Source organism: Lactobacillus sp. B4005 (genome assembly GCF_026536045.1).
GTDB lineage: Bacteria > Bacillota > Bacilli > Lactobacillales > Lactobacillaceae > Lactobacillus > Lactobacillus panisapium.
On sequence record NZ_JAFNOZ010000001.1, the window covers coordinates 754,717 to 809,735 of the forward strand.

At 35.5% G+C, this 55,019-nt stretch carries 76 protein-coding genes and 1 tRNA gene (2 of these 77 only partly in view); 8 read left to right on the forward strand and 69 right to left on the reverse strand.

Annotated features, from left to right (window positions below; translation table 11 throughout):
* Positions 1 to 1,180, reverse strand: partial view of a DUF2207 domain-containing protein gene (locus tag J3U73_RS03575; protein WP_267409572.1) — the 5' portion only. 599 nt of this gene lie to the left of the window's left edge; 1,180 of the gene's 1,779 nt are visible here — the first part of the coding sequence; it begins with the start codon at positions 1,178 to 1,180; its stop codon lies off the left edge, out of view.
* 266 nt (positions 1,181 to 1,446) lie between these two features.
* Here J3U73_RS03575 and J3U73_RS03580 point away from each other — a divergent pair.
* Positions 1,447 to 1,520: transfer RNA gene (locus J3U73_RS03580), tRNA-Arg, on the forward strand.
* Positions 1,521 to 1,665: 145 nt separating this feature from the next.
* Here the strand turns inward: J3U73_RS03580 and J3U73_RS03585 are convergent.
* The 58 genes from J3U73_RS03585 to J3U73_RS03870 form a co-directional block, all read right to left on the reverse strand.
* Positions 1,666 to 1,953, reverse strand: coding sequence for a hypothetical protein (locus J3U73_RS03585; RefSeq protein WP_267409573.1), 288 nt, complete (start codon positions 1,951 to 1,953; stop codon positions 1,666 to 1,668).
* Positions 1,950 to 2,309, reverse strand: coding sequence for a hypothetical protein (locus tag J3U73_RS03590; RefSeq protein ID WP_267409574.1), 360 nt, complete (start codon positions 2,307 to 2,309; stop codon positions 1,950 to 1,952). The genes J3U73_RS03585 and J3U73_RS03590 overlap by 4 nt, the downstream gene beginning before the upstream one ends.
* Positions 2,310 to 2,376: 67 nt before the next feature.
* On the reverse strand, positions 2,377 to 2,559 hold the full coding sequence (locus J3U73_RS03595; RefSeq protein WP_267409575.1) for a hypothetical protein: 183 nt from the start codon (positions 2,557 to 2,559) through the stop codon (positions 2,377 to 2,379).
* Between the two features lie 149 nt (positions 2,560 to 2,708).
* Positions 2,709 to 2,834: a hypothetical protein gene (locus J3U73_RS03600; RefSeq protein ID WP_267409576.1), complete on the reverse strand. Its 126-nt coding sequence runs from the start codon at positions 2,832 to 2,834 to the stop codon at positions 2,709 to 2,711.
* A 235-nt stretch (positions 2,835 to 3,069) separates the two neighbouring features.
* Positions 3,070 to 3,447 (reverse strand): hypothetical protein, encoded by a 378-nt coding sequence (locus tag J3U73_RS03605; protein ID WP_267409577.1) that lies wholly within the window; start codon positions 3,445 to 3,447, stop codon positions 3,070 to 3,072.
* Between the two features lie 90 nt (positions 3,448 to 3,537).
* The gene (locus J3U73_RS03610) at positions 3,538 to 4,293 is read right to left on the reverse strand and encodes a hypothetical protein (protein ID WP_267409578.1); all 756 of its coding nucleotides are present in this window, start codon (positions 4,291 to 4,293) and stop codon (positions 3,538 to 3,540) included.
* A gap of 125 nt (positions 4,294 to 4,418) precedes the next feature.
* Positions 4,419 to 5,474: a GH25 family lysozyme gene (locus J3U73_RS03615; RefSeq protein ID WP_267409579.1), complete on the reverse strand. Its 1,056-nt coding sequence runs from the start codon at positions 5,472 to 5,474 to the stop codon at positions 4,419 to 4,421.
* Positions 5,467 to 5,877: a phage holin, LLH family gene (locus J3U73_RS03620; protein ID WP_267409580.1), complete on the reverse strand. Its 411-nt coding sequence runs from the start codon at positions 5,875 to 5,877 to the stop codon at positions 5,467 to 5,469. Before J3U73_RS03620 ends, J3U73_RS03615 begins: the two co-directional genes overlap by 8 nt.
* Positions 5,878 to 5,905: 28 nt before the next feature.
* Positions 5,906 to 6,115, reverse strand: coding sequence for a hypothetical protein (locus tag J3U73_RS03625; protein WP_267409581.1), 210 nt, complete (start codon positions 6,113 to 6,115; stop codon positions 5,906 to 5,908).
* 12 nt (positions 6,116 to 6,127) lie between these two features.
* Positions 6,128 to 6,511: a hypothetical protein gene (locus J3U73_RS03630; RefSeq protein WP_267409582.1), complete on the reverse strand. Its 384-nt coding sequence runs from the start codon at positions 6,509 to 6,511 to the stop codon at positions 6,128 to 6,130.
* Positions 6,492 to 6,644: an XkdX family protein gene (locus J3U73_RS03635; RefSeq protein WP_267409583.1), complete on the reverse strand. Its 153-nt coding sequence runs from the start codon at positions 6,642 to 6,644 to the stop codon at positions 6,492 to 6,494. Before J3U73_RS03635 ends, J3U73_RS03630 begins: the two co-directional genes overlap by 20 nt.
* Positions 6,637 to 7,071: a hypothetical protein gene (locus J3U73_RS03640; RefSeq protein WP_267409584.1), complete on the reverse strand. Its 435-nt coding sequence runs from the start codon at positions 7,069 to 7,071 to the stop codon at positions 6,637 to 6,639. The genes J3U73_RS03635 and J3U73_RS03640 overlap by 8 nt, the downstream gene beginning before the upstream one ends.
* 2 nt (positions 7,072 to 7,073) lie before the next feature.
* Positions 7,074 to 8,129, reverse strand: a complete 1,056-nt coding sequence (locus J3U73_RS03645; protein WP_267409585.1) for a hypothetical protein — start codon at positions 8,127 to 8,129, stop codon at positions 7,074 to 7,076.
* The gene (locus J3U73_RS03650) at positions 8,126 to 9,841 is read right to left on the reverse strand and encodes a hypothetical protein (protein ID WP_267409586.1); all 1,716 of its coding nucleotides are present in this window, start codon (positions 9,839 to 9,841) and stop codon (positions 8,126 to 8,128) included. The genes J3U73_RS03645 and J3U73_RS03650 overlap by 4 nt, the downstream gene beginning before the upstream one ends.
* Positions 9,789 to 9,998 carry a hypothetical protein gene (locus tag J3U73_RS03655; protein ID WP_267409587.1) on the reverse strand — a complete coding sequence of 70 codons (210 nt, stop codon included), beginning with the start codon at positions 9,996 to 9,998 and terminating at the stop codon, positions 9,789 to 9,791. Before J3U73_RS03655 ends, J3U73_RS03650 begins: the two co-directional genes overlap by 53 nt.
* Before the next feature lie 9 nt (positions 9,999 to 10,007).
* The gene (locus J3U73_RS03660; protein ID WP_267409588.1) at positions 10,008 to 13,286 is read right to left on the reverse strand and encodes a phage tail spike protein; all 3,279 of its coding nucleotides are present in this window, start codon (positions 13,284 to 13,286) and stop codon (positions 10,008 to 10,010) included.
* Positions 13,286 to 14,056, reverse strand: coding sequence for a phage tail protein (locus tag J3U73_RS03665; RefSeq protein ID WP_267409589.1), 771 nt, complete (start codon positions 14,054 to 14,056; stop codon positions 13,286 to 13,288). Before J3U73_RS03665 ends, J3U73_RS03660 begins: the two co-directional genes overlap by 1 nt.
* Complete coding sequence (locus J3U73_RS03670) at positions 14,046 to 20,417, reverse strand: phage tail tape measure protein (protein WP_267409590.1); 6,372 nt, start codon at positions 20,415 to 20,417, stop codon at positions 14,046 to 14,048. Before J3U73_RS03670 ends, J3U73_RS03665 begins: the two co-directional genes overlap by 11 nt.
* Positions 20,418 to 20,666, reverse strand: coding sequence for a hypothetical protein (locus tag J3U73_RS03675; RefSeq protein WP_267409591.1), 249 nt, complete (start codon positions 20,664 to 20,666; stop codon positions 20,418 to 20,420).
* Positions 20,629 to 20,982, reverse strand: a complete 354-nt coding sequence (locus J3U73_RS03680; RefSeq protein WP_267409592.1) for a phage tail tube assembly chaperone — start codon at positions 20,980 to 20,982, stop codon at positions 20,629 to 20,631. The genes J3U73_RS03675 and J3U73_RS03680 overlap by 38 nt, the downstream gene beginning before the upstream one ends.
* Positions 20,983 to 21,069: 87 nt before the next feature.
* Complete coding sequence (locus J3U73_RS03685) at positions 21,070 to 21,777, reverse strand: phage tail protein (RefSeq protein ID WP_267409593.1); 708 nt, start codon at positions 21,775 to 21,777, stop codon at positions 21,070 to 21,072.
* A complete protein-coding gene (locus J3U73_RS03690; protein WP_267409594.1) occupies positions 21,778 to 22,140 on the reverse strand; it encodes a DUF806 family protein in 363 nt (120 codons plus the stop codon).
* Positions 22,137 to 22,601, reverse strand: a complete 465-nt coding sequence (locus J3U73_RS03695) for an HK97-gp10 family putative phage morphogenesis protein (RefSeq protein ID WP_267409595.1) — start codon at positions 22,599 to 22,601, stop codon at positions 22,137 to 22,139. Before J3U73_RS03695 ends, J3U73_RS03690 begins: the two co-directional genes overlap by 4 nt.
* Complete coding sequence (locus tag J3U73_RS03700; RefSeq protein WP_267409596.1) at positions 22,594 to 22,944, reverse strand: head-tail adaptor protein; 351 nt, start codon at positions 22,942 to 22,944, stop codon at positions 22,594 to 22,596. The genes J3U73_RS03695 and J3U73_RS03700 overlap by 8 nt, the downstream gene beginning before the upstream one ends.
* Positions 22,901 to 23,260, reverse strand: a complete 360-nt coding sequence (locus J3U73_RS03705) for a head-tail connector protein (protein ID WP_267409597.1) — start codon at positions 23,258 to 23,260, stop codon at positions 22,901 to 22,903. Before J3U73_RS03705 ends, J3U73_RS03700 begins: the two co-directional genes overlap by 44 nt.
* The gene (locus J3U73_RS03710; RefSeq protein ID WP_267409598.1) at positions 23,260 to 24,516 is read right to left on the reverse strand and encodes a phage major capsid protein; all 1,257 of its coding nucleotides are present in this window, start codon (positions 24,514 to 24,516) and stop codon (positions 23,260 to 23,262) included. Before J3U73_RS03710 ends, J3U73_RS03705 begins: the two co-directional genes overlap by 1 nt.
* A 17-nt stretch (positions 24,517 to 24,533) precedes the next feature.
* Positions 24,534 to 25,217, reverse strand: coding sequence for a head maturation protease, ClpP-related (locus tag J3U73_RS03715; protein ID WP_267409600.1), 684 nt, complete (start codon positions 25,215 to 25,217; stop codon positions 24,534 to 24,536).
* The gene (locus tag J3U73_RS03720) at positions 25,180 to 26,337 is read right to left on the reverse strand and encodes a phage portal protein (RefSeq protein ID WP_267409601.1); all 1,158 of its coding nucleotides are present in this window, start codon (positions 26,335 to 26,337) and stop codon (positions 25,180 to 25,182) included. The genes J3U73_RS03715 and J3U73_RS03720 overlap by 38 nt, the downstream gene beginning before the upstream one ends.
* A gap of 2 nt (positions 26,338 to 26,339) precedes the next feature.
* Positions 26,340 to 26,540: a DUF1056 family protein gene (locus tag J3U73_RS03725; RefSeq protein WP_267409603.1), complete on the reverse strand. Its 201-nt coding sequence runs from the start codon at positions 26,538 to 26,540 to the stop codon at positions 26,340 to 26,342.
* The gene (locus J3U73_RS03730) at positions 26,524 to 28,410 is read right to left on the reverse strand and encodes a terminase large subunit (RefSeq protein WP_267409706.1); all 1,887 of its coding nucleotides are present in this window, start codon (positions 28,408 to 28,410) and stop codon (positions 26,524 to 26,526) included. Before J3U73_RS03730 ends, J3U73_RS03725 begins: the two co-directional genes overlap by 17 nt.
* Complete coding sequence (locus J3U73_RS03735) at positions 28,410 to 28,880, reverse strand: phage terminase small subunit P27 family (RefSeq protein ID WP_267409605.1); 471 nt, start codon at positions 28,878 to 28,880, stop codon at positions 28,410 to 28,412. Before J3U73_RS03735 ends, J3U73_RS03730 begins: the two co-directional genes overlap by 1 nt.
* Before the next feature lie 85 nt (positions 28,881 to 28,965).
* Positions 28,966 to 29,226 (reverse strand): HNH endonuclease, encoded by a 261-nt coding sequence (locus tag J3U73_RS10875; protein ID WP_323848364.1) that lies wholly within the window; start codon positions 29,224 to 29,226, stop codon positions 28,966 to 28,968.
* Positions 29,227 to 29,952: 726 nt separating this feature from the next.
* Entirely contained in the window at positions 29,953 to 30,387 is a 435-nt protein-coding gene (locus J3U73_RS03745) for a hypothetical protein (RefSeq protein WP_267409607.1), read from the reverse strand.
* A gap of 4 nt (positions 30,388 to 30,391) precedes the next feature.
* On the reverse strand, positions 30,392 to 30,886 hold the full coding sequence (locus J3U73_RS03750) for a type II toxin-antitoxin system HicB family antitoxin (RefSeq protein ID WP_267409608.1): 495 nt from the start codon (positions 30,884 to 30,886) through the stop codon (positions 30,392 to 30,394).
* Positions 30,883 to 31,131: a hypothetical protein gene (locus J3U73_RS03755; protein ID WP_267409609.1), complete on the reverse strand. Its 249-nt coding sequence runs from the start codon at positions 31,129 to 31,131 to the stop codon at positions 30,883 to 30,885. The genes J3U73_RS03750 and J3U73_RS03755 overlap by 4 nt, the downstream gene beginning before the upstream one ends.
* Positions 31,132 to 31,521: 390 nt before the next feature.
* Positions 31,522 to 32,016, reverse strand: a complete 495-nt coding sequence (locus tag J3U73_RS03760) for an ArpU family phage packaging/lysis transcriptional regulator (protein WP_267394638.1) — start codon at positions 32,014 to 32,016, stop codon at positions 31,522 to 31,524.
* 15 nt (positions 32,017 to 32,031) lie between these two features.
* A complete protein-coding gene (locus tag J3U73_RS03765) occupies positions 32,032 to 32,532 on the reverse strand; it encodes a hypothetical protein (RefSeq protein ID WP_267409610.1) in 501 nt (166 codons plus the stop codon).
* Positions 32,504 to 32,857, reverse strand: a complete 354-nt coding sequence (locus J3U73_RS03770; protein WP_267409611.1) for a VRR-NUC domain-containing protein — start codon at positions 32,855 to 32,857, stop codon at positions 32,504 to 32,506. Before J3U73_RS03770 ends, J3U73_RS03765 begins: the two co-directional genes overlap by 29 nt.
* Complete coding sequence (locus tag J3U73_RS03775) at positions 32,850 to 32,999, reverse strand: hypothetical protein (protein ID WP_267409612.1); 150 nt, start codon at positions 32,997 to 32,999, stop codon at positions 32,850 to 32,852. Before J3U73_RS03775 ends, J3U73_RS03770 begins: the two co-directional genes overlap by 8 nt.
* A gap of 143 nt (positions 33,000 to 33,142) precedes the next feature.
* Positions 33,143 to 33,475 (reverse strand): hypothetical protein, encoded by a 333-nt coding sequence (locus tag J3U73_RS03780; RefSeq protein ID WP_267409613.1) that lies wholly within the window; start codon positions 33,473 to 33,475, stop codon positions 33,143 to 33,145.
* 5 nt (positions 33,476 to 33,480) lie between these two features.
* Complete coding sequence (locus J3U73_RS03785) at positions 33,481 to 33,738, reverse strand: hypothetical protein (protein WP_267409615.1); 258 nt, start codon at positions 33,736 to 33,738, stop codon at positions 33,481 to 33,483.
* Positions 33,731 to 33,973, reverse strand: coding sequence for a hypothetical protein (locus J3U73_RS03790; protein ID WP_267409616.1), 243 nt, complete (start codon positions 33,971 to 33,973; stop codon positions 33,731 to 33,733). The genes J3U73_RS03785 and J3U73_RS03790 overlap by 8 nt, the downstream gene beginning before the upstream one ends.
* A complete protein-coding gene (locus J3U73_RS03795; RefSeq protein ID WP_267409617.1) occupies positions 33,963 to 34,217 on the reverse strand; it encodes a hypothetical protein in 255 nt (84 codons plus the stop codon). The genes J3U73_RS03790 and J3U73_RS03795 overlap by 11 nt, the downstream gene beginning before the upstream one ends.
* Positions 34,218 to 34,468: 251 nt before the next feature.
* The gene (locus tag J3U73_RS03800) at positions 34,469 to 35,761 is read right to left on the reverse strand and encodes a VapE domain-containing protein (RefSeq protein ID WP_267409618.1); all 1,293 of its coding nucleotides are present in this window, start codon (positions 35,759 to 35,761) and stop codon (positions 34,469 to 34,471) included.
* Positions 35,758 to 36,549, reverse strand: coding sequence for a bifunctional DNA primase/polymerase (locus J3U73_RS03805; protein WP_267409619.1), 792 nt, complete (start codon positions 36,547 to 36,549; stop codon positions 35,758 to 35,760). Before J3U73_RS03805 ends, J3U73_RS03800 begins: the two co-directional genes overlap by 4 nt.
* A gap of 2 nt (positions 36,550 to 36,551) precedes the next feature.
* Positions 36,552 to 36,929, reverse strand: a complete 378-nt coding sequence (locus J3U73_RS03810; protein ID WP_267409620.1) for a hypothetical protein — start codon at positions 36,927 to 36,929, stop codon at positions 36,552 to 36,554.
* A gap of 20 nt (positions 36,930 to 36,949) precedes the next feature.
* Positions 36,950 to 37,096, reverse strand: a complete 147-nt coding sequence (locus tag J3U73_RS03815) for a hypothetical protein (RefSeq protein ID WP_267409621.1) — start codon at positions 37,094 to 37,096, stop codon at positions 36,950 to 36,952.
* Between the two features lie 12 nt (positions 37,097 to 37,108).
* Positions 37,109 to 37,678, reverse strand: a complete 570-nt coding sequence (locus J3U73_RS03820) for a single-stranded DNA-binding protein (RefSeq protein ID WP_267409622.1) — start codon at positions 37,676 to 37,678, stop codon at positions 37,109 to 37,111.
* On the reverse strand, positions 37,678 to 37,896 hold the full coding sequence (locus tag J3U73_RS03825; protein WP_267409624.1) for a hypothetical protein: 219 nt from the start codon (positions 37,894 to 37,896) through the stop codon (positions 37,678 to 37,680). Before J3U73_RS03825 ends, J3U73_RS03820 begins: the two co-directional genes overlap by 1 nt.
* Positions 37,880 to 38,431, reverse strand: a complete 552-nt coding sequence (locus tag J3U73_RS03830; protein ID WP_267409626.1) for a hypothetical protein — start codon at positions 38,429 to 38,431, stop codon at positions 37,880 to 37,882. Before J3U73_RS03830 ends, J3U73_RS03825 begins: the two co-directional genes overlap by 17 nt.
* On the reverse strand, positions 38,428 to 39,162 hold the full coding sequence (locus J3U73_RS03835) for an AAA family ATPase (protein WP_267409627.1): 735 nt from the start codon (positions 39,160 to 39,162) through the stop codon (positions 38,428 to 38,430). Before J3U73_RS03835 ends, J3U73_RS03830 begins: the two co-directional genes overlap by 4 nt.
* Positions 39,159 to 40,544 (reverse strand): DEAD/DEAH box helicase, encoded by a 1,386-nt coding sequence (locus J3U73_RS03840; RefSeq protein WP_267409629.1) that lies wholly within the window; start codon positions 40,542 to 40,544, stop codon positions 39,159 to 39,161. The genes J3U73_RS03835 and J3U73_RS03840 overlap by 4 nt, the downstream gene beginning before the upstream one ends.
* The gene (locus J3U73_RS03845; RefSeq protein WP_267409630.1) at positions 40,544 to 41,284 is read right to left on the reverse strand and encodes a helix-turn-helix transcriptional regulator; all 741 of its coding nucleotides are present in this window, start codon (positions 41,282 to 41,284) and stop codon (positions 40,544 to 40,546) included. Before J3U73_RS03845 ends, J3U73_RS03840 begins: the two co-directional genes overlap by 1 nt.
* A complete protein-coding gene (locus J3U73_RS03850; protein WP_267409632.1) occupies positions 41,277 to 41,498 on the reverse strand; it encodes a helix-turn-helix domain-containing protein in 222 nt (73 codons plus the stop codon). Before J3U73_RS03850 ends, J3U73_RS03845 begins: the two co-directional genes overlap by 8 nt.
* A gap of 10 nt (positions 41,499 to 41,508) precedes the next feature.
* Positions 41,509 to 41,988 carry a siphovirus Gp157 family protein gene (locus J3U73_RS03855; RefSeq protein WP_267409633.1) on the reverse strand — a complete coding sequence of 160 codons (480 nt, stop codon included), beginning with the start codon at positions 41,986 to 41,988 and terminating at the stop codon, positions 41,509 to 41,511.
* 216 nt (positions 41,989 to 42,204) lie between these two features.
* Entirely contained in the window at positions 42,205 to 42,543 is a 339-nt protein-coding gene (locus J3U73_RS03860; RefSeq protein ID WP_267409635.1) for a DUF771 domain-containing protein, read from the reverse strand.
* Positions 42,536 to 42,724 carry a hypothetical protein gene (locus J3U73_RS03865; RefSeq protein WP_267409637.1) on the reverse strand — a complete coding sequence of 63 codons (189 nt, stop codon included), beginning with the start codon at positions 42,722 to 42,724 and terminating at the stop codon, positions 42,536 to 42,538. The genes J3U73_RS03860 and J3U73_RS03865 overlap by 8 nt, the downstream gene beginning before the upstream one ends.
* Positions 42,705 to 42,929: a helix-turn-helix domain-containing protein gene (locus J3U73_RS03870; protein ID WP_267409639.1), complete on the reverse strand. Its 225-nt coding sequence runs from the start codon at positions 42,927 to 42,929 to the stop codon at positions 42,705 to 42,707. The genes J3U73_RS03865 and J3U73_RS03870 overlap by 20 nt, the downstream gene beginning before the upstream one ends.
* On the opposite strand from J3U73_RS03870, the gene J3U73_RS03875 reads away from it, so the two are divergent.
* Positions 42,874 to 42,996 carry a hypothetical protein gene (locus J3U73_RS03875; protein ID WP_267409709.1) on the forward strand — a complete coding sequence of 41 codons (123 nt, stop codon included), beginning with the start codon at positions 42,874 to 42,876 and terminating at the stop codon, positions 42,994 to 42,996. The genes J3U73_RS03870 and J3U73_RS03875 overlap by 56 nt on opposite strands.
* On the opposite strand, the gene J3U73_RS03880 is transcribed toward J3U73_RS03875, so the two are convergent.
* Positions 42,993 to 43,238, reverse strand: coding sequence for a hypothetical protein (locus tag J3U73_RS03880; protein ID WP_267409640.1), 246 nt, complete (start codon positions 43,236 to 43,238; stop codon positions 42,993 to 42,995). The two genes, J3U73_RS03875 and J3U73_RS03880, sit on opposite strands and share 4 nt — an antisense overlap.
* Positions 43,239 to 43,299: 61 nt before the next feature.
* Here J3U73_RS03880 and J3U73_RS03885 point away from each other — a divergent pair, with 61 nt between their 5' ends.
* Positions 43,300 to 43,647, forward strand: coding sequence for a hypothetical protein (locus J3U73_RS03885; RefSeq protein ID WP_267409641.1), 348 nt, complete (start codon positions 43,300 to 43,302; stop codon positions 43,645 to 43,647).
* Here the strand turns inward: J3U73_RS03885 and J3U73_RS03890 are convergent.
* From J3U73_RS03890 to J3U73_RS03905, 4 genes are read right to left on the reverse strand one after another with little or no spacing between them, the layout of a single operon-like run.
* Positions 43,644 to 43,850 carry a Thoeris anti-defense Tad2 family protein gene (locus J3U73_RS03890; protein WP_267409642.1) on the reverse strand — a complete coding sequence of 69 codons (207 nt, stop codon included), beginning with the start codon at positions 43,848 to 43,850 and terminating at the stop codon, positions 43,644 to 43,646. The genes J3U73_RS03885 and J3U73_RS03890 overlap by 4 nt on opposite strands.
* A 5-nt stretch (positions 43,851 to 43,855) precedes the next feature.
* Complete coding sequence (locus J3U73_RS03895) at positions 43,856 to 44,080, reverse strand: hypothetical protein (RefSeq protein WP_267393056.1); 225 nt, start codon at positions 44,078 to 44,080, stop codon at positions 43,856 to 43,858.
* Between the two features lie 14 nt (positions 44,081 to 44,094).
* On the reverse strand, positions 44,095 to 44,937 hold the full coding sequence (locus J3U73_RS03900) for an ORF6N domain-containing protein (RefSeq protein WP_267393058.1): 843 nt from the start codon (positions 44,935 to 44,937) through the stop codon (positions 44,095 to 44,097).
* The gene (locus tag J3U73_RS03905) at positions 44,930 to 45,142 is read right to left on the reverse strand and encodes an XRE family transcriptional regulator (RefSeq protein WP_267393060.1); all 213 of its coding nucleotides are present in this window, start codon (positions 45,140 to 45,142) and stop codon (positions 44,930 to 44,932) included. Before J3U73_RS03905 ends, J3U73_RS03900 begins: the two co-directional genes overlap by 8 nt.
* Positions 45,143 to 45,369: 227 nt before the next feature.
* On the opposite strand from J3U73_RS03905, the gene J3U73_RS03910 reads away from it, so the two are divergent.
* The 4 genes from J3U73_RS03910 (at position 45,370) to J3U73_RS03925 (ending at position 48,083) form a co-directional block, all read left to right on the forward strand.
* Positions 45,370 to 45,753, forward strand: a complete 384-nt coding sequence (locus J3U73_RS03910) for a helix-turn-helix domain-containing protein (protein ID WP_267409644.1) — start codon at positions 45,370 to 45,372, stop codon at positions 45,751 to 45,753.
* A 7-nt stretch (positions 45,754 to 45,760) separates the two neighbouring features.
* Complete coding sequence (locus J3U73_RS03915; RefSeq protein ID WP_267409645.1) at positions 45,761 to 46,147, forward strand: ImmA/IrrE family metallo-endopeptidase; 387 nt, start codon at positions 45,761 to 45,763, stop codon at positions 46,145 to 46,147.
* A 72-nt stretch (positions 46,148 to 46,219) separates the two neighbouring features.
* Entirely contained in the window at positions 46,220 to 46,834 is a 615-nt protein-coding gene (locus J3U73_RS03920) for an SLAP domain-containing protein (protein ID WP_267409646.1), read from the forward strand.
* Between the two features lie 121 nt (positions 46,835 to 46,955).
* Complete coding sequence (locus J3U73_RS03925) at positions 46,956 to 48,083, forward strand: tyrosine-type recombinase/integrase (protein ID WP_267409647.1); 1,128 nt, start codon at positions 46,956 to 46,958, stop codon at positions 48,081 to 48,083.
* Between the two features lie 225 nt (positions 48,084 to 48,308).
* Here J3U73_RS03925 and J3U73_RS03930 read toward each other — a convergent pair whose 3' ends face one another.
* Together J3U73_RS03930 and J3U73_RS03935 are read right to left on the reverse strand one after the other, a co-directional pair.
* Positions 48,309 to 48,629, reverse strand: coding sequence for a hypothetical protein (locus J3U73_RS03930; RefSeq protein ID WP_267409648.1), 321 nt, complete (start codon positions 48,627 to 48,629; stop codon positions 48,309 to 48,311).
* Positions 48,630 to 49,063: 434 nt separating this feature from the next.
* Positions 49,064 to 49,645, reverse strand: coding sequence for a hypothetical protein (locus tag J3U73_RS03935; protein WP_267409649.1), 582 nt, complete (start codon positions 49,643 to 49,645; stop codon positions 49,064 to 49,066).
* 666 nt (positions 49,646 to 50,311) lie between these two features.
* Between J3U73_RS03935 and J3U73_RS03940 the strand changes: the two genes are divergently transcribed.
* On the forward strand, positions 50,312 to 51,349 hold the full coding sequence (locus J3U73_RS03940; RefSeq protein WP_220268151.1) for a PTS sugar transporter subunit IIC: 1,038 nt from the start codon (positions 50,312 to 50,314) through the stop codon (positions 51,347 to 51,349).
* 102 nt (positions 51,350 to 51,451) lie between these two features.
* Here J3U73_RS03940 and J3U73_RS03945 read toward each other — a convergent pair whose 3' ends face one another.
* The 3 genes from J3U73_RS03945 to J3U73_RS10880 form a co-directional block, all read right to left on the reverse strand.
* Positions 51,452 to 53,074 (reverse strand): amidohydrolase, encoded by a 1,623-nt coding sequence (locus J3U73_RS03945; protein WP_220268152.1) that lies wholly within the window; start codon positions 53,072 to 53,074, stop codon positions 51,452 to 51,454.
* A 16-nt stretch (positions 53,075 to 53,090) separates the two neighbouring features.
* Positions 53,091 to 54,278, reverse strand: a complete 1,188-nt coding sequence (locus J3U73_RS03950) for an MFS transporter (RefSeq protein ID WP_220268153.1) — start codon at positions 54,276 to 54,278, stop codon at positions 53,091 to 53,093.
* Positions 54,279 to 54,479: 201 nt separating this feature from the next.
* A protein-coding gene (locus tag J3U73_RS10880) for a helix-turn-helix transcriptional regulator (protein ID WP_323848366.1) crosses the window boundary here: on the reverse strand, positions 54,480 to 55,019 show its 3' portion. Its footprint extends 462 nt past the window's final position; 540 of the gene's 1,002 nt are visible here — the last part of the coding sequence; the start codon falls outside the window, past its right edge; the stop codon is at positions 54,480 to 54,482.

Genomic DNA, 55,019 nt, shown 5'->3' on the forward strand with positions numbered 1-55,019 from the left:
CCTTTGTCCATTTATAATAGCCCTTATCTAGTTCTTTCCCCTTATATTTTTCCAGTTGCTGCGTGGTTACTGCTTTACCATCGCCTACTATTGTAAAGAGCGTTGTCAAGACTTCATTTTCAGCCAAAACTGTGGGGTCAGTTGCAGTGATTCTATAATAAGTCTTGTTTTTTTCTTTATAGTCTTCAATCTTAAGTTTCTTTTTGACGACCTGAAACATGATGTAAGCCGTAAAAGCTTCTACATTGGGAACTTTACCGGTATCTAAAATTTGTGCCCTCACTGGATCAACGTCAGGTATGTCGTAATTATGCTCTAACTGACTTTCTGTTTTAGGACAGACACCATGCTTTTTGGCGGTGAATCCCCTTATAATTGCAATAATACCAAAAAGCAAGCCGATCACAACGAAAATTAAATCTAAGATATTTTGTTTATTCCGTTTTTCATTAGCCGCTTTTGCCAAACCCGCCTCTTGCTTTAAAACAGATTGGCGGTGATTTTTATTCACAATCTTTTTGTTTTTGGGAGTAACACTTAAAGGAAAAATTGTGTGAACTTCAACTCCGGTTTTTTTGCCAAGATTATCAACCCTCATGACAATTTTGCCTTTTTTGGGTTCTACCGCGATATGACCGTCAAGTGGTCCATGTGCCCATGCTTTCAAGTTTTTAACTGGTCCGGGAAATATGACGGTCGCCTTTACCTGATCAATACTTTTTTGCCAGTTATTACCAATAATCATGAAATTCAGTTCTGCAACGTCACGGTAATTGGTAATTGCATTGGTGATTTTATAATGGTATGTAACGAAAAAATGTTCACCCTTATGAATTTTTTTATAAACTTTAAAGCGGTAAACATCACCAAATTTGTAAAGATCATAAGTAGCACTTGAACTGATTTTGTCTCTATCCCCTCTATCAATGACACTGGGATTTTTAATTTTTTGATCACCTTCGAGAGTTTGAAGATAATAAACACCGTGGGCATTATCTTCAAATTTATACCGAATTTTCTGAGTCAAGCTTAAAGAACCATCCGCATTTACTTTAGCAGTTGTTTCATCGTTTTCGAGTTTATAGTCAATGTTGTCGTCAGCATTAACCTTTTTTGTAGAAATAAGACAAAAGAAAGCGACACTCATTAAGGATAAAATTTTTAACAGCTTTCTTTTCATAGCTACTCCCATAAAAACTGATATTTTATCCTAATTATACAAATTGTAAATAAAGATAGCTATCAAAATTGTACTTCTGAAGAAAAATATATCTTTATTTTTTTAATCCTGCTCATTTTGGTTTGCTAGCCTTTTTGTTACTTATAGTTAAGTAATTCGTTTTCTTACGAAATAGATGTTGCCGCGGAAAAAGCAGAAATTTCTTGTTGCAATTAGCAAAACTTTTCTCTATAATAATTTATGTTCTTTGTGAGAAACAAAGAAATGGTCTGGTAGCTCAGCTGGATAGAGCAACGGTCTTCTAAACCGTGGGTCGTGAGTTCGAATCTCACCCGGATCATTCTAAATGGTTTTTACCGATTTTTATTAATTGTAAACGCCGTTATATCAACAATTTAGTTTTTGTTGATATTTATCAGTTTTAAAGTTGGCTAACATTTTGGCTAACATAGAAATAGCCCTAGCAATTAAGCTAGAGCTATTTTTTATATTGTTTCATTTTCAGCCTTAAAGATTTCTAATAAATCCTTGGCTTTAATTTTCTTTCTTAAAAAGTTGGGATATGTTTTGAATACCTTTTTATCAAAATCAGAAACAGATTTATAATCTGGTTCATTTTCGAGTTCTGGATCATCGAGCGGATAATAATCGAAGTAAATCTCCTGGTTATTATCCATAACAATCCAGTAGCCCCAGACGTCAACATTGCCATCCTCGGTAATATCAGCAGATAGTTCATCAATTAGCTTACTTGCATCAAACGAATAGTTCATTTGCTTGCCACAATCTTTCTAGCAGCAGTAATTCCTGCTGAAGTTACTCCTACTTTGTTCTTAGCTAAACGGTAGGTCTTGCTGTGGCGATTACCAAACAGTAATTGACAAGCATCTAAAGCATCTGGTTTAGCACTTTCTTGCTTGATTGACTCATTTTTAGCTTCTGAGAAGGCATTGCCCTTAACACCTAGTAATTGACCTTTACGGTTGTATCTTACTTGAAAATCAGCGTAACCTTCCATATCCATGCCATAAGGTAAGATTAACATCTCACGTTCTTCATTGGTTAACTCATCGGCTGATTTGTAAATAATAGTAGCTTGTTCATTTTTTGCGATTTCTGTAATTCTCATTTTTAAAAAGTCCTTTCTTAACTCTTTTTACTTTATACTTATATAATACACGTACGTATGTGTATTGTCAACTATTTTTTAAATATTTTTTTCTCTGATTGACATATTCTAGGGTTTTTTCTAAATCTTCCTCAGTCGCAAACTTCAAAATAAAATTTTTAGAATCAGAGCGACGCCTTATATAGGTCATTCTTGCCCTGTTTTTGTCATTCCATTTTTTATTAGCTCTCTTTTTAGCTTCGCTAACCATTTTATTACCTACCTTGTTAAGAGTTTTAATATTATTATTATAATTGAACAAATAAAAATTATTGTCCATGCCATACGTTTACTCATTGATTTTTCCTCCATTTTAGTTTATTGTATGGCTAAAAGGAACCTTTCGGTTCCTCATAACCTTTAGGGCTTAATCCCTAGATATTCGAGCAATGTTATGATTGCGGCTATAATCGAAGCAATTGCTCCTGCTTGTTCTAAAGTTGATGCTTTAGAACTTTTTTTATGTTTTCGTTTTTTCTTCTTCATATCTCTCACCTCCTTACATATTATATAATACACCTACGTATGTGTATTATCAACTAAATTTGATAAAAAAGATTAAAAAAGTTATTATTACTTAGAGTTCTTTCGCAACTCTTTTACTTTATACGCTCCCAAGTTGGGGGCTTTTTTATTGCAAAAAATAAACCGCCTAGGATTTTCCAAAGGCGATTTTGTACCATATAAAAAAAGAAGTTCGGGAAGATTTTTCTTCCATTACCTATTTTATCATATTAACGTTATTTATATTGCTTAAATCTACCCATTCGCCAGATATCATGATCTCATCAATGTGATAACCTTCGATAAACCCAACTATATCAGGCTGAATATGGCCTTCTACATCTAGTTCTTTCAACTGCACTGCCACTTGACGGTGGTTAGCGTAGGCTGTCATCAGTAGCTCACTAGCCTGCTCTTCTGTCATAATTGGCTTTTTAGAATAAACAACTGCTCTCTGTTGGTTATCTCGATTAATAGCTGCGGTGTGATCACTTAGCATTAATCCCTGCCACTTTTTCATTCCCCGGTCTTGATAAGTTTTAAAAAAGTTGTCGAGGATCTGGTCGAATTCTTTTTGATTGTATTTTTTGTGCATTTTTGTCCCTCTACAAACACTAGTTTGCATTTATTATAGCACAAAAAATAAGTCACCCTAGTCTTCACTAGAGTGACTTTTAAATTACTATCAACATGTATAGTTTTTATTGCCATTACTTTCGTTTTCTATTCTTCTCTTTCTATTCTTCTCTTTCTGTTCCTTTTCAAATTTGTCAATTGCAATATAGGTATAATCGAACATGTCAAACACAGGATAAATTAATGAAATTGAACCACCAAAAATAACATATATGCTTTCAGTTGCTTTTTCATAAGTAGAAAAATCGATTTTACCTTTAGATACAATTAGCAGCCAAGCAATAATAGCAGCAAGCACTGATCTAATTGCTCTTTCTATAAGAAGTGTTCTTGGCTTCTTTAATATTTTTTTTAAAATCTCAGAGCAAAAATATAAATAAACAATCCATAAAGCAGGTGTTACAATGAAAATGACGTATGAATAAAACTTATCTAAGTTGTAATATAGAAGAGAAATACATAAAGCAACCCATATAACGAAAAAAAATATTGAGTATATATTAAACTTCTTTATATTAAATACTTCTTCTTCTTTTTTTTGCTCTAAATTTAGGTTCAAAATATTAAAAAGAACAAGTACAGCGGCATATATAAATCCTGACTCAATAAAAAGTCTTGACACCACTAAAGTAAATTCAGTAAATATATTTCCATTTCTTAAAGAAAAGGATAAAACTAGTAATACATAGTAAATAGCTAACCATATAACCCATGGCATTACTGGAAGTACACCTTTCTTACAGATGTCTTTTATTTTTTTCCAGTTTGATTTAATGATACTCCACATGGATTTTATTTTTTTCATATATAAATGCTCCTTTCAATTATAAAAAAGTATATCACTAAAAATATTACAAAAAAATAAGCCACCCCAGACTAATGTCCAGAGTGGCTTATTCGATAGAAAGAAAGATAGTTAATAATGTTGTTTTACAAAATAATTTTTACTTTTTCGCCGTTAATCCAGCGATCATTACCTGCACCAATTAGCAGATAACCCTTGCGTAATTTATAGGCTTTATATCGCGAGCCTTTGGCAAATTTACGGCCAGTAACCGGCCCATCTGCTTCGGCGTGGCCTTTTGCATTACCTGTAACTTCAATTACGGAATGAATATCAGGATTGTCTAGCAATGGATTGCGTTTAACAACCCCAGTTCGAGGGTCAATATAACCTTTTTTGGTTTTATAAAACCCTTTTTCATAACCCATAATTTCGATAGTTTTATTGTAATTTAGCATGCCTAATTTTTTATCATTGTTAGGCCCTGCCCATAGTGTGGCACCTTTCTTTTTTGTTACCAAGAAACCACCATATGCAGTAACGGGCACTTTGATTTTCCAGTCCATTAATTTGTTGTCAACTCCTTTGTCGTTGTTTTTGTGCTTGTCCCAATTATTTCTACTGCCATAATAAACATCTAAATCCAGTGGGCCATTATAACCATTTAGACGACCGTTTGCCGTATATTGAAACATGGTCATTTTATTCCAATGGCGCACTTTCCCGTATAAATCACGTGGTCTAAAGCCATAATGTGGTGCCATGTCGTTATACTGTGCTATCCAAACACTGTATTTTTTAGCCACTGGAGACCAATTGTAATAATTTTCGTCAGCCAAACCTAAATAGATCATTGGCTTGATGCCAGTTTTCTTATAAACATAATCTAGCCAATTAACTGCCCACTGCACACCACCATAGGTTACTACGGTGCTTTCATAGTCTAATACAATAATTGAATGCTTGAGATATGGTTTAGCTGCTCTTAGAAAATAATCTGCTTGTACTTGCCAGTACCCTGGCCGGGCAAAATGATAAAGCCCAGTCAGTTTTCCAGAGTTTTTTGCCTGGCTCATAAACATCGGCATTAGGCCATCAGTGAAATTATTGTTCTCTGTTGCTTTTGCTATAACGCCATCAGCTTTAACATTGGCCACGTTGAGCCCGCCATTATTATTGGAGACATCAATCACATTAAGCATTGGTATCAGAGCCTTTAATGTTGTCGATTACCTTGTTTTCGTCAAAATCATCAACTGATTGAGCTTCATCAGTGTGGTCAATAGCTGGTTTAGTAGCATTCATTTTTGCCACTTCTTTTTCTGCGAACGCTTTAATTGCAGACTCAATATCTGGCGTAATTTTTACACCATAATTACGTAGGATATTGCATACGCTAGTTACCACAATGTCCATTTTAGCGGTACCATTACCGCCAGTGGTTTCTGCTTCATGAACAAAACCGGCTGCTAAATCAGGGATCTGTGCAATCCACTTATTTTTAATTTCATGTTTCAAACTATATAGCCTAACTACGCTGTAAGCAATGATTGCAACAACAATTAGTAATGCATAGATCATATCAAAAATTTCTTTAACGCTCATTTTTTAATTTCCTCCAAAAAAATAACGCCTATTGGCGCTTTCTCAATTCTTCTTCAAGTTTTTCGTTCTTTGCTTTTTCCTTGTAGTAATCTTTTTTAAACTCATCCCTTTCTGCTGTCAGTTCCTTAATAATTGCTTCGTAATCTGCTTTATTGGATTTGTGGGTAACGGCTAGTGCGGTAGCTAATGCACCAACAAAGCCGCCGATCACTTGTAGCAAATTGATTAAATCATGCAAGTGACCACCCTCCTAACTCTTGTATGCTGCTCTCACAATTAAACAAAAAATAACAAAATCGCCAATAACGGTATGTGCCATCCGCATTTGACCACCTAAGAAGGCATGCCATAATTGCGTTAATGCGAGCATAAAAATAGCAGCTCCACATAAGATTAATAGTATATGCTGCCAAAATTTACTTTTATTATCAATTAAAGCTGAAATCAATAGACCTATACCCAATATTAAAATTGTAATGTCTATTCTTTGATCATTCATGGTACTTGTTAGTTCAGGTGGCCAGAAAAAGTAATTGCGATCAATCCAGAGGGATGCACCAATAGCAATAACAGCCACACTGGCTAACGCTTGCTCGAAGTTATTGTTAACATTATTAAGCATTCGGCGTAACATATTTGTCACCTGTGATTTCTTGATAGTCGTCAGCCGTTAAGGCTCCGATTTTGACAAACGAATTAATTATTGTTTTGTCATACCAACCCGCATTATAAAATTGCATTGCTAAATTTTTAAAGATATTAAGCATTAGTGTTACCTCCATTCTTAGCAACAGCAGGCGCTAACAATTGCAACATCTGTGCCATCTGTTTTGATTGCTCAGTTTGGCTTTTAGCAATATCATCTAAACTATTCTTTAAGTCCTTATTTTCATTAGTTGCTGATGCAGCTTGTTCTTGGGCTGATTGAATTGCTTTTTCAGCATTCGTTAAGCGAACGCTGGTATTTGCAGCATCCTGGTCAACCCACACGTGTTTAGTCCAGTCATATTTTGGATTATTTAAATCAGTAGGTGCTTCTATTACTACAGGATAAAAATCATTATTGTGTTTTTTGGATAATAAAATAGGCTCACAGTCAACGTCATTGTTGGACATGTAGCCTATTTGCTTCCATATTGAGTTTTCATCTATTTGTTTAGTTAAATCATTAGCTGTATCTTGCCATTCTGCCATGTTTAATTTCCTTTCTCTTCTATATTTATCAGTTTTTTGACTATTAAACTATAATTTAAGTCACTATTATATTTATTATATAAATAATAAATGTTGCCATTATTATCGACATCTAATTTACCGTGGAACATTGACTTATTTTGATTAGTTAAAATTTGTGTATCAAAAATCAAAGTACCATCAGAGCTATATTTTATTAAACCCAATATATTACCTGCACCATTTGATTCGTCTGAAATAAAGTAGAGATTTTTTTGATAATCTAAGGCAATAGTGGGATTAGAATCTACTATTCTTCGACTATATTCAGTTGATACTTTATTTTCAAAATTATATTTATAGACTGCCCCATATATATCAGTAACAATAGCATTTCCAAGACCATCTAAGAAAACGTTACCAACGGTATAACTAGATGGTGTTGTGCATACGGTGGTATAGTTGGATATATTGCTTTTATCTATTTTTATTAATTGATTTCCCAATCCTGCGTATAAAAATGAATCGTTTGCAACTAAAGTTGATCTGTCTAGATTCAAATCAATTCGTTTAATTAATTTTCCTTGTTTATCAATCTCATAAGACCAACGATTAGTATCATTATTATAATTACCTGATAAATAAAAATAATTACCATCTACGATAAAATTAGTTATTACATTGCATAAATATTCATCTAGTTTAAATTTATTTTCAATATTTCCATTATTATCTAATTTTGAAATATATGAATAATCAGTATCTGCTAAAGCTATATAGACATCATTGTTAGTATCAATTGCAATTCGCTGAATATCGGCAATTGTTTTGGACCAGATTAAAGTGCCCTCGGAATTTAATTTAAAAATTTTGTAATGTGTTAGCACATAAATATTGTTATTTGAATCAGTCAAACATTGGTTAACCGTGTCTGTATTTACAATACCCAATTCTTTCGTCCACACTTCACTGCAAGTGCTTGGCAATGTCTCCCAACCTTTCGACTGGTAAATTAGCGCATTGTTGAGATATGCTTGTTGAACTACTTTCTTACCAAAAAATATATTTGATAGCGTCATTTAACCACCACCTCGTAATCACTGATGATAAAGTAAATTGTCATTGGGTCATAGCTGGTTAATGCCTGATATTGTGTTAACGTGCCAGTCCATGACCTCATCATCGACTGTTTCATTTCAATCATCTGATTTTGCACATTACTTAAATCTTGTGTATTAATCACCCGATTGAATTTAGGATAGTCGCTGTAAGTTTTATTTATATAGCGATAATCTATGATAAAATCCTGCATTTGTCGGCAAATAATTACCTGAAATGTGTTATCAAGGGCGGCGTTATTAACAATCAAAATGTAACCATAAGTTGCATTTGTCTGTGTGAAACCCGGTAAGCTATCTAAGTTAAGCTGTAAGTCAGAATTTTTTAGCTCATAAATACCAGTTGTGGTTAGTGTGTTCGGATCAACTTTAGCATCTTTAAAAATCTTTGTTGGATGATTAAAGTCAGGCAATACCACCTTGCCATCTTTATCAGCTGTAACATCGTTAACAGACAGAACCCGTTTAGCAATATCGGCGCTTAGCTTATCATGTGCAGTTTTAGCATCTGTTTTAGTTTCTAAGCTTGATAAATCAGGCTGTGGTATGTCCAGATTGGCCACACCGTCTGCGTCTGGGTCAATTGGGTCACCACCGTTAACACTAATCTGCTTTAACTTACCAGCTTGGGCAAGCTTTTGGTCCATGGTTGCTTTATCATAATAATTTTCTAAATCGCTTAAATGTGCAAATTTAGTAAAATCGACATTGTTAATATTGGCAATAGCCTTATTTGCGGAATCAATGGCTTCTTTTAACTCAGCTTGCGTTTTTTCATCATTTTGTAATTCGTTAACAAGTTTATCAAGTTGTTTTTGAAAGTCAGCAATTGTGCTAGTTTTCCAATTATTGTAATCAGATTGAATGCTTGCCAACTTTGCTTGAAAATCGGTATTAGCCTGCTTAATTGCAGCTTGTTTGTCAGTCTCAATTTGAGCAATAGCTTTGTCACTGGCTGTCTTATTGGCAGACAGTTGATTATCTGCAGCTGATTGGATGGCTTTCTTTTGCGCATTGTAATCAGCATTAATCTGCTCCGTCTGATTTTTCCAATCAGTTTGCAAATCAGTAATAGCTTTTTGCTGATTGATTAATTCGTTTTTCCAGTTGTTAATTAATTGATTAGCACAATCAATTACAGTCTGGATATTTGTATTGCCATTTTTAATCAGTTGGTCTATGTCAGCTTGCCACTTCTTGAATAGTGCATCCCTATCATCTTCGGTTTTCTGAATGACTGCTTTGTAATGCGTTTCCAATGCTGTTAATGAAGATACATAGTTATCGTTATTGACATGGATAGTTTCGTCCTGAATTACGTCAATATTAAAACTCTTAGTAGTGTCAATAACATCGCCATCTTTTGAGCTAATATCAAACCAGGCAATACCACTAGCGGCATAGACTGCATCGGCCAAAGTGTACGTAAATCTGCCGGCTTTTTCATCTGTTACATTAAAATGAGCGGCCTCGTTGTCACTAACGATTTTGCCGCCCTCTTTGTTTTCGGAAAAAGTAATTTTCCTATCAGTTAAATCGTAACCACTGCCATTAGCATCGGTTACGATTACATCTAATTTCTGTCCTTTTTCTCCTTGGCCAATTTTTCGGACATGGTCACTAACTGTGCTGATTGATTTGTTTGTCGGCAGTGTGATCAGCGCTAGACTCATGTTTTGCCTCCTTTCTTAATGTGTTAATTGTTTCTTGCAATTGCGCATTACGCTCTTGCAATTGCTCGTTTTCAGCTTGTGTTTTTGACAATTCCAAATTCAAATTGCCAATCTGAACGGCCATATTACTGGCCAACTGATTTAATTGTTTATCCATTTTAAACTCCTATAGAAAATCCCATTGACTAGATTTACCATTCCAATGCCGGCGAACCCAATCTTGGATTGAAGCGATACCGTCTGCATTTTTTAAAAACATTCCATTATCGTCATAGATATGGCCATTATAAAACGACAGTCCACTAATCATGCTTACGCCATCGCTGGAAACTCTGCCGTTAACACCACCACCACGAGCTAGCCAGATGCCTTTACTGTTAGTAATTACTGCATCATCGCCATTTGTAACTACAAATCCATAATTACCAGTAATTGCACCACTCACACTAGGTGGTAAGGTGTCATTGATTGCGCCCACTGTTAACGTTGTCCCACCTACACGTGTTACAACTGAGCTATTAACGACCAGACTCTGAACATTTAGTGCTTTAACAACACCAGCATCTATTTCTTCAGCGTTAATTGTCCCGTCAGAACGAATGGCTGTTCTTGTGTTTCCACTTGGACTAAAAAATCCTAGTCCATGGTTATTAAATCTTAATGATCCTTCAGAATTAACCGCTCGGATTTCAACCGGATTTTTATAAGTTTGATTTCCAGAAGCATCTACAAATTGTAAAATAGCTGAACCACCTGAGGCTATCCAAGCTTGTGCGTCCTGCATCTGTTGGTTGTAATCTTGTAGTGCTTTATCAAATCGATCCTGTTGTACTTCAAGTTGACCAGTTTTATCACTTACGATACCAATTTCTTTACCAATTCGCATTTCAGCTTCTAAACGCTGCTTGCCTTCTAATTTTAAAGCCTTAGCAACTGAATCAGTTAAACCATAGGCTTTTTTTATTGACTGATTGGTCTTTTTGAAACGCTCATTAGATTTACTATCAATTGCACTCTCCATCAAATGCTGCCACGTTTCAGGTGGTTGCCCGAGCTGAATTTGTTGGTAATGGTGGGACAAACAGTCAAATACAGTACCAGTAATTTCAGCAGTTTCTTGAATATCATATTGCTTAAAACGCACGTAAAGCTTATCGTATAGACTCAATTGTGTCATATCAGCATTAATGCCAGACATTTCTTTATAAGTCAATGTAGTCGAAACGTTGATATGGCCATATTTGTGTTCAATTAGATAGTTTTGGCCAAGTTGAGTAAGCTGGTCAATATCAGCTTGCGTTGCCACAAAAGTACCATCAGGTTGTTGTCCTGATAGGTCCTGATCGTCATGCTGAAAATTCCCACTTAAGTCAACTGTATTAACCTTATCAACATTAATATCAATTCCGAAACCATCTGCATACATTGGGCCAACTTTGACTGTAACTTCCTTTTGCGACTCATCAACATTAGCATCGTAATCATCACTTCCACCAGTTTCGTCATCATCTGGAGAATGTAACGTTGAGTTATCAAGATTATCTTCAGGGATCCAGCCTACATGCCCTTTATAGATTACTTCGATGTAGGTCTTACCATCGCCTCCTTTAGCTTCATGTCCCCCAATAGTAAAGTCACCGTTTTCTGAACTGGCACCGGTTGGAATTGACCAGTTAGATGCATTACGGCTGTCGGGCGTATCATAAATTTCAACTTTCGAATGGTCTTTTAACTTCTGTTTTAAAATCTCATCCCACGATTTCGGTTTGACCATTCCGTTTTTATGGTAATCAATCGAACTCGAACTGACCCAACCGTATTTAGTGTGATGGTATGTCTTACCATTTTGCACAATAGTTTTATCAATTGTAGCTTTGCCAGCATGCGCCTTAACTTTAGTTTTCTTTTCCTTTTCTTTCCAATAGGATTTGTTAGGCACCTTCTTGCCTTTAACATACCGATAGGGCTTTTTACTACTTCCATGAGTTACAACAGTAGTTTCAGTTGGAACCATTTCATGCTTTTTTGAGTCCCAATGATACTTAACAGCACCATCCTTAATCGTACCGTAGCCAGAGTTGTTATATTCCTTATAGGCGCCTTCCTGACTCAGTGACAAGTGCGGACCATATAGCCATTCATGATCTCTTATTCTGTACCAAATATCGCCATTCTGGTTACGCTCGGCCATGTCGTAGTGCACAACCGTACCATTTTTATAAGTTGTTCCCGTACGATAATGACTAGGTCCGATATCTGGTGCGTAGTAGCCGTGGATAATGCCACCTTCTTTGTAGGCAACGACCGCCGTCCCTGACATGCTAATTCTAGTGCCTGCACCAGATTCATCGTTAATATCGTCACCCTTAATAACAGCATCACCGGTTACATTGTTAACTAAATAATCGCCACTTTTATCAAAATTCAGCCAGTTGGCATCAATCCAGCCACCTCCTTTGATTGGGTACCAATCATCACCATTAACAGTGTTAATTTGATATTTTCCATCTGGCGTAAAATCGCCATCGTGGACAACTGTACCTAGGTTAACTTTATCGTTATTATTTAGCGAGCCAATTAATCGCTGACCTTCAACCGGTGAGTCGTAAATATTTACTGAGCCACCTGCCATATAAACACTGGCTACGCTAGAATAATCAGATTCCCAATTATTCCAATCAGTATTGTCCTCAGTCGCAATTGCTTGACCCGGTGTATAAGTAACGACAAATACCGCACCGGTCCACATATTTTCGATATTACGATCCTGGCTAATAGATTGAATGTTTTTACCGTAGTCAACAATAATACCAGTATCGGTACCAGCTTGTTTTGAATGATGAATATCAAAATTATCAAATTCAAGTTCTCCGCCAAACAACCCCAAAACAGATTGAACAGCTGTATCGCCTTCGGCGTCGGGATCAATTAAAATTGAACCTGCCTGCTGACCTTTCTCAACATTGATATTGCTGACAGTTGTCACGTCGCTATCAAAAGTAAAATCTTTAGCTGGCTGCATCGTATTCAATACCTGGTTCATCAAGTCTTGGGCTGTTCCTGAAACAATCTGAATGCCATCAGGAACAGTTGCATCATTTAATGTAGAAGAAATGTGGTTAGCATCTATCACTAATTGTTTATCTTCTCGTTGAACATGTACGATTTTAAATATTTGATGAACGAACTTGGCATTAATGTCGGCCATTAAATAGGTATTTTCTTTCAGCTTTTTTGCATGAATACCATCTCTCGGATAAGTTAATTGTAAAGTGGGATATTGGTTATCATTCCAGGTTACTAAACAACTAACTGCATCGCTTAGTGTTAAGCCAGACGTAGAAAAATCACTGTTAACGCTTTGATACCAATGTGGGTAGTCTAAAAGATAATCATAAACACTGTAATCAGTTTCTGGAATCTTACCTACAGTTATTAATGCCATTAGATCAATCGCCTCCATCTCGGCATATATTCCGCTCTCGTAATTACGCCATCATCTGCCGTAATTGAAATCTTATTTTCGCCGCTTGGTAATTCTGGCGGTAATAAATTAGGAAAATGTGTTTGATTATTGAATAAGTTATTATCTTTGTCATAAGTGTCCCCGGTATCGCCATTAAGCCAGAACTCACCGCTCATATTGTCAAACTGATAATTTAAATCATTAACATTTAAAACAAACGAACCCTTAGCAACAAAATGCCAATTAGGAACAGCAACGCGCGATTCTGAATTATAAACAATGCCATTATCTGGCAAATTAATGTAATTAATGCCGTCAACGCGATACTGAAATGGCTCGCAATAGAACGACAACTGACCAGTTCCATAATTTAATTGGTTAGGGTCCCAATTAATTGTTGGTGGTGTTTGCATGATTGCGTTGTAAGCATATTCGGGATCGATATCAAATTGTAAGAATTCGTATTGTCTCCTGCCTTCAAGTACCGGACTAGCTAGCCAGTCGATTAATTCACGTTCCCAGTCGAACTGAGAAATATCAATTGGTCGGTTAATAATGCAATTAAAAACGCGTGTCACATTTTGATACGCGTCATTATCTTGTAAAAAATCTCCCGAACGTCCGGTAATATGCGTCACTTCCAAATCAGGCACGGGATAGACTGGATTTAACGGATATTGGACCTTGATTCCTAAATCAAGTGACGATTTGTTTTGGTAAATTAAACCGGAAAAATCACTAGAAGCCACCGCTTAATCCCCTCCTTTGCTTAATTTGATTAGCTCGTTCGTTTTCTTTGTAGAATGGTTCAACCACTGACCACAACGTTCTGCCTTCAGGTGTTGTCAGAGTAATATTTGCTGAATTATCTTTATTAACAAGTCTTTCTAGCAACAATAGAACTGCTTGTCGAAAGTCTTGTTCTTCTTTCTTTTCCTTTGGGTCAACTACAGGTTGATTGCCAAAACCACTTTGCACAGATAGAATACCAATCGCTTTACCAATTAACTCCCAAGCGCGCGTAGCTTTTGTTGGAACAAGCGGGACTGCCATTTCTGGACCAGCTTCACCAAAAATCGAAGGTTGGTTAGCAATGCCACCGTTAGCATACCAGTTGTGCGCTTTACGGAAAGCAACTGCTTTTTCTACAGTCCCATAACGGTCTTTAATGTAATCCATAATGCCCATTAATTGAGCGATTGGATTCCATTTATTACCATGGTCCGAGTAGTAATGCATGTTTTCAGCCGACATCTGACCCATGCCCCAGTGATTGCCATTAGTTGCTTTAGGATTCCAACCAGATTCAGCTGTAACAATGTAATTGATATTCTCCCAATCCTTTTTAGGAATGCCCGCTTGTTGCATCCAGTGCGAATGATCTCCGCTTGGTTTGCCGGCAATTCCAGTACTAGAAGTGCCGAATTCGTCAGCAATCTTGCTAATTGTTTTCCAAAAACCTTTGCCAACCTGATTTTTAATTTTCTTGGCCAAACCAGTATCAACTTTTACCTTATCGCTATCATCATCTTGTTTTAGACCTTTAACATGCCCGAATTTAGGGCTCCCTTTGCCAACAACTGAATCCAAGGTGTTCATGTGAATCCCTTGTGATGGCGATTGTGCACTGAAGTACTTATTGCCACCAGCATAAACACCCACGTGGTCAGAGCCACCTGACCCCCAGAATACTAGGTCGCCACTTTTTGCTTGTGCCTTACTAATATGCTGCGTCCTATCATATTGCGCACCACTAAAGTGGGGATAGCTGATTCCATAAGCTTTTTTAAGAGCATATAAAACTAACCCTGAACAATCAAATGTAGTAGGTCCATAAGCACCCCATACATATTTATGGCCTTCACCGTATTTTTCAACAGCCTTTAATAAACCGGATGCATTGCCATCATTAATCTTGTCGTTGACCATCTTCCAAAGCTGGCCCCACCAATCAACTGCCTGGTTACCAATCTTTTTCAGAGAACCATCGATTAACGACTTCAATGCTTTTCGACTGCTATCTGAAAAATTAAAAATCTTATCTAACGTATTAGTTGGATTTTTGTTATATGCTTTTGCTTGCTCATATAGCTTCTTCAGATAGCCAGTGCCACTTGCAAAACGAGTTAATCCTAACATCTTGCTTTCACTTGCATTGAAAACTTCATCACCAGGACTAAGCAATGCTGGCACATTAACGCCCTGAACAATACCTAATTGCCCAGTACTTGGACGATAAATAGTTTCCCGGTTACCAGTTTCTGGACTATCATGTCCATCGTTTAAAACGGCTAAAGTAGGTTTAGTAATTTTACGTCTTTGATTACCAAAATAACCAGTTCCCGTTGCCAGATGAATTTTACTAATAACGTTGCTGTTACCACCGAATGAACTAATAACTTTATTAACACCAGAAGTTGCATTGTTTATAGTATTAATCATTTTGCTCATACCAGTTTTTACATAACCTGGTATGAGACTTTCGAAGACTTTCTTAAAATCTTTTTCTAAATATTTTAGCCAACTATTAAAATGAGTATTATACTTTTTGGCACTGGATTCAAAATTCTTAATTAACTTTTTGAATCCGTCATCCTGATTCTCACCTGATTTTTTCATTGATTTGGCTAAATCCTTGGGTGCATCATCCCAAAGATCTGACCAATCTTTCTTATATTTTTTCTTGAAAGATTTCAGTGATTTTTCTAATTTCTTAAAAGCAGTTTCAAGTTCGGTAACAAAGTTTTTCTTGCCTTGCTTTTTAAAAGCATCATTAGCTTTTTTGATCTGCTTAGCAATTTGTTCACCAAACTTATCTTTTTTAAGTGTCTTAGATAATTTATTAATGCTTGAATCCAATTTTTTAATTGGACTTTTCAGTTTATTAAAGTTTTTAACTAATGATTTGCTATTTTTATCAAGTTTGCTAAATTGGCTATTAATAGTCTTAAAAGATTTAGCAACAGTTGAATAACTAATTGTCTCAGATTTTTTACTGCCCTTTTTATCTTTAGCTGATTTTGAATCTGATCCGACCGAAACACCCATACTCTGACTAACTTTAAGCATGTTCTTTGAAATAGAGCCAGCATGGTTTTTAAGCTCTTTATACAGTGCGTTAATACCATCTGCCATTTTCGTAAAAGCATTATTTTTAGCAGTAACGCCTTTTTTAGAAAACTGACTAGCCGCTTTAGCAATCGCTTGGAAACCATTAGTTACCGGCTTAATATGTTTTGAGAGCGATACAATACTCTTGTCAACACTATCAAGTGGTTTATTGATTTCTTTAAAATCACTAATTAGCCCATTTTGCTTTTTGCCTTTAACCGTGGTGTCATTAAAAGCTTTGCTAAGATTTTTAACATGTTTCGTTATTGTTTTAGTGTCTGATTTTAATACCTTTTTAAACTTATCCAATCCGGTTGCCATATTAGCAAAGGGATTATTTTTCTTGTTATTAAACTGCTTAGAAACTTTACCAATTTCTTTGAAATCTTTGGTCGTATCGTCCAGCTTTTTGTTCAGATGATAAATTGTAGTGTCTAGGTTATCAAACTGTTTAGCAACGTCTTTAACTTTGCTGTAAATACCGTTCGACTTACCGCCGAAGGCTTTATTTAAATCCTTAAGACCACTAATAATACCTTTTTTGCTCTTACTTAACGATTTTTCAAGTTTGGGCAAATCTTTTGTTAGTTCTTTAAAAGCATCAACCTTCGCCATTGATTTGGCAAAAGTGGCCAAATATTTAAAGGCGTCTCCAATAGGTTTAATATCTTTGCTTAATCTAGCCCATGTTTTTTCATGTTTTGATAACGCACTGCTTACACTATTTAGCTCTTTAGACGGGTCATTTTTCTTGATGGTACTTTTGACCTTACCTAAATTGGCTGCATAGCTTTTTAATGCCTTAGACATCGACTTAACATTACTGATCGAACGCTTAGAAACATCCATGGCCGATGCCATGACCTTTTCATCAGTAGCACTTAATTTTGAAGATTTCTTCGACTTTTTCTTGGAGGCATTATAATCACCATTAAGCCAATTGCCCATACCTCCCCAGAAATTATTCCAGCCTTTTTGCAAGCCTTTTTTGGCTTTTTCCTGGTCCTTTTTGCTAGTGCCGACATTATTCCAGGCTGCACCTAATTGGGCCCACCAGCTGCTTGAATTAGCTGCCTTATGTCCATTAGTAAAACCGCTAATTAATCCTTGTACGGATTTATTAAGACCAGCTGTGAATTTGTCCCAGCCTGATTTCAGAGATGGAATTAAACTATGATTCCACCATCTCACAAAACCATCTGATCCGTGTCTTAGACTAGACCAGATTTTTGGTGCAAAATCAACGAATGCTTTACCAAGACTTGCGCCCAAAGTGGCCCCAGCTGCTGTACCAATACCAGGGACGATAGAACTTATTGCAGCTCCAAGACCACCGCCGATTGCAGCACCAACAGATTGGCCTTTTGCATGTTGTACAGATTTAGCTTTTTTAGAAGTTAAGCCGCGAAAAATATCAATTGCATCAAAAGCTGCCGTTGCAAAAATGGCAAGCTTGCCAAAACCTTTTACTGTTATTGGAAGCAATTTACCGATAAGTCCTTTACCGCTCGCTGTTCCAACTTCTTCAGCAGCAGTGGTAGCTGGGCGGAACAGTCTCATCCACTTAGATTTTCCTAGAATTTTGGCATCGCCAATTTTACCAGCTAATTTTCTAATCCAGCTTAATCCGGCACCTGTACCTGCATCTTCGGCAACCTGAGTACCATATTTGAAAAGTGCACTAAATTTAACCTTGCCTTTTGAATTCAAAATGTTTTTTGACACGCCAGCAACATATTTTTCAGCATCTTTTTTACCAACATTTTCAATCGTTGATTTTCCCAAACTAGCAGTTGTTGAGCTTCCGTTTTCAGCTTTATTCAATATTTCCTGGGCAGCAATATTGTTTTTCAAAAGGGCGTTAGTCTCAATTAAGGTTGCATTATATTCTTCTTGATTTTTCTTGCCAATTAATGTACCTGCAAATAAATCTGAAAGGGTACGTTTAACTGAAACAATTCCTTTCAAAAGTTTATAGCCTGCAAATGCTTCGAGCATTTTTTTGCCAATGTTAGTAACCACTTCAATATGATTGCCTTTGCCAAGCCATTCAATTAAGTCAGCAGCTTTATTAGCAACATTTCCAATACCCTTAGCAATCTTATTAAGGCCGTCCATAGTTGACTTTTTGTTAAAGACCTTAACCATCGCGGTTGATGCCTTCGACAAAGCGGGCATCATTGCAGTACCTATGTCAATTCTGACAGCTTCAATTGCTTCATGGAATTGTTTCTCCTGGTTTTTGGTAGCTTTCATATTTTTATTGGCTAGTTTGCCAACGTAATCGTTTTTATAAGCTCCTGCAACCTGTTTATTAACACGTTCTAATTCTTTAGTATTACTTGCCAAAATAGCAGCTGCATTTTGACCAGTGGTACCAAATACATTATGGAAAAAGTTAGACTGATCTGCTTTAGGGACGTTATCAGCGATTTCCTTGAAAATAGTAGAAATCGGCTTAAGCTTTCCAGCCTTATCCTTAAAGTCAGAGACTGACATACCATACTTTTCTAACGCGTTAGCGCCCGACTTAGACGGCGTTTGCAAACTAATCAGAATCTTACGCAGACCTGTACCAGCTTGCTGAGCTTCTAATCCAGCATTAGAAAGAACACCCATTGCACTGGCTGTATCAGTTAGTGACCTACCAGCTGTCTTAGCAGAGGTGCCAACATAATTCATACCAATACCCAGGGATTTGAAATCTGTAGCAGTTGCATCTGCTGCCATTGCCAATTTATTAGCAACAATCCTTGTGCTGCGTAACATACCAGCAGTTGAATTTGTTCTCATGCCAAAAGCTTCGAGAACAGATGTCGTAACTTGCATGGTGTCTGCAAAGCTATCGCCTGATGCCTTTGAAGCCTGAAGAATAGACTTCATTGCCCCTAGTGACTGACGGCCGTCATAACCACGCTTGATTAGCTCTTGATAACCTTCTGCAATGTTTTGTTGCGATTCGGCATATTGGATCGAATATCTGCGGCCATCTTTCTGCATTTCCGCAACTTCTTTAGTCACATCTTTATTCTTTTCACCAGATGTTACTAATAAGTTAGTATTTTCAGTTAATGTTTTCTGTAAAGAGCCGGCTTCTTTTGCACCTTTAAGGGCGAATGCACCAACCCCTGCGATACCAGTAGCCAAAGCGGCACTAGCGACTTTAGCTTTTTCAAACGATGACTTTAATGAATCGCCTAATTTGCTCGAATTAATTTTAAGCTTAGTAATTGCTTTATCAGCAACAGCAATGCCAGTTGGATGAAACTTGTTAAATTCAGCTCGAACATCTCTTTGCTTATTTTTTAATTCAGCAAGCGAAAGCCCGGTTTTATTTACGCGATTTTCTTGCTTCCGATAAGCGTCACTAGTTTTACCTGACTCTGCTCCAACTCGTTTTAATTCGGCTTCTTGCCGAACAAGTTGCTTTGATAAGTTGTCATAAGATTTACGATATTCAGCCATCTTAACTTGACTAGCCTGAAACTCATTATGTTCAGCTTTTAGCCTAGAAATATATGATTTAGATACTTCAGTAATGCTCTTGTACTCTTTTTGCAAAGAAGCCAGCCCTGTCTCGTAATATCTAAGTGAATCTTTGGCTTTAGTTTGTTGACTAGTTAAAGAAGTTAACCTGGTCTCAGCACGCTTTATTTGACCTTCATTTTTAGCTATTTGTTCACCATATTTGGCAAACTCCTTTTTACCATCTTCGGTTGAACGATCAACATTTTTTTGAGCATCAACCAGATTTTTTTGTTCCCTAGTTAAGCCAGAAATATACTCTTTCTGCTTATCAATAGTAGCTTTTAACCCATCAAACATAGCCTTAGCGGCTTCAGTTGACTTTCCTACAGAGCTTAATTCAGCTTTCTGCGCTTTCCAAGCAGATGTAGCATTAGTAACCGCTTGGCGTAACTCTTTAAGAGTCCTAACCGGTTGTGTGCCATTAAGAGTAATATCAGTCTCCATGCCACCAACCGGAATATTGCCTGCCATCTAATTACCTCCTTTCCTGTCAATTTCTTCAGCAAATTCCCACAAAGTCTTAGGCCTCTTATCACGTGGCTTTGCGTTCATTACTTCAATTAGTCGATAATAATCTGTTTCCTCGAATTCCTTAAGCGACATATGAGCAAATACGACCATCTGCTGTTCTGAATAATCGAAGTCTTCAATCATCTGTTCATATGCATGAACCGGATCATCATCACTTAGACTCTGATTCCTTGCTTTTGTCAGAGTCAAATCCTAAAACTTTTTCAATCACTTCATTCGCAAAATCAACGACATCGCTAAAATCTGACTCTTCTACCTTCTTTACTTGATCATTAGATAATTTGAGAATTGGCTTCAAAAAATCTGTATAAGTGTCAATTAATTGAATCTGAGCATCTAATGAATTAATGATTGATTCGTCATTTTCTAAATCAACGTTGCTAATCGTTTGATTAACTTTCGCGAAATCGCGTTGTGCAACTAGACATTTTCTAATGTTTGCCCCGGTAGTAGAAACTTCAAAAGTTGTTAAATGTAATTTTTTTCCATTAACTTTTACTGACATTTTTTATTTCCTTTCGAAAGAAAAAGGAACGGCTGTCTACCGTTCCTTAATAGCAATTATTACCTCCTCACCCACCCATCTGACTAATTATTTATCGGATAGTGGATTACCTTTAGTATCAGTGGGATTTTTATTACCAGCCGTATTATCAGTGATTGTCTGATTAGTAAGGTACTTAATCATGTTCGTGAAATTGAAATCTTTTTCATTTGAATAGAACTTTTCATACAACAATAAATCCGTACCACGGGCTTGTGCATTAAGTGTTAATGCATCGTGTACCACACTTGGATTTTCTGTATCGGTTTGCATGTTAAGCTCACCAGGTACAAAAACGCCCATCGGAAAGCCAAAGTATAGATCAATCTTGGAACGAGTGTTCTGAGAGTGGGCAATAACACCACCAGTAATCGGATTCGACTTACCGCTACGCGCATAGCCACCGAACTTGTCTTTTTGTAATCCAGTTAATAAATCATAAATTTCGTGTGGAATATCATTTGCCGCTAATGCAATTGTGGGCTGTTCTGTACCAGTGTTAACCTCAGCTACCGCATTTGAACCATAAACACGTGATACTGTTGGTGCTAATCCAGAAATGTTAGCTTGCGTTGCACCGCGTGATGAAAGTAGATCAATCTTAAATAATCCCTTTAACTCTTCCCCGGTAACCGGATCAAAAACCTTACCTTTATCACCATTGTAAGTAAAACCTCCATTGTCTGGGTCTGTCTTAAGCTTTTCGTCTGAATCGCACATCCAAACAATAATATCGTCTAATCCTGTAATTTCCATTTAATTTCTCCTTTTAAAAAACAAATCGATCTCTATCCGACTTTGTTCATCGATATAGTGACCGTTGTCTGGCTGTCTAAGCCAATTTTTTTGCATAAAAAAAGACGCGATTGATTTTTCAAAAGCGTCTGCATCTATCTGACTATTTTTCGGGTAACAGATTTTAACCTGTATTCTAGTTTCTAACTGATTGTAGGTATTGCTACCATGCTCTGTAGGTAGCTGCATGACTTCAGAAACGGCAATTAATGCTTTTGTTTCTGAAGTTAAAGAGCTAGCTGGGATCAAGAAAGAATAGGCTTTACCCAGACCATCTATCCCGGCCGAATTAAGCTCATCAACCACCCGTTTTGCCACGGTCATTTAATCACTTCCTTAAAAGCCTTAGCTTCTGCTTTTAGAACAGCATTTTTAGATTCTAACTGTGATTTTTCAATGAAGTGCATATTCTTAACTTCTTTTGGACTCATGCCAGCAGTACCATTATTAACATATCTAGCCACCATTGCTTGATACTTACTATCAAAACCGACAGTGGTATTGCCTGAATGGATTTTTCCACTGGTAAAGCCCGGCTTAAAGGTAATTGATTCTCTTAAGTGCTTAGTTTTACGTGGACGCTCATTATGTTTCCAGTTAGTATGACCAACTGAGCGGCCCGAATTATAATGTTCCGAGCTCACTGGCGTGTTCTTTTTCAGCGCTTCAGCAAATACAGCTGCGCCAGCACCCGTAATCTTACTTTTCTGTTCAGCAGTTAGATCATACTTTTGTTCAACTGCGCTTAACCATTTTTCGAGCTTATCATCAAGATCATTAGCCATTCGCATCACTCACTTTCGTTAATGTGATTAAATCGTAAGCTGTTGGATTGCGATATGGGTCTTGGTTAATATTAGAAACCTGATATAATTCATTGCTGTACTTTGCATGAGTAATACCTGACCAGTTTTCTCTATGATGAACAACAACGATAAAACTTTGAGTTTGATCTAGCCCTGCCATTTGAATTGCTTGATTAGTGGTTAGGCTCCATCGTCCACACAATGTAGGCTTGCCAATCTGCGAAAAATCTCTAGTTGGGACGCCATTAATATCTTCACTATCTTCGATAGTGCCGAATTTAATCGTCTGTGTTAGTCTGTCTGGATTCTGAAGTTGAACCATTTTTTAGCTCCTCATAACTATCAAAAATGCCGCGCATCTGTCCAATTACTGCTTTAGCAACTGTGCTTGAAGCAGCGGTTGATGGATGGTTAAACCAGTTTGATGCTATTGAATAGCACGCTATTTTATACAATACTATGTTATCTTCATCTTGGTAATACTTATCATTTTTACCAATTGAATTTTGAACAAATATTTCGGCAGCAGATAGTGATGATTCCATTCTTGCAATCGTCTGGCTATCTAAAGATTCATCATCAGGTAGATATCCTAAAGTTCGCTTGAATTCATCATCAACCTTCAAAAATGAAGTCATTATTTAGCAGCCTTAGTAGTTGTATTATCAGTATTAGCAGTACCAGGCTTTACATCATTAATATCTTTAAACGAAGCAGCTGCAAACGCACCATCATCAATTAATTCAACATCAAACCGATCAATAAAGCGGATCTTGGTTGTATCAGTTTCAAATGCACCACCACCGACATTAGTCGACATAACAGACATTTCTTGCCGATTATACAGCTTAATTGCTTGCTTTAAATCTCCAAAATATAGTGGATGTGATCCATTAATGTTCGGCAAAAATCTATCACTAATAACTGTTACTAAGTGTCCTCCAATTTCCTTAATCTCAGGATTAGTCACATTAGGTTGGATTAAGTAACGACCATCAGCATCTTTCATTTTAGAAAGGACATTGAACCCAGATTGGTTAGTAACATAACTCGAAGTTGCAATAATCAATGGATCAAGTGTATTGTTTTCCAGATCCTTAATATCATCAAAATTAGTAATCGTTGGCTTTGCTGGTGCTTTACCCATAACATCTAATATAGCTTTATTACGAGTAATAACATCTTTTCTAGACACCCAATCAATTAACCAACTTAAAATATTTTCATCACTGTCAGCTATAAGTGTATTAGTCGCAGTTGAAATTCCAGCATATCGATGAATATTGTAGATGATTTTAACCAAACTTGGATCGTCATTATCTGGTATTTTACCGGCTTCATTATCCAAATTAGCTAATGGTTTAATTTCTGATAATTTTTCATATATTCTAGAACCACTTGGAATGGAAACATTTTCCACACTTACCAGATTTTCTAAAGATGCAAATTGACGAATAAATTTATTAATTTTTGTTTGAACATCTTCAGGAATAGTAAGCCCTGCATTAGATCCGTCAGGATCAGTAGTAGTTTCTGCATCTTCAGGAATTTTTCCAGTAGTAACCATGTTTCTAATATTAGAAACGAGCTTGTGATTTTCATCCTTAATTTTTTCTTCTTTAGATTTTACTTTTTGAATAGGTTTTTTATTAGTTACCTTTCCAGCAGCTTGCGCATCTTCGAATGTTGTTTTAGCAAAATCTCTAGCCATGATAGCATCTTTATAATCTTGCGAAACTTTCTTCATCTCATTCTTGAAATTTTCTTTTTCTTCATCATTTAAGTTTTCAAAGGTAGCATTAAATTTTTCAGTTAATGCAATCTTTTTTTCTAAAAGATCAGTAACCTTGTTACCCTTAGCAACCCAATCATCATGTAATTGATTGATATTCATTTATCATTTCTCCTTTATTATTCCCAAAGTAAAAGAGCCAGGTTTTCTTTTTCCTGACTCTTTACTGGTTTTTCTTCATTTTTTTCTTCATGCAGCAAATTTTTGATTTTTGAAATCATTTCTGGCTTAACAACTAAATCACCATCTGCATTAACAACTGCTGGCTCGTTTTCAAACATTATTTCATCAGCAAAGCCATTCTCAACTGCCGTTTTGGCATTCATCCAGGTAGTTTTGGCCATCATTTGATAAATTTCATCAGGTGTTTTACCCGTTTTTTTAGAATACAGATCAACATAAGCTTGGTCCATTTCATTAACAGCATTGGCTGCGCTTGATAAATCATCTATATTACCTGAAACATCAGTTGATGCTCGATGGATCATCATTTGTGCAGTTGGCGACATAATTACTTTATCCGCCGCTAACGCAATCCATGATGCAGCCGAACATGCTTGACCAACAATTTTGGCTGTGATGTTACCAGTATATTCTCTGTATTCTCTCAAAACAGTATATATTTCAGAACCGGCCGAAATGTAACCGCCCGGAGAATTAATTTCTAGCGTCACATCTTGTCCATTAACTCCCTTTAAGATATCAGAAACGTCTTTAGGCGAAACATTATCGTATCCCAACCAATCATAGACTTCTTTATAATCATTACTTACGATTGTTCCCTTTATTGGAATTGTTGTCACTTTCCTCACCTCCTTCATATTTAGGCTCAGGTAAATCCTGTGGGAAATAGCCAGCTCTTTGTAGCACAAACTGTGCCTGATTTGGAGACAGTGCCCCATCATCAACCATTTGCGATATTCGACCAGCAAAGCCATCTCCTACAGCATCAACTGCCGGACGCAGATCAGGAGTTACCACATCATTTAGCTTATTATTAAATTCACTAATAATAGGACCAACAAAACGTTTTAATGCTTTCGCATATTGATTGTTCTCTTGGTCAAGGTTAGATTGCTGATCACCACCTCCATTTAGATAGCTGTCTGGTACGCCATAAACTTTAGCAATTTGCTTACTGGTCCAATCAACCTGAGACAACAACTTGGCCACATCACTTTTAATTTCAAGTGGCGTCCACGTTTCTAAGTCGTCTAAAACTACTGCTTGACCATCTTTTATTTGCTTCATAAATGCACGGCCACGTGCTGCCTTTTGTGCGGCATTCAATAGCCCACCGCCCTGAATAGTTAAAACTCCAGGCGATGTAACTGATTGTGATAGAGCATTTTTGGTTAATCGATTAGATTTATCCTTAATTGTTAGCTCATTAACTAACGCCTTCAATGGCGAATACCCAACAATTCCAATTGAATTCCTGGACATCAACTTAAAATGAATCATATCGCCTTGTGGTACGTTCGTTTTAAACCCTACATTAGGTTCGTCAAACGTAACATCGTAAACTATGCCTGTCCCATCTAATAGCTTGTAAGGAGTTACCTGTGAAGGTCTTAAGCCCTCCCAATATAAATCAACGCCATTAGCATTTCGCCAACGATAAGCATATGCATTACCATCTAATAACAATTGTGCAAACATACTTTGCCAAAAACTAAAGCCGTTAGTTTCATTACTAGGATTTGTCAAAAATTTTTGCCATCGATTTGAATTAGTTTGAAATCTTACCAGTGCTAAATCAGCAGATAATTGTGAAACAAGTGAATACAGATCTGAATTAGCTAATGCTTTATCTGCCGAAACATAATGTTCATCATTACCACCCGTTAAAAAATTGACAAATTCCTCACTATTTAAATCAACTGTCTGCCTTGATCCTTTATTAAAATTAAAAACCGGCAATATTAATCACCTCCTCCCTGATCTGTAGGAAGAAATTCAATGATTGTGCAAGTAACTAATAACGCTATACCTAAAGAAACTAGACCAGCTATTAAATTCCATAAAAAACAGGCTGTAACAATACAGCCCACCCCACTAATATATAGAAGTACATCAATTATTTTCCAAATACTTTTAAATAATGTTCTAATTAGAATATTCATCACCCCCTAACAATCCCGATTCAGGATTGTTGAACCATGCTAGAACCTGTTCTTGCGTCATACGCTCTACTTCAGTCGATTTATCGTTGATAATTCCATACTCTTCAAAATGGTTCATCCCTTGATACATTGCGTCAATTAATGCATCAACCACATCTATTTTTAAAGTCGCTTTATCCTTATCAACTTGAATGCCAATTTTATCTTCTTTAATAGAAGCATTAAGCAATGCTTTTTCTAAAATCGGATCGTTGAACCGGCTAATTTTCCCGGTAGCAAAGCTTTCTTGCAAAAATTTAGTAGGATTGGCAAGCTCGCTTGTCCTTTGTGCTATGTCTTGAATTAACCACCCTGTATTGGCATTTAAGCTTTCAGTAATGTTCTTTACCTGATAACTGCCAAAACGGTCATATCCAAAGAAAATTACCTTTAAATTGTGTTCTTCAACATAGTCTAAAAGCCATTTATAAACTTGTTCTGGATTAATAATTCCTTTTTCATGTGCAGTGATTGTACAAAACTCAGGAAACTCATGATAAACAATACCATCTTGCTTTTCTTTAGCCTCAAGCGATCCTGCTTGTTGCCATGGTATAAAACTATGCTGGGCAATATGCCATCGAGGCTGCCCTTCTTCATTTTGATAGGGATAAACAAATCCAATTGCTGTATTATCAGAAAACATTGAATAGTCTAATCCAATGTATACCTGACGACCATCAATTTTGAAATCATCATCAATTGCATCTTCAACTTCTTTTAAAGTTAAATAACTTGAAGTTGATTGTTTCAACCATATATTTAAATTTTTATTCTCAAAATCTGAAATATTACCAGTAAGCAAATCACTATCACGCTTATCTTTTAGCCCTGACATTAAAGTTTCTTTTTGATCTGGTAAATCAAGCAATGGGTTAGACTTAACCCAAGTTTCGGGTTTATAAACTTCGTCCATATCATCTTGCGACCAAATTAAACCTAAGTAACTATCAGCATTACGCTTGAAGTCTTGTTCCATTGATTGAATTATCATTTTTTGATCTTCGTGAAATGGAACTGTTGGATCAGGATAAGCTGTAGAAATTTGAACAAACTGGTGGTTTTGCACCTTAACTTGACCTGAAATAATTTTAGAAACCCGGTCACGTGTATTAATTTCACCGATTTCATCAAAAACTGCTGTTCTGAAGTGATATGAGTCGAACTGACCAGCTTCGTGCGATATAGCCCGAAGAATATTGTTAGTTTTCTTTTCAATAATCTGTTCAGATTGAAGTTCTAATCTTGCTTCATTAGCTAATGTTTTAAAAGGCTCAATATCAATTATTTTTCTAAGCATTGATTTGATATAACCAAAGATTTTCATAGTTTGCTTGTAATTAATAGAAGCAACCAGATAATCTTGGTTTTCTAATTTTAATGACTCAATTAAGTAACTGTATGCCACTAAAATAGCCATTAAATAGGTCTTACCCTGTCCACGTGCAACACTAACAATTACTCTTGTAAAACGTTTAAAATTATCTTTATCGCGCCATCCTAACATCTGGCAAAAAATAAACTTCTGCCAATTCATTAATTTAGTAGGCTCTCCTGTATCAACATTCGGAGCGATAGCGGCAAATTTCAAAAGCATATTAGCAGCTTTAATATCGTAATGATATGGGAAATCCTTTGTATTTTGCCTTTGTAAATCTCGTAAATGACGAAAACAAGCAAGTTTTATTGAATAACCTGCTTGTATTTTTTTATCCAACACATCAAAGCAATATCGTGTACCTGGATCAGTATAATCATTTTTTATATCAGTCCAATCAATTGATTGGTATGCACCATCAACATCATGAGTTTGCGTTAGATCGATTTTCATCATTTAAAAAACTCCCTCATTTTATCCGTTACCGATTCTTCGTTTTTATCATTCGGCGAATTAAGCTCCATCATCTGTGATCTAGCTTTAGGACTTAACCCCAGCTCTCTGCCAATCTGATTCATTTTTGAAAGTGAGTCCGACATCATTTGATAAGCTGGATTTTTACGGTAACCTGAAAAATCTCTACTAACCACACTACCATCTAATGGACTAACAGCTGTCTTATATATAGCTTGCTGAATGCCATGCTCTTGAATGTCAGCGTATGCGATTCGATAAATATCGTAAGCAGAACAGTATTCTTGAACTAAATATTCATCAGCGCGAATAATCTTTGAATTCTTATTCAGATAGGAAGCTATTTTCGGATATAGAACTTTGCCATATTTCCCCAGCCACTTCGGCGCTGTTTCAGGTACTTTCAATGTTGTTAAATCAACCTTTGTCGTTTTGACCCCCCCTTTCAAAAAATATTAAAAAAGTGTCCGTCTAGAAAGCGAACACCACTTGTTGCGGCTCCTCGCCAACCTTGCATAGGGGCGGGGATGAAAATTATTTTTGTGTTTTAATTCGATCACTCAACTCAGCAATTAATTTCAAATCAGTTAGTGGTGGATTATTTGTTGCCTTAGCATGCAACCCAGTGCCATAGTATTTTTCTTCAAATCTTGTTTTCCAATAGTGACAGTTAGAACAACACGTAACCAGATTATCGATATCTTTCATCTGTTCTGGAAATAATTCAACCGGCAGGACGTGGTCAACGATGTTACCTTCTCTAATAACACCACGAGCGTTACAGTATTGACACATGTGATAATCACGTTCGAATACTATCTTACGGAACCTTTGCCACTGTCTAGTGTGATAGAACTTATTCTGTTTAGCCTTAGTTTCATTTCGATAACGTGTTACATGGTTGTATTTCCAGCGTGACTCTTTCGATTGCGGAGTTGAATATCGATGTTCGAACTTTGCCCGTTCTCTTCTGTACTCTTCTTCTTTTGCAATGTGTTTTGCACAATAATGATTCGGAACAAACGCTGGAACTTTGCAACCAAACACTCGACAGTTTCTAATTCGTGGCAATTCTTCACTTCCTTTGAGTTTTCAGCGGCGCTCGGACCATCAAGGGACGAGCGCCCCTTGCGCTGGCTATCGCTTGATAGCAACGACTAAAAGTAGTACTATGATTAATAGAAGTATTATTTCAGTCAAGGTAATCACCCTCGGATGACGCAATTCAATGCAATTGAATTAAAATCAGGAGAGGTGATTACCTTTTCTTTTGCTAGCCAGCGCAAAAAGTTTTCCCGTCAGGGATGCATCTCTTTGAATGTTTTAACAATCGATTCAATTACTACCGTTATAATAAAGCCACCCACTTTGAATATTGCCCACAGATTCAGTATTGCAATCGTGAATGGCCAGATGTTACTACTTAATGCATTCCAGATATTATTAAACATGCCGTTTCCTTTCTGTTTTTAAGCATAAAAAAAGCACTCATAAATGAGTGCTTATCTAGACTTAAAAAGATCACTTATCAATTTTTTTCCCAAAAGTCGGTATATAAAAACTTGGATACCCTGTTTCAGCGGATAAAAGCCCCGTATAAAGAGAAACCTTATCACTCATTGCGCGAAATACATAATCAGCTATTCTTAGCAATTTCTTTTTATCAGCGTCCGTTTTTTTGTCTTTTAATAAAATTTCAACATCCTCCTTTTTAGTTTTAACAACAGCATTAACTACCGCAAAAATAATAAAATTATTACTTCTTACAATATATTCACGCTCCAACTTTAACAATTTTTTCTTTTTAGATTTGTCTGGATAAACAATAGAAAAAGTTACTCTTCCCCTTCCTTTCCTATGTTTGAGCATAAACGCATCTTTACCTTTATCATCAGTACTCATTTTATAATTTAGTTTAGATATATAGACCTTAACAAGTTCAATTTGTTTTTCCATTAATCTACTCCTTCAAACTAACTGTATCAGCTGAAGATTCCTCAGGTTCTAAGCTAAAACTTTTTGTATTTTCTTGCTTAAATTTTAAATTTTGATGATAGTAAAATTCATTAACAACATTTTTATTAGTTAAATTCCCTTTTTCAAGACCTCTTTCAATTAAATAATTCAGAAATTGATTCAAACTAATTCCCTCTTCCTCCGCTTTATACTCAAGCTCGGCATGTAAAGATTTAGGAACTCTTAAAGTAATTCTTCCACTTTTTGAATTGTTAAATTGTGGCAATGGAATTTTTTGATTGAACTTTATTCTAGAAGCAAACCATTCTTTTTTTGCTTCTTTTAACTCGCTTTCTATTTCTTTTTTATCATCAACGTATATATTCAAGCCTGGTAAATCTGGAACACTTACTTTGTAGTATGTATCTGTATCGTCTTTTATTAAAGAAACTATTATTGGATAATTCCTATTCATGTAGTCTTCAAGAGTATTTTTCATTTTTCGTCTTCCTTTAATTCATCAATAAATTGTAAAACGTCCAGCACATAAGGTTTCTTTATTGGATCATGATTTGCAACAATCAAAGTACGATTAATTTTTGAATGCCTGATAGAATAATGAGAGCCACCTGATTCGTTTCTTACTGTACATCCATAATGTTCACACAATGTAGTAATTTCATGGAATGAAACTTCTTTAGGATTGTTTTTCATCTTAGAGTATAATTTATCTATTTTACTCATTTGCACCACCTGCGATGTCATGCTTAAAAAAAGTATACTTTTTTTTTGTCTATTATTCAATGATTTACAATTTTTATTTAAAAATTATAAATTTATGTTTACTTATTGAACATAGTTTAGCAAAAAATAGCCCCTTAGGCTAGTTTTTTAAGATGAATATAAGAACGTGTCAGGAATTGCACCTGATGCCAATAGGTCTAGTCCTCCAATTAATATAACTTGACTGCCATATCGGTAACTATTCACGTTCATATTCTGGCACCAGGAATCGAACCTGATTACAACCATTGCCAGAACTCTTTTAAGAAGGAGTATAAATTTAAAAACTGTTAATAGCTATCAAGAATTATTTTTTCTTGATGATACTAATATAACATCTGCAATACCCGATCAGTCCCCGACTTTTCCCCGACTTTCATCCGATTTTTTAAAAACCTTGAGCTCAGGAAAACTAACATCATAGTATAACTTAAATGTATCAATTGTATCGGCGAATTGACATAATGCATAACGCTTTAAATCATCATATCTGGAATCGCTATATTGAACCTTATCAGCAACCTTCCAGTTTTCTAGTTCATCTATATATAATGATTTTAATATCGTTCTAAAAGGCTGCCGTGAACTGTCAAAGCAAGCATCAATTGCTTGATAAATAGCTTTGCACTTATCTTGCGCATCGAAAATTGAAGCCATCTTATGTTCAGCACTGTTACCTCCATGCACTGAGATACCAGTGATATCAAGCTGCGGACTGCTAAGATCAGTACGATGATAACCAGCTCTTACCAGATATTGCGGAAAATTATATTTAAAAAACTTTCGCACCTTTTCAGCTGTTTGGTATTGATCTATATCAATCATGTAGAAATCAACATTGCCCACAGTCCACAGTCCTTTCTATTGCTTGGTGTAAATATTTCTGTCAATGATATAATGATCATCTTTTTTTAAGTTACACCAATGAAAATATCCTTTGGCTTCTTTTAACTCATAACCCATAGCTCTTAATGCTTTTTGAGTATTAGCAAAATTACTGCAACAAGATAAACTCATTATTTTGAATTTACTTAAACCCAAACTATATACTTTAAATTCATTTCCAATAGCTACATATTTAAATCTTGGCAATGTTTTTAACTTATAATTAGATTTAATTTTTCTAACCTTAGCATAAGAGGATTGAGTTAATTGAGCTGTTTCATAAATGCTATAACCCTTTTTTAAATACTCGATTATTTTTTCTTCTTTAAAATCATTGTAAGTAAAATTAGTTCGTTTAGCGTGCTTAATATGTAACTTTAATCTAATTGATTTTAAAATTGTATTATTTTCAGAAACATTGCTTATTGATCCATATTCATCTTCCAATTTATGGATTAAATCGTACGGGATATCCATAACCTACTAACCCCCCATCTACTATCATTAAGGCATCTTTGGTACTGCGTGCTATACCATGTATTACGTTGTGCGATACCAACATGTTATGAAATCTAATCTGGCCTTTCCTAGGTCTGCCAATTTTTGATTTTACTTCTATATAGAATACTTGATTGTCTACCCAGCGAAATCCATATAAATCGGGATGTCCAGTTGGCAGTCCTGTACTAATATATCTCCCATCTGGCGTTCTGAATTTACCAACATTCGTTCGAAAAACTGTGCAATGATGCTTTGATAATGTGGTTTCTATATCGTCTTGAATTTTATGTTCGCTAGGCATTTCTAATCACTTCCACCCAATCTTCAGATGGCAATCCGAACCGCTCTCCATCTTTCAACTGATAACCGTCTGGCACGTGACCCACATAGGTTCGCTTGCCATTTTTATCAATCTTCCACACCGCTTTTGCCATCGCACTCAATCCATTCTATCTTCTACAAATCTTATTGCTATCTCTGTTAGTAAATTTCGATATTCTTCAATAGATTTGCACTGCTTACGTTTGTCAAAAATTCTATTGCAATTTTGACATGGACATGATCTGTTATTTTCCATTTCTGCACCTCATTCTGTCCATTCATCAATATTGTCAAACAATATCATTGCCGCATCGTTTGCATAATTACCGAATAATTTTTTTATAACTTCATTAATTTCTGTTTCTGATAAATTTCTATAATCTGCTTGATTTTTAATAAATGAAAAAACTTCATCAAGCTTGCCAACCTGATTGATTTTAGAAATCATCATTCTTAACTTAGCGCCAGCTTTTTCACCTTTAATTTTGTGATTATATAAAACCTTGATAGCTTTTTTAATCACAGATTGATCTTGACGCGTGTTTTCTGCAATTGCTTTAACGTATTCAAAAGCTCTTAAATAACTAATTTCATCCATGCTAATCACAGTTTTCTGCCATATTCAGGATGATTGGGATTTTTATCAATTAAGTCATTAATTAATTGATAGAGTTTTTTAGATATCGGAAAATTTTTCCCATTTTTTAAATTTAAACAGTAAAATATATCTTTCTGCTTAGAAACATTTGTCTTTTGTATTTCTTCAATGCTATAAATTTCACTGAAACTAATATGTACCCTTTCAGTTCTGTTATTAACTTCATCAGATAATTCTAAATTTAAAATAGGTTCATCATTCATCTTCATTGCCCCAAACGACATTACGTTCTTTTTTCATATATTTTTTAAATTGTTCAAAATCTTTTTTAGATATAATTAATGGGTCGTAATCTTCTACTTCGATGAAATATTCAACTGACTTAGTATCAAGATTTAGTCTTGTACCGAATTTTTGAATTTTATCATCATCAAATGAATAAGTTTTTCCATCTTCAAGATCTTTGATTGTAAAAACTTTCTTATTTCTAATCTTCATCGTCATTTGCTCCTAATTTATCCATTAAATATTCGTATTTTTCTTTGCTAATATTAATATAAAAATTTTCATTTTCATCTGATAAAACCGTTTTAATCATTACTGAGTATTTATATTCATCACTTTCAAAAGGGTTAAAACATAATTGCCTAATATCTTTCACAAAAAAAGGAACCTCATGTTCGCCACAAAAACTTCCAAACGCTTTTCCAACAACAATTTCTTTATCATTTTTAATTTTCATTATTTTTTTACCTCTTGAAGTTACGCTTAGGTAACAGTAACTGTTACCTATTTTTTTCTTACTCTCTCAATGGGTTAGAATATTTTTATTTGTAGGTAACAGTAAAATCGCCAAAAACTTTAAAAGGCATAATAATATAAATAAAAAGTTTTACTAATATTTACTGTTATACTGTTACCAGAACTTATATTTACTACTCTCCCAAGGCTCTAGGTTGGTAACAGTAACTGTTACCTTACTGTTACCTACTGTTACTTTTCAAATCCTCTTGTTACTTTTCCATTTATCTTTTTCAATGCACTTGTGTTAAAGCCCAAATGCTCCATGTAATACCTGATGTCTCGCGTCTGCTTGCTGTTTTTAGATAACGCATCATAGTCTTTAAATAGTGCAAAGGATAAATCTCTGTTTGAAATGAAATCTTGATCTTTAAATTTATTTTCTAAAACGTCCATTAAATTATCTTCAAGGCCAGATGTATATCTAAACTCTTCACGATTAGCTTTTAGCAATGCTTCTTGTTTTGGTGTAAATCTGAATGGATCTTTAGCATTTTTATAGAGCCAAACCGCTTCGCCCCACAACTGCTGCACCACCTCTGGCGTTAATTCGCTCACGGGGTTTTTAGTCTGTTTTTCGGGATGCGCATAGATTGATAGGAAACGCCGATCGCCTGAACGGTCTTTCAGGTGACGTACTTCATTAGTTGTTCGCGTGATAACGAATTTCTTTTTGAAGTGAACCGGCTTATGACCGTACGGTTTTCGGTATTCAAAATCTTGCATCGTGATGAATTTTTTAATTTCTTCAAAACTTGCATCATTACTGGCGGTCATTTCATCATCATTCACAATCAAAGCATTCTTCATAACTTCAAAATCGTCTTTTTTCGTGAAAGTATTGAATTGGTCCGTGTATAATCCTAGCGGTGCAATGTTTTTCAGAATTGAAGTCTTACCGACGCCTTGGCCACCAACTAAATCAAGCACGTAATCGAATTTAGTATCTGCGTTATAAACTTTGGCCACCGCTCCCATGAAGAACACTCGCGTAATTAATGTGGTGGTTTCGTTTTTATCAGCGCCGAGATAATCCACGAAAAAATTATCTAATCTTCGTTTTTTATCCCATTTCTTATAAACGTCATTCATATAATCAATCAATGGATTATATGAATGCATGTACGCCACATTGTCGACTGCTTGTTCAATGATGGCATTTTTGAAATTTGCATTACCATATTTAGATTGCGATTCGATATACAATTCGATTGAATTAGTAACCTGGTCAGTGTATTGCCCTTTTGGAATTATTGTTTTACCAATCTCTGGAAGTTTGATTTCTGCTGTTTCTACCGCATCTACTTCAGTCGTAAATTCATTTAAGCGAAAGAGATTCTTTAGGTTGGGGTCTTTGAGTAGAATCAAAACAACATTCTTAACACTCGTTGTTTTGACTGAACCGTTATTCTGACGGTCTAAATCAATTGTGTTGTCGCGTAATTTATCAGCGTTTTTCTCGTTAATATCAATAACGTCACTCATTCAATCCCCCTTCTTGCTATCTCTTTATCAATCATTGAATTTACTGTTCGTTCAACTTCATTAAGTGGCAAGCTGTCTGTCGTATTTGTATTAGCAATTACCGCAAGCTTAGCTGCTACATCAGGATCGACACCCCGGTATAACAATCCGCCGACAAAACTAGCTAAAGCCTTATTTCTCTGTCCATCATCACCAAGACCATTGGCAACAGTTTCAAATAGATGTGTTGTTTGCGTCTTACTTGTGATTTTGTAACTTAATATTTTTCGCTTTTCTGGTTTGGCTTTCTCTTTGATCAGTTCCAGCAACCCTTCTGGTGCTGGGCGGATAATGTCATGATTAAGCCATTTGTAGTGTTTGCCATTAATCTGGCTAGGTGCCACCACCACGTAATTGTTTTCGTGGGCTTTCAAATCAACTCCGGGCAAGAAACCGATATTCTGTGCAATGGTTTCATTTTTTGGCTTTTGAAAGAAGAAATGAAAGCCATCGTGTGCAGTTTTTTCGGTTAATGTGCCCTTGAACCATTCGTCATGCTTTAATTGTTTGATAGCATCCATGCCGTCAACATCACCGTGCCGGTCAACGTCAATGACGAAAAACTTATCTGTTTTAAGCGCAATGTTAGCGAGTGGATAGCGTTGCCAGACCCGTTTAATTTCATCTATAGTTAGTGGTGGCTTATTAGCAAATTTAATTAATGGTCGTTTGGTCGCGCCGATTGGTATTACAGAAAATCCATGTGAAGCATAGCTAATTGCGTAATTTACTAGATTTTCTAGTGTCATGATTAATCATCAGAATCATCATCTAGAAACGGTTCTTCTGGCATCTCGGCTTCTAATTCGTTTAGTAAGTCTTCACTAACGCTGTAAACATTGCCATTCTTAGTAATCACGCGGCATTCAGTTAATGTACTGCCGTCAGATTGCTTATGTTCGGCTTTGTAGATATCCAAAATATCATTAACTGTAAACTCATCATTTAGTTCATCAATTAATTCCATCTGGCTTGACTCGAGATATACCCTAATCGCACCTTCTGATACTTTGCTTAAACTATCTAACGATAGATTACTGCTTGTTGTTTTAATCTGGATAGTAGTTTCATTGCTTTTGGTTTTAAAGTTGTCAACGCTACCGTCAAATTCAATCTGTTTCCCATTCATTTTTAATTACCTCACTATTATTAGTACCAAACGTCATGGCTTGTTCCTATTGTATAAATAGGTTGTCCATTGTAATCACTGCAGATTTCTAATCCGCCCTCATCTCTAGCAACAGCTTCCCAATACTTTCTGTTTTCTAAATAAGCTGATTCCAAAATTTGATTCATTTTAATTACCTCCTAAAACGGTAAGTCATCATCATTAATATTAACTGTGTCGCCTGTTCCATTGAATGGGTCTTTAGCATCGGCTACTTTTGGCTGTTCGTGTTTCGCAAATTCATAATTTCTGAACGGATACTGTGGATTTTTCTTGTTGGGCGCTGAAGTAATAGTCATTTCTAGAACCTTGCCAAGTGCCGGTTGAAATGCCTTAGCTAATGCTTCATATGCGTCCGATTCATTATCAAAATCGAAACACTTGTCAGAAATAGGATTATCCACCATTTCACCGATTATCTGAATCATTGAAATGTTGCGTGCAATAACTGATGCTGGCATTGGTTGTCCGTCAGATTTTGTCTGTGCTAGTGATGGGAAGATTGTTTCGCGTTTACCCTCTTGCTCGCCTGTTACTACTGAAAAGCCGAGTACCAAGTAATCACGATCACCTTTAACGCTATGTGTTGCTCCATCTAACGACATGGTATATGTTCCATCAGGTATTTTGGCAAAAGCGTTGAATTCCTTACCTTCCTTGGGATCAAATCCGTTTTTCTTTAATTCATTGACTGCATCTCTTAAACTCATTATTTAACCTCCATTAATTTTCCGTTTTCATAAAATGCGAATTCATCAAAACTGTAATCAGTTAATTTTTTAATGTTTTCAATTGCTGTACTCAAATTATTAAATTTAAGTGCAGCTTTTTTATTGTCTGTAAATATTGGCTCGAAAACTCCGCTTGTGCTTTTATAAGTTCCAACTATCCATCCACGGTTAATCTTGTTTTTAATTGTTACTGTCATTGCTATACCTATCCTTTTTGGTATTTAAACCGTCTATTTGATCAACTAGTTGCATTAGTTCGCTTTTAACAAACCACATATCTTTATATGTGATGTCTTTACATATGCTATAATCTGAACTCCCAAACAATGCAACATCAGATCCGGGTACAACGTCATCATAATGTGCACAATCAAAGCCAATCTGCCATTTTCCTTCTTTGGTAGGCTCTGCAAAGGTGATTCCGCCATGAACTTCTAAGTTTTGAATTTCTTTTTCAAACCATTCTTTGCCATAAAGCTTGTTATCCCTTTCAAGCGTTACATAGCCGCAAAGATGCAATAAGGACAATGATGGTCTTTTAATTTCGCATAGGTAATTTTTATATTTGAATTTTAAATAATCCGGTTCATCGCCAGGGTTATTAACATTTTTCCATTTGTCTTTTGGAAAGGTACCGTAGAACTCGTTTTCCTGTAATTGATAGTCATCAGACACATAATTTACAAAAGATGGTCGGCCGACTTCATTAATTTTCCATAATGCTTTACTCATTTTTTCGGTTCCTCCTTGAATATTCCATTACAAGTTTCTAGCAATTTAAGAATTCTATGATCTTTAATATTTTTAGGTTCATATTGTGTTCTTAGGCTTTTAACCTCGCGGTAATATGATGCATTAACACCATCGCCAACCTTCTTGGTTCTAATTTCAACATCGCAGTTACCGTTAACTACATTGAAATATTTAGTCTTAAGCGATGGACTGTAAGTAGTTACACCAGTATTGTCATCTGTGATTGAAATCTCGCGACTAATGTAAATGATGTTCATTGGTAGTGCTTTAAGATCCATAACTAACTGTTGTAATGCGGTGTTAAATAGTGCATAGCCTTTGCCGTAAGCAATATCTCCCAATGACTTCACGCCATTCTCCCAACAGATTGCTTGTTCAAGCATGACGATGATGTCGTCGATTACATCAACTACAATCGTCTTAAATTGTTCTTCCGGCTTGCGTTGCTCATTTTCTGTTTGTAAAGCTAAAATGATTTCATCTAATTGATCTGTAACCAATTGGGTAGGCTTGCCATTCTTATCGCGTAAATTTCTAATCTGGAAAGCTGGTGCAGTCCCTTGATCACTGTTTCCGTCAGTGTTAAGAATTATTGGATTCGGGAAAAAGCTAGCAAAGTAGCTTTTGCCAGACATTGGCGCACCCCAGATGAAAAAATTGTGTGGTTGTGCCTTTGGTTCTAATTTTTGAGGTTTTGGTAAAACGATCATTTTTTAATCATTCCTTTCATTTTCATTTGATAATAAATCCAGCCGGATTTATATCCATGCAGTTCTGCATATGCGCTGAATTCAGCTGGTGAATTGAGTTCACTAACTTTCTTGTTTGCGACTTTTTTAAGTAGGTCGCTGTGTATAATCTTTGATATTAATTTCTTGCGATTTTTTGCTTCTACTAAATCAACGTCAGTAACTTCTTTTTCTTGATGTATTTTAATTTCATTGCCACAGAGTGGACATCTACCATCTTTAACCTCACTAGTTTTAACTACTGCAAAGCAGTAATCACATGTAATGATTGCCATTGTCGGCTCATCACTAACTTTAGGTACTGATTTTGTGCCACTGATAACAGCCTGCCGCCAGTCACGATCATCATCTGGATAACCGAACTTTTGAACATTATTAGCGTGATCAATGATGATTGCAGTCTTGCCAGGGCGTGGATTCAAACATCGCATTGAAAACTGTAAGTACAGTGCTAATGATGTGGTTGGTCTAGCCATGATCACACAATCAACGTTGGGTAAATCTACGCCTTCCGTAAACAGATTAACGTTAACTAGTATCTTCAGCTTTTGATTTCTGAAATCGGAAACTACTGCATCCCTTTCGACTTTTGGCGTATTACCATCCACTTCTTTTGCAGTAATTCCTGCTTCGTTAAATTCTTTAGCAACTCGTTTTGCAGAGTCAATTGAATAGGTATAGACCACAGCTTGCATGCCATTGGCGATGCGTTTGTATTGCTTAACGATGTGACCGTATATCTTGGACGACATTGCTTCATCCATTGATTTGTTAGAATAGTCACCAGTTGAATTTCGTTTAAGCAATTTTGCATTAAAATCATTAGGTGGTTGAAAATATCTGAATGGTGCTAGAAATCCTTTATCCGTTAATTCGTGAATTGATTGACCAATAATGATATCGTCAGCAATTTCATCTAATTGCCTTTGACCCGTTCTTCTTGGCGTGGCGGTAAAAAACAAAACATAAGCATTTTCAAACTTATTTAGTATTTTTTGATAACTAGCTGCTAAAGCGTGGTGTCCTTCATCAATTAGAATTAATTGCGGTTCAGGTAATTTATCTACCCGTCTGCAAAGTGTCTGCACTAAACCCATCGTTGCTAATATTGGATTAACGTTTTGCTTTTTGAATGTTGCTTTCGCTTGATCCAATACTTCCTTGCGGTGAATAATAAACATCACTCGATTATTTTTAGTTGTTGTTCGTCTGGCAATTTCTGCCATCACAACCGTCTTACCAGTGCGTGGTGGTGACTGCACGATAATGTGATGGTGACCAGCTTGCATTGATTTAGTAATCCGACTAATTAAATCGTTTTGATATGGTCTTAGTTCGTACATCATATTTCGTCGTATATATTTAACAATTTATTAGCAGCTTTAATATCGTGCTTTTGATTAGGCATATCAGCTGTGCTCATACCTTGTTTAATGAAGTTATCTCTTTCATTGCCCTCTAATTTCAGCAAATTTGCGACTTTTTTAACTACCAATAAAAATTGATTGTAAGGATCTATATTTAATTCTTGGAAGATTAATAACATCAAGTAACTTATAGCAATGTGTTTTTTATCTTCTCTACCACAGCCTGCAAATTCATCTGTTTTCAATAAGCCTAGTGCGTCATCACTGCAGTTAAAAAATAATATCGTTTGTAAAATTTTTTGTATTTTATTTGTATCAATTTCACCACGTGCAGATGGTATAGAAACATTGAAGCAGTCAGCTAACTTTTGCCATATTTCCATTTTGGGTTCTCTATCTCCTCTTTCATAATTACTAATAGCTTGACGAGTGAGTCCGGTAGCCTTTGCTAAATCACTTTGGCTAAGACCATGCTTGATTCTTAATTCCTTAATTCTATTTCCAAAACTATTACTATTAAGTCCCATTAAATACTCTAGAGAGACACCATAAAATTCAGCTAAATGATTCCATTTATCTATTTTTGGTTCTCTATCTCCCCTTTCGTATTTAGCTAATGCATCTGCTGAAATTTTTATATTTCTTTTGCTTAGCTGTTCGCTCAATTCTTTTAAAGTTAAGTTATTCTTTTGCCTAAGTTCCTTAAGCCTATTCATTTTTAACCACACCTACTTTTTCGTAATCATCTACGCCCATAACGTACGAAATAGGTTCTTTAAAGAAACTAGCTAATTTTTGCCAAGTCTCAATTTTGGGTTCAGTTTTATTATTTTCGTAATTACTGTATGTACCTCGTTTAATACCAGTTTTTGCTTCTATATCATCGAGAGTTAAGTTATTCTTAATTCGCAATTCTTTTAACCTATTCATACTGACCACCTCAATTAATTACAGTTTTACGATTAGGTTCGAGATGCGCTCCCGGAATATTGACACCGTCTTTCAAATCGCTGTATAGCTTGCGCTTATCGATTGATAGAACTTCTTTCTTAATGTGATAGTTATCAGGCAATTTGCTTTCGTCAGAAATGATGGTTTTCTGCCGATAATTTCGGGGTTTAAGAATGTAGTGCTCAGTTTTGACCTGCTTAAGACCTGCATCATCAATTACCTCAGTCATATAATTAAGCAGATTGTTTTTTTGATTTTCAAAATGTCGTTTCTGTTCAGTCAATTGCTTGATTTTATTAGTTAAAAAATCAATATCCGCCGAATCACGTTCAATCAATCCAGCCAAGCCATCAAGTTTTGCATCCCTAGTTAATGCCAAAGAGTCTAGTGTGTCCTTTAACATTTCAGGATCTAAATCATCCTTATCTGCAATTTGTTTAATCGCATCGTTTATTTCAAATAACTTCATGTGTTATAATCTCCTTAGATATGTTTTATTAAGTCCGTTTGCCGACGGGCTTTTTTTATGTTCCGGGAAGAAATTCCGGTTGTGAGAGAACATAGATCGCTCCAACTAGCCCAGCAATCACTGCTAGCAATGAGATTGTTAATGACCTTCTGGTGGTCAGATGCACGTCTGTGTAGGTGTTTAAAAAATGCTGCCATTTGATTAATATCCTTTCTATTAAGGTAATTTTGCGTTCCAATCTATTTCACCTCGATGTGTTTCCATCCATTCCGCTGCTGGTTTTTCAAAAATAAAAGTTTTGCTCCCTTCATCACTTTTCCTTGGATTAACTACCCAGCCGCCATTTTTAAAATCTACTTCTGGAAATTCATCAAAAATGAACAACCGAATCCATGGCATTGCTTTACCACCACAATATTTCTGAGCGAATTCTTTCATTTTGATAGTTTTTCCCTCGGTGCTTTCTACTGGAGCGTAGCCACGTTTCTTCATGATTTCATCAACAGCTATGGTAAGTATGTTTAGTGGAATTGGTAATTCAACAAAATTATTCACTTTTTATCACCTCCTTTTTAGTTGGAATAAAGATTTCATTACATTTAATTTCTGGATTACCATATTTAGGCTTCAACTCATAATTTGCGTATAAGCCGATTTGCACTGTCCTGATTTCTTTTCTTCTAATTAATTCAGAAATTAATCTTTGACTTGAAACCTTACTTAAATTGCTTTTCATTCTTATTCACCTCCTTTCTCAGTTGATCAAGACTGATGTTAAGTGCATCCGCAATTTTGCATGCATTCTTAAATGATATTTCAGAGCCGTTTTTATAGTTATTAATCGTGCTCCAAGCTAATGCAGTAACGAGAGAGGGGTTGCATGCCGTGAAGCGTGGATATAATAATTCAATTACTAATGTGGCAGCAGCTTCTTCACACAATAATTTAAAGGCAGCAGTTCAAGGTAATTCATTCAATCAAGTCATCCCTAGTGAATGGCTTTTTTAAATATCTCCAGATTCCTTAAAAAGCTCTTCTAATCCTTCCAATTTGTGGAAAAGGTTCTGTTCAATTTTCTTTTTATAAACCTTAATCATTTTTGACTTGAAAGCTGACCACTCTTCTGTCTGTTTAACTTTAGAAAATAATTGATTAGCCCCACTATCATCAGTGGTTAGACTTTCGAAATCTTTTTCAAAGCACCGTTCTGCTTCTTCATTAATCTGATTGATTAACCAATCTTTATCCATCGTGTTTTCCTTTCTTATTTTTATCCTATAATTAAGTCATCCCACTAAAGGAGGTGATTTTATGACGTTTGATGATTACAACTTAACCAAAGACGCGAAATATCTGATTTCTGTTTTATACAAAGAATATTTATCCCGTAGAAAGCAAGGCAAGTCTAAAAATGAATCTGGCTTCTTTTTAGATGTCAGAGATGTGCAGGAACTTGTCCCTCATTGGTCTATAGATGACACCACAACAGTATGTAATGAACTGAAAAATAAAAAATTAATTGATTGCAGGTATGGCAGCAACAGACCGATAAACATTCATTTGACTACCGATGCAATTTTCATGCTTGAGAACAAGTTTAAGAACAATGTGAAAACTGTAATTGGGTACATAAAAGATTTTAAAGACATCTTTTTTTAACCAATCACATACCAATCATTAGCTGTAATATCATTTAAATTTGGTTCCCATCTCGGAGTTATCGTCTTATAATCGGGACTAAGTATTAGAAAACATTCAGTAGTATTAGTCCCAATAAATATTGCAGGTCTAGATCCATCACTCTTTCGCGCGATACCTCGACCTGTTTTTTGTGCTTCCAAAGCTGCATCTCTGATATTCATTTCTGTCACTCCATATCTTCATAGCGGTCAAACCATTCTTGTTGATTTGCTAAATCCAATGCCTTTTCTGCGACTTCACGCCATAGATGAGCTGAACCATACTTAACGCCATCTATTTCAGTAAATGCAGTATTGTCTTGCTGTGCCCACTCAACTAATTGCTCAAGTTCAGCAACATTATTCATCATTTTTTTATCGTGCTTATCAAATTCTTTTTTTGTATATTTCATGTTTGAATTTCTCCTTAATATTCTTTTTCCCAAACTTTGTACTTAATCGCAAAGTCCTTAACCACCGCCATATATATTTGCTTAAGTCTCTTGTCAGCATCAATTACGTCTAGCCTATTCAAACGATCAATTGCTGACTTGCATGAACCATTAAGTGCCATTCTTTGCCTTAAATTAGTCAGTCTAGTTTTTAAGTTTGAACCTGCTCGTGCATCTACCTCTTTATAAATGTCACCTTGAATTTGTTGGTAAGCTCCAAAACCACCTTCTGTTTTAGCCATTTTGTGAATTAAGCCCTGTGCTGTTTTACGCCACTCGGTCGTATTTAAACTTACGATTTCAGTAATGTTGTCTAACTTTTGATCTACTCGTTTTAGTTCGAGTTCATTTCTTGCGGCATTATCAAAAATCTTTTTGAACATTTGCAAGTCCGGGCTTAGTTCATCAAACATTGATACATCATTTTTAATTGTTTTTCTCATATTAAAGTAGTTATTTACCAACTCATCGTATATGTCCCATGCCTTGTCATCGTCTAAGATTTTTAATAACTTTGCATAGCCCCGTTCTGATAGTAAATAAACGTGTTGTGTTCTGTTGCTACCAATCCAACCATTTTCTAGAGCTAGATTTCTAAATCGTTCAGAACGATTTAGAACATCAATCAAATCAATATCATTCCTAAATCTATTTATATTTCTATTTATCAGCTCATTAATTTCTCGATTTTCTCTACCGTGTATCCGTGCAATGTCTTTAACGAGCATTGCCTTTTTGTTTTTGCCAAACCCGCCTTCAATTCCAGTAAACTCAATTTTTCCGATATGTTCTTTCCCAATAACTTTTAAATCATTCATTGACTTTATCCTTTCTAGCTAAGCTAAATAAATACTGTGTAGTTACTCCAAGATAATCTGCAACTTCTTGCAATGAGTCTGCTCTTGGAACACTTTTATTCCATTTACTAATCAAGCCATTTGATAGATGTAAGTCTTTTTCTATTTGGTAAATCGACTTATCATTCTGATTTGCCACAGTTTTGACTGCTGTATATAGCGACATGCTATCACCTCTTTTCTAAAAATCTAATATTTTCTAAGAAAATATACATCCTTCATTGACACAGCACCGAAAATATTCTATTATTAAAGCGTAACAAATAAGGCTCGAATAGCCGTTTTCGGTATTGATTTTTTGAATGTTTTCATGCTTCCCTAAGCACATTTAAATATTAACACCGATTATTTTCGGAGTCAACAATAAAACACAAAATATTTTCGGAGATTAATATGGGACGTAAAAATAAAGCCACCGTTTCTACTATATATAGTAGAATATATGAGTTAGCAAGTCAGCATAAAATTAGTCTAGCAGAGCTTGAGAGGTCTTTACAATTTTCTAATGGGATAATTTCAACATGGAAATCGTCCAACCCTTCAATAGACAAAATATCGAAAATCGCTAATTATTTCGATGTTTCCACCGATTACCTTTTGGGCAATACTGACGATCCTACACCTGCTACTAAGACTTCTAATAATGATGAACTCGAATGGCAAGACTTAGGCATGGCTTATGGTGGACAAATCCCCGATGAATTGAAAGACATGTATCGAGCTATTGCTGAAGAATATATTCGAAAACATCCAGAAGCCTTGAGAAAGGACAAGTAGCAGCTATATGGAAGATTTATTAATGTGGTTATACGATTACTGCTTTAAATACAAAATTGGAATCGCGTTTATTTCTTACATGAATCCTAAGGATCCTTCTGTTTGCTATAAATGGCCAAGACTTATTATTTACAACGAGAAATGGTATGACTCGAATGAAAAGCCATTTATCCTAGCTCATGAAATTGGTCATATTATCAATGGAGATCCGGTTTGTTATAGTCATGATTATAACAATATTAACAAAAGCGAGAGCATAGCAAATAAGTTTGCTATCCGTCTGCTAAAACAATATTGTTACGAAACAGATATTGAGTTTGAAAGCAAATATCAATTCGCTGAAACTTTTGGAATACCACGTCGTTTTTATTATCTATTAGATGATGTTGCCTGATAGAGAGGATATCTTTCGTCCACCACACCAGTGACGTAAAACCTATGGCAGATTTTTGAGAGGTAAACTGTTATGAAATTAAAAAAGTTAATGGCAACTGGATTAGCTGCTGTTTCCATATTAGGAGCTACTGCTACTACAGTCAGTGCTGCTAAAATGCAATTAGCTAAAAAGGCTTATGTTTACAACATAAAAGGCAGACGGACTAAAAAGCATTATGCCAAAAACAAATCAATTAATGTTATTGGTAAAAAGAAAATAAAAGGCAGAAAGTTTTATAAGATTGGTAAGAACAAATATATTTTGGTCAAAAACTTTAGTAAACCGACTGTTCCAGAAACGCCAGCGAAACAACCTACTCAAGAGCCTGCAAAAGAGCCTTGGCAATCAAAGCATCTAGTCGATAATGAAATAGGTTTAGTAGCACAAATTAAAAAAGCATTTACTTTGCAAGGTGATGACAAACTCGAAGCTTACAAAGAAATTGCCGTTCAAATGAATATGTCTCCTGATTCTGTTACAGCGTCAAATCAGAAAGATTTTGAGCAAAAACTTCAAAATTATGTGAATTCAATGGACTCAGCAAAGGATGTGATTGAAAATCCTTCACAACAATCTATAAAAGATCATGATCAACAAATGAAGGATGAAGCCAATAAATTTGGAGATTTTATAAATAATAAATAGTAAAGCAAAAAAGTCCATAAGAACTCGTCTGGAAAACTAATTCTTAAGGACTTAATGAAAGTGACTTCGGGCTCATGCCTTTCGTCTACCATATTTTACCATATAAATAAGGAGTTTCAAAATGGCTGTATACAAGCGTGGTAATAGCTGGACTGTGCAAGTTTCTTGGTATATAAGTGATCCAGATACTAAATCCGGAAAAAAGAAAAAATATAAAACCAAAGGCGGTTTTAGAACTAAGGCTCAAGCAAAAAAATGGGAAAATGAACAGATTTTAGCCAAAAACAAAAACAATATTACAAATGAAAATCCAGTTTTTGCTGATTATTTTTGGAAATGGGCAATGACGTATCGCATCCCTGGCAAAACAGATGGTACCAAAAGAAGATATACTTATATTAACAATGTGGTTAAAAAATATTTTGGTACTATTAGAATAAATGATATTAATCGCTCTGTATATCAAAATTTCATCAATGAATATGGTAAAAATCATTCCAAAGTAACGATAAAAAAGCTTAATGGTATCTTAAGGTCATGCGTTTCTGATGCGTATGAAGAAGGTATTATTCCACAGAATTTTACTAATCGAATTAACGAAGTCTGGAATGAAACAAGGGCACGATACATTGAATATTTGTCAATTAAAGAAATTCAGTCTTTACTTAAGGTTACCCAAAGCAGTCTAAATCGAAAGCATACGACTCCTTATGCGATTTTAACTGCAATAGAGACTGGTATGAGGGCAGGCGAAATTTTGGCTCTTAAATGGTCTGATATTGACGAGAAAAAGCAAACTATTAAAATTAGCAAGTCATATGATTACATATCTAAAAAAATAAAGCCGCCTAAAAATGAAAGCTCTAAGAGAGTAATCTATGTTTCAAAATCTTTATTAAATACCTTAAACGAACTTAAAGAAAATAACCAAGAATTTATTTTCGCGAAATTAAATGGTGAACTACCTACTGATAATGCATTAAATAAAGCTCTGAGATATCGTTTGAAAGAGGCAAATATTTCTAAAAAAGGTTTTCATTTTCACAGCTTGCGACATTGCCATGTTGCATATTTAGTTGCTCACCACGTTGACTGGTATGAAATTAGTAAACGGTTAGGTCATTCTAACATTGGGATTACCATGGATACTTATTCATACATGATTGACGAAATGAAGGCTACACAGCAAAAAATACTCGCAAATGCCCTAGATTCAATGAACGAGCCGCAAAAATTACACTTAGCATAAGTTGGCTAACATTTGGCTAACATCAATGTCTGAAAACACTGATATGAGTGTATTTTTACGGATTGCTAAATGACCACCCGGATCATTATTTATAATTAAGACAAGTTTTACTAGATAGTGAAACTTGTCTTTTTATTTTGCTAATAACTTATGCAACAGTTTGCTTAATACAAGAAAGCAGCTGTAATTATCAAAACCACAGCTGCTTTAATTGGCGAAAATTGATTAATCTTCTTTTTGAAATTTAGCCAAAATAGCCTTTTGTCTATGAGAACTAACTCGGTAATAAGCCGAAAATAGTCCAGCAAATGTGAAGACAATAACAGACCCAAGCAACCACCAGCCAAAATGAACTAAATGGAATTCTTCCAAGAATTCGTCAAGTGAACAGATCATTTTAAGCCAGCCACCAAGACCAACAAAATACCACGCTGTGGCTTTATTTGTAAAGCTAATCGCAGTTCGAAAATCATTATCATCTTTAATTATCGTTTTCAAAACTTTTTGGGCACGACTTTTCTCAAAATGAATTTTTAGATTTGGCATTATCCAATACCACGGAGATATTTTGGCAATAGATTTGCTAGAATTATCGAAATCCTTAACGAACCGTTTATAATCAGAAAGCTCCATTAACCCTTGGTTTAGTGGAAATGAAAATAAAAGCCAATCACCAATTAGACTTATAAAGTTAATGAACAAAGAAATAATAATCACCCTTTTTAAAAATTTATAATGCTAAAAATAACATGAAACTAGTATTTTTGAGTCAATTTTACTCTTTCAAAACTACTAAAGTTAATTATAGCGAAATAAATTTATTAACGGGTAAAAACCACTTTTATTTTAATGGGTGACAGTTATTAAACACTTAAAAGTGTAAATAGAAAAAAGCTGGCTCAACTAAATTTGAAAACACATAATATTTTAGTTGAGACAACTTTTATTAAACCCTAAGCAACTAGCTTACAATTAGCTAATTACTCTTTTTTATTATATTCATTCTTAAACTTATTTAACATTGCTTTTTGCCGCTTTTGACTAACACGGTAATAACCTGAAAATAGTCCAGTGAAAGTCAAAAGAACTGTGCCCACAATTAACCACCAGACGCTATATAGATGTACTTCATTGAAGAAATCATACAAAGATGAAATCATCTTAAACCAACCACCAAGAGATACAAAATACCATGCAGTCGTCTTATCAATAAAGCTCATTGCTGTCCGGAAATCTTCATCATCTTTAACAAACTCGCGTAAAATCTTTACCGCACGTTTTTTCTCTAGGTGGATCTTCCAGATCGGCGCAAACCAATAATAAGGTGAAATTTTAGCTTCAGACTTACTAGACTGGTCAAATTCTTCTAAGAAACGATCATAGTCATAAAGTTCCATCAATCCTTGATATAAAGGAAACGCAAAAAGTAACCAGTCACCTAATAAACTTAGAAAATTAATAAATTCAGATATTTTAATCACTTCTTTTGAAAAACTTGAGTACTTTGGAAGATTCCAAATACCTCCTAAATATGTTAAAACAAATTTTAGATTATTTTTCAATATTTACATCTGATTAATAGTTATTGCTTAATATACTCAAAATAGGATGTAGCAGCATTTTCAATGATAAAAATATTAAATTAATTAAAAAAACAACAAAGCACTTTTAACATGATCACTCAAGAAAATTGCTACTTTTTCTTTAGCTAACTTCAGTAATGATTCTTCTTTAGATCCCTATTAAATCAAACTTCTAGTAATTGACGAAATAATCTAAGTTAATGGTTACTATAAATAGTAATTTGTTTTGATTATCATTCCCCCTCTATGTATTTTACAATTATAACATGAATACCGCCTAATCCTTTCTTTGACATACTTCAGATATATATTTTTGATGATTAGCTTGAATTATCGAAGGCCTCTCCGTTTTTGAATAATTTTTTTAAACTTGCTTTTTTATTTTTTCTTTAGTATGATATTGCTTAAATATTTATGAGAGGTTTACTATTATGACTACATTGAAAAAAATCAATCAACAACAAGTTAAATATTATTTTTGGTACTTTGACTATTTGATCTGAGTGCCTATTAGTTGTTATCCTAGCACACAGTTCAACCAAGAATGACAATTGTGTGTTGGGATGGTTTTTAAACAGTACCTTCTTCTTAAAAATCGCACAGTTGTCGTCATCTGTGCGATTTTTTATTGGAGAAACAGAAAGAATGAAAACTTTTAAAAAAATTGGATTAGATACCTTAAACGGGCTTTCAACAGGAATTGTCGTAGCCTTGATTCCGGGAGCATTAGTTGGTCAATTAGTTAAAATGCTATTGCCACTTTGGCCCGAGCTAAATTTTATTTTAGTCTTAACTTCCTTCGCCTCTGCCCTTCTACCTGCTATTAGTGCTGTTTGCGTAGGCATGACTGGAAAACTATCGCCAATTCAAACTTCATCAATGGCATTGGCAGCAACTGCTGCAGCGGGCAATTTCAACATGATCAATGGGAAAATAGTTGTTATCGGCAACGGGGATGTCATTAATACCGCAATTACAATTATGATTGCATACAGCCTAATTTTATTCCTAGGTAAAAAACTTAGGGCATACACTATTTTACTTGTACCACTAATCGTTCTGCTTGTAGCTGGTGGTATTGGCTGCTTAACTCGCATTCCTGTTGGTCAAGCAACTAAGTTAATTGGACTTGGCGTAGAGAATCTGACTAAACTACAGCCTATTCTAATGGGTTTTTTCATGGGTGTTGTCTTTGCACTGCTTGTGGTGTCACCAATTTCGTCAGTCGGAATTGCAACAGCAATTAATATTTCAGGCATTGCTGCTGGATCCGCAAACCTCGGTATTACGGCAGCTGCCTTTGCCTTAGCTATTTTTGGTTGGAAGTCAAACTCTTTCGGTACTTCTATTGCACATTTTCTTGGTTCACCTAAAATGCAAATGGCTAACTTACTTATCAAACCCAAGTTATTAATTCCGTTAATGATTAATGCTGGCATCATGGGAGTATTGGGCGCTATTTTTAACATTCAGGGTAATTCGATGAGTGCTGGCTTTGGCTTTTCAGGTTTAATTGGACCTGTTGCTGCAATGGCGAACCGTCCAACTAATTTTAGCAATATCGCATTAATGACGATCTTATTCTTTATCTTACCAATCATTCTGGGTTTGATTGCTAATTACATTTTAAGTAACAAACTAAACTTCTTTAGCAGTAAAGACTTTGAATTAGATTTTAACTAGTAAGAACGACATTAAACTAAAAAGGCCCATTAAAGCCAGCAACACTTTAACTTGTGTTTGAAACTCAGTTAAACATTTCTGGCAATAATGGACTTTTTTCAATTAGCGCTTGTAAACAATTTTACCATCCGCCATTGTTAAAGTGACTTTAGCAAAGCGAATTTCATCAGTTGGAATTTTAAATAAATTACGATCAAGGACAACAACATCGGCCAATTTGCCCGGTTCTAATGTACCTAAATCTTTTTCAAATGATTCTGCATATGCTGACCATTTGGTATATGCGCGCAAGGCTTCAGCTAAGGTAACTGCATGCTCTCGGAAATAGCCACCCTCAGGTTTCCCTTCATTTGGTTCGCAACGTGATACGGCTGCATAAATTGTCCAAATAGGTTTAATTGAATAAACTGCCGGGAAATCTGAGCCAAAGGCCAGATGGGCCTTTGCATCTAAAATTTCTCGATAAGGCCAAGCTTGTGAAAGACGTTTTTGCCCGATACAGGGTAAATAACCACCACTCATGTAGTCACCAATACAATGTTGCGGCTGGACGGCACACATCACATTTAATTTTTGGAGGCGATCAATATCATCTTGCCTAATAGTGTCAATATGTTCTAAAGAATTATGCAGAGTAAGCTTTCCAAGTTTAGACTGTGCATTCTCAAACGCATTTAGAGCCATTGAGCTAGCCTTGTCACCAATAGTATGAATTTTAACCGGATAGCCCGCTTCTTGTGCATCTAAAACATATTGGTTTAATTGTGTTTGAGTAAGAGAAGTATCGCCATAAACCCCCGGATCATTGTCATATTGTGTACTTAATAATGCAGTATGCGCTTCAATTACACCATCTAAAACCTGCTTTAAACCTGCGACCCGGTGCTTATCAGTATGATACTTTTGTTTTAATTTAATAGCCCCTTCCAAGTCGGTCAATGAAGGAAAAGAAGAGATCCTAGTCGTCAGTTCGTTTTCTTGCTCAAGTTCTGCGAAGATTTCAGGAATATTATGGTTAATTAAGCCAGAAGGATAAACATCTGCAACGGAAGTGATCCCTAATTTACGGAAATGCTTTAAACACTTCAATAATGATTGCTTTAATGTTGGAACATCTAAAACTGCATCCATCATTGCTTTAGATGCAGGTGGTTCATATAAAATGCCATTTAACTCGCCATTTTTATCATGCCCATATATTCCTCCCTGAGGATTTGGGGTATCCTTTGTGATACCCACTTTTTTTAAGGCAATATCATTACACCAAACTGAATGTAAATCAAAGGAATTAAGACAAACGGGTCTATTAAGATGCAACTTATCAAGTGAATCTTTTGTCGGCGTATGAGGATGATCCCAAACTTCTGAATACCAACCAGTACCATATATCCATGGGTTTTTAGGATGTGATTTAGCAAAATCATTTACCTTCTGAACACATTCTTCTTCACTTTTGCAGTCCATCATCTGAATACAGAAATCGGGATCATTTTGAACTGCTCCTAGTGACAAATGTAAATGAGAATCGTTAAATCCGGGCATAACTAAATGGTCACCGCAATTAATAATCGTTGTGCTTTCGCCAATATAGCCTGTCATTCGATCAACGGGAATAATCTTCATTATGCGGTTATCTTTTATTAAGAGACAACCTGCAATTGGTAAATCATTATTACCCGTGAAAATGGCAGTTCCTTTTAAAATATAATCTGCTTTTTGCACCATGATTTGATCTCCTTTTCTATTTTTTGGCTTTTTGACCAATTTCTGGTAACGCTAAAATACAAATAATTGATAGTCCAAAAACCAAGGATTCTATTCCTAAATTTTTAGCATAGTCATTACCTGCAATCTTAGAAACAAGAATGGGAATGATATAAGAAATTAACATTGAAACTGTTCCAACAATGCCTCCGGCACTACCTGCATATTTTTCGCCAATTTCCGGAAATTGAATTGGCATTGCTTGAACAATCGGTCCACTAATAGCTGTAAAGAAGCCATTAATTACCAGCATTGCCCATAAGAAAAAGCCTGCTGGTGTATACCAGGTAAAGTACATAACAATAGCTCCAATCAACGTTGTTACGGTTAAAAACATTTTGTAGCGGCCAAGTTTATTGCACCATGCAGGACCAATTAAAGAGCCAAAGAAACTACCAACGGTTACAACTGCTGACATTACGCCAGCAGTTTTATTAGTAATTCCCTGTCCCAGTGTGAGAGCTTGCGGTAAAAAGCCAGCATATGCTGTTGTTGAGGCAATTCCCAACCCAGCACAAATCGAAACAATCCACGTATTTTTACTTTTAATTGCCACTTTGAGATATTTAGCGGTTGGTTCAGCAGGAGGCAAAGACTCCCCTTTCGGCGTATCCCGAACGAACATTATCCAGCAAATTGTTAGTATCAATAATGAAACTGACGAAAACATATAGGCAGAATTAACTGATGGAAACCATGAACTTGTTATCTGGGCAAGGGTAATTCCAAGACAGGAAGCCGCATAAAACACTCCCATTGCTGAATCAGTATCCTGCTTAAACCATGTCCCAAGAACTTTGATTAGATTTGCATTTAACAATGAAATAAAAATTCCACACAAAAGTAACATAATCATCATCATCCAGAAATTAGCCGCAATAAAACGGCCAAAAGCTCCAACCACAGATAGTACGCATCCTACAGTAATTACCTTTTTCGATCCAAATTTATCTCCTAAAGATCCTGCAGGAATACTGAGGATAACTGCAACCAGCATTGGAGCCATTAACAAGCTTGAAAATTCTGCTGTAGTAATATGAAGTTGGGGCATTATTTCAGTTGCCAACGCTGAAACCTGAAATTGAATATAATTTGCAATAAGGCACAATAGACTAACGATAGTGAGAATTACCCATCGATAGCTAGGTAATTTTTCTTTTGCCATAATTATTCTCCTTTTCTTTTAAATCCACTCACTTTAAGTGAATTTTCTTTTCGAAAATTTATTTAAATGGCAAACAATGAACCGAGCAATCAACTTTGGTAACATTTTGGCTAAACTACAACCTTAGTTTGGGATACTAAACTATAGTGATAGTAGTTAAAAAGCACCTTCAAAGTATTGCTTTGAAGGTGCTTTTTAGAATTATTTACCTTGATATTCCATAAAAATATGCATTAACTGACTTCGTCGATCAACAGCCAATTTTTTATAAATACTATAAATGTGTGATTTAACTGTTCCCACTGAGATAAACAGTTCATCAGCTATTTCTTGATTTTTCTTTCCCTGTAGGACTAAACGTAAGATTTCAGACTCCCGTTTAGTCATTTTATAATATTCACAGAAATCGATAACTTGATTCTCCTCGTTAGCATTTTCTTTTTCATGAATCATTGCTTGATACTGGTTCATTTTTTGTTGAAGAAGGTTTTCTAATTGGTTCTTATTGGCTATTTCTTCCTCTTTTTTAGCAAACCAGATAATTAAAAGGGAAATAATAATTGAAAATAAATCTTCACTAAAGCCAATAATTTTCATGTAAGACAATAGTTTACTAAAAGTCGGTATGTCTAGCTTATGAATAATGAAAAAAACCACACCTTCAATTACTGAAAGAATCATTAAAATTGCAGTTAGTTCTACAGCATTATCATAATCTTGTTTATAATAGAAATTTTTGTC

Coding starts and splice junctions, on each gene's coding strand:
- J3U73_RS03790 (WP_267409616.1), bottom strand. CDS start 33,973: ATGAAGATTAGAAATAAGAAAGTTTTTACAATCAAAGATCTTGAAGAT.
- J3U73_RS03765 (WP_267409610.1), bottom strand. CDS start 32,532: ATGGATATCCCGTACGATTTAATCCATAAATTGGAAGATGAATATGGA.
- J3U73_RS03620 (WP_267409580.1), bottom strand. CDS start 5,877: ATGAGCGTTAAAGAAATTTTTGATATGATCTATGCATTACTAATTGTT.
- J3U73_RS03680 (WP_267409592.1), bottom strand. CDS start 20,982: ATGTCAGTAAAAGTTAATGGAAAAAAATTACATTTAACAACTTTTGAA.
- J3U73_RS03645 (WP_267409585.1), bottom strand. CDS start 8,129: ATGACGCTATCAAATATATTTTTTGGTAAGAAAGTAGTTCAACAAGCA.
- J3U73_RS03770 (WP_267409611.1), bottom strand. CDS start 32,857: ATGCCTAGCGAACATAAAATTCAAGACGATATAGAAACCACATTATCA.
- J3U73_RS03945 (WP_220268152.1), bottom strand. CDS start 53,074: ATGGTGCAAAAAGCAGATTATATTTTAAAAGGAACTGCCATTTTCACG.
- J3U73_RS03630 (WP_267409582.1), bottom strand. CDS start 6,511: ATGTTACGCCGAATGCTTAATAATGTTAACAATAACTTCGAGCAAGCG.
- J3U73_RS03705 (WP_267409597.1), bottom strand. CDS start 23,260: ATGACTTCATTTTTGAAGGTTGATGATGAATTCAAGCGAACTTTAGGA.
- J3U73_RS03795 (WP_267409617.1), bottom strand. CDS start 34,217: ATGAAAATTAAAAATGATAAAGAAATTGTTGTTGGAAAAGCGTTTGGA.
- J3U73_RS03865 (WP_267409637.1), bottom strand. CDS start 42,724: ATGAAAAGCAATTTAAGTAAGGTTTCAAGTCAAAGATTAATTTCTGAA.
- J3U73_RS03670 (WP_267409590.1), bottom strand. CDS start 20,417: ATGGCAGGCAATATTCCGGTTGGTGGCATGGAGACTGATATTACTCTT.
- J3U73_RS03840 (WP_267409629.1), bottom strand. CDS start 40,544: ATGTACGAACTAAGACCATATCAAAACGATTTAATTAGTCGGATTACT.
- J3U73_RS03880 (WP_267409640.1), bottom strand. CDS start 43,238: ATGGATAAAGATTGGTTAATCAATCAGATTAATGAAGAAGCAGAACGG.
- J3U73_RS03920 (WP_267409646.1), top strand. CDS start 46,220: ATGAAATTAAAAAAGTTAATGGCAACTGGATTAGCTGCTGTTTCCATA.
- J3U73_RS03915 (WP_267409645.1), top strand. CDS start 45,761: ATGGAAGATTTATTAATGTGGTTATACGATTACTGCTTTAAATACAAA.
- J3U73_RS03750 (WP_267409608.1), bottom strand. CDS start 30,886: ATGAAAAATACTCTTGAAGACTACATGAATAGGAATTATCCAATAATA.
- J3U73_RS03800 (WP_267409618.1), bottom strand. CDS start 35,761: ATGAGTGACGTTATTGATATTAACGAGAAAAACGCTGATAAATTACGC.
- J3U73_RS03685 (WP_267409593.1), bottom strand. CDS start 21,777: ATGGAAATTACAGGATTAGACGATATTATTGTTTGGATGTGCGATTCA.
- J3U73_RS03595 (WP_267409575.1), bottom strand. CDS start 2,559: ATGGTTAGCGAAGCTAAAAAGAGAGCTAATAAAAAATGGAATGACAAA.
- J3U73_RS03845 (WP_267409630.1), bottom strand. CDS start 41,284: ATGAATAGGCTTAAGGAACTTAGGCAAAAGAATAACTTAACTTTAAAA.
- J3U73_RS03885 (WP_267409641.1), top strand. CDS start 43,300: ATGACGTTTGATGATTACAACTTAACCAAAGACGCGAAATATCTGATT.
- J3U73_RS03600 (WP_267409576.1), bottom strand. CDS start 2,834: ATGAAGAAGAAAAAACGAAAACATAAAAAAAGTTCTAAAGCATCAACT.
- J3U73_RS03820 (WP_267409622.1), bottom strand. CDS start 37,678: ATGAGTTTAAGAGATGCAGTCAATGAATTAAAGAAAAACGGATTTGAT.
- J3U73_RS03930 (WP_267409648.1), bottom strand. CDS start 48,629: ATGCCAAATCTAAAAATTCATTTTGAGAAAAGTCGTGCCCAAAAAGTT.
- J3U73_RS03890 (WP_267409642.1), bottom strand. CDS start 43,850: ATGAATATCAGAGATGCAGCTTTGGAAGCACAAAAAACAGGTCGAGGT.
- J3U73_RS03695 (WP_267409595.1), bottom strand. CDS start 22,601: ATGGCTAATGATCTTGATGATAAGCTCGAAAAATGGTTAAGCGCAGTT.
- J3U73_RS03585 (WP_267409573.1), bottom strand. CDS start 1,953: ATGAACTATTCGTTTGATGCAAGTAAGCTAATTGATGAACTATCTGCT.
- J3U73_RS03605 (WP_267409577.1), bottom strand. CDS start 3,447: ATGCACAAAAAATACAATCAAAAAGAATTCGACCAGATCCTCGACAAC.
- J3U73_RS03835 (WP_267409627.1), bottom strand. CDS start 39,162: ATGATCGTTTTACCAAAACCTCAAAAATTAGAACCAAAGGCACAACCA.
- J3U73_RS03655 (WP_267409587.1), bottom strand. CDS start 9,998: ATGGATAAACAATTAAATCAGTTGGCCAGTAATATGGCCGTTCAGATT.
- J3U73_RS03900 (WP_267393058.1), bottom strand. CDS start 44,937: ATGAATGATTTAAAAGTTATTGGGAAAGAACATATCGGAAAAATTGAG.
- J3U73_RS03895 (WP_267393056.1), bottom strand. CDS start 44,080: ATGAAATATACAAAAAAAGAATTTGATAAGCACGATAAAAAAATGATG.
- J3U73_RS03905 (WP_267393060.1), bottom strand. CDS start 45,142: ATGTCGCTATATACAGCAGTCAAAACTGTGGCAAATCAGAATGATAAG.
- J3U73_RS03730 (WP_267409706.1), bottom strand. CDS start 28,410: ATGAAAATCGATCTAACGCAAACTCATGATGTTGATGGTGCATACCAA.
- J3U73_RS03755 (WP_267409609.1), bottom strand. CDS start 31,131: ATGAGTAAAATAGATAAATTATACTCTAAGATGAAAAACAATCCTAAA.
- J3U73_RS03855 (WP_267409633.1), bottom strand. CDS start 41,988: ATGAAGTTATTTGAAATAAACGATGCGATTAAACAAATTGCAGATAAG.
- J3U73_RS03805 (WP_267409619.1), bottom strand. CDS start 36,549: ATGACACTAGAAAATCTAGTAAATTACGCAATTAGCTATGCTTCACAT.
- J3U73_RS03590 (WP_267409574.1), bottom strand. CDS start 2,309: ATGAGAATTACAGAAATCGCAAAAAATGAACAAGCTACTATTATTTAC.
- J3U73_RS03785 (WP_267409615.1), bottom strand. CDS start 33,738: ATGAATGATGAACCTATTTTAAATTTAGAATTATCTGATGAAGTTAAT.
- J3U73_RS03615 (WP_267409579.1), bottom strand. CDS start 5,474: ATGCTTAATGTGATTGATGTCTCCAATAATAATGGCGGGCTCAACGTG.
- J3U73_RS03830 (WP_267409626.1), bottom strand. CDS start 38,431: ATGAGTAAAGCATTATGGAAAATTAATGAAGTCGGCCGACCATCTTTT.
- J3U73_RS03640 (WP_267409584.1), bottom strand. CDS start 7,071: ATGGCAGAATGGCAAGATACAGCTAATGATTTAACTAAACAAATAGAT.
- J3U73_RS10875 (WP_323848364.1), bottom strand. CDS start 29,226: ATGTGTCAATACTGTAACGCTCGTGGTGTTATTAGAGAAGGTAACATC.
- J3U73_RS03780 (WP_267409613.1), bottom strand. CDS start 33,475: ATGGATGAAATTAGTTATTTAAGAGCTTTTGAATACGTTAAAGCAATT.
- J3U73_RS03850 (WP_267409632.1), bottom strand. CDS start 41,498: ATGAATAGGTTAAAAGAATTGCGAATTAAGAATAACTTAACTCTCGAT.
- J3U73_RS03825 (WP_267409624.1), bottom strand. CDS start 37,896: ATGACAGTAACAATTAAAAACAAGATTAACCGTGGATGGATAGTTGGA.
- J3U73_RS03925 (WP_267409647.1), top strand. CDS start 46,956: ATGGCTGTATACAAGCGTGGTAATAGCTGGACTGTGCAAGTTTCTTGG.
- J3U73_RS03725 (WP_267409603.1), bottom strand. CDS start 26,540: ATGAATATTCTAATTAGAACATTATTTAAAAGTATTTGGAAAATAATT.
- J3U73_RS03940 (WP_220268151.1), top strand. CDS start 50,312: ATGAAAACTTTTAAAAAAATTGGATTAGATACCTTAAACGGGCTTTCA.
- J3U73_RS03810 (WP_267409620.1), bottom strand. CDS start 36,929: ATGAATGGGAAACAGATTGAATTTGACGGTAGCGTTGACAACTTTAAA.
- J3U73_RS03635 (WP_267409583.1), bottom strand. CDS start 6,644: ATGCTTAATATCTTTAAAAATTTAGCAATGCAATTTTATAATGCGGGT.
- J3U73_RS03690 (WP_267409594.1), bottom strand. CDS start 22,140: ATGACCGTGGCAAAACGGGTGGTTGATGAGCTTAATTCGGCCGGGATA.
- J3U73_RS03700 (WP_267409596.1), bottom strand. CDS start 22,944: ATGGTTCAACTTCAGAATCCAGACAGACTAACACAGACGATTAAATTC.
- J3U73_RS03815 (WP_267409621.1), bottom strand. CDS start 37,096: ATGAATCAAATTTTGGAATCAGCTTATTTAGAAAACAGAAAGTATTGG.
- J3U73_RS03950 (WP_220268153.1), bottom strand. CDS start 54,278: ATGGCAAAAGAAAAATTACCTAGCTATCGATGGGTAATTCTCACTATC.
- J3U73_RS03710 (WP_267409598.1), bottom strand. CDS start 24,516: ATGAATATCAATCAATTACATGATGATTGGGTTGCTAAGGGTAACAAG.
- J3U73_RS03910 (WP_267409644.1), top strand. CDS start 45,370: ATGGGACGTAAAAATAAAGCCACCGTTTCTACTATATATAGTAGAATA.
- J3U73_RS03745 (WP_267409607.1), bottom strand. CDS start 30,387: ATGGAAAAACAAATTGAACTTGTTAAGGTCTATATATCTAAACTAAAT.
- J3U73_RS03610 (WP_267409578.1), bottom strand. CDS start 4,293: ATGAAAAAAATAAAATCCATGTGGAGTATCATTAAATCAAACTGGAAA.
- J3U73_RS03650 (WP_267409586.1), bottom strand. CDS start 9,841: ATGAGTCTAGCGCTGATCACACTGCCGACAAACAAATCAATCAGCACA.
- J3U73_RS03660 (WP_267409588.1), bottom strand. CDS start 13,286: ATGGCATTAATAACTGTAGGTAAGATTCCAGAAACTGATTACAGTGTT.